The organism is Paenibacillus sp. TCA20 (genome assembly GCF_000732325.1).
Lineage (GTDB): Bacteria > Bacillota > Bacilli > Paenibacillales > Paenibacillaceae > Paenibacillus > Paenibacillus urinalis.
The window spans coordinates 230,685-288,355 of sequence record NZ_BBIW01000002.1; the positions used below are offsets into that span (position 1 = coordinate 230,685).

At 45.7% G+C, this 57,671-nt stretch carries 58 protein-coding genes (1 of these 58 only partly in view); 17 read left to right on the forward strand and 41 right to left on the reverse strand.

The genetic code is table 11. The annotated features are described in order from the left end of the window. Positions 1-40: 40 nt before the first annotated feature. The 5 genes from TCA2_RS04835 to TCA2_RS04855 form a co-directional block, all read right to left on the reverse strand. Entirely contained in the window at positions 41-1,600 is a 1,560-nt protein-coding gene (locus TCA2_RS04835) for an ABC transporter substrate-binding protein (protein ID WP_047910441.1), read from the reverse strand. Between the two features lie 40 nt (positions 1,601-1,640). After that, on the reverse strand, positions 1,641-2,549 hold the full coding sequence (locus TCA2_RS04840) for a carbohydrate ABC transporter permease (RefSeq protein ID WP_047910442.1): 909 nt from the start codon (positions 2,547-2,549) through the stop codon (positions 1,641-1,643). A 21-nt stretch (positions 2,550-2,570) separates the two neighbouring features. Then, on the reverse strand, positions 2,571-3,509 hold the full coding sequence (locus TCA2_RS04845) for a sugar ABC transporter permease (RefSeq protein ID WP_047910443.1): 939 nt from the start codon (positions 3,507-3,509) through the stop codon (positions 2,571-2,573). Positions 3,510-3,695: 186 nt separating this feature from the next. Beyond that, positions 3,696-5,282 carry a response regulator gene (locus tag TCA2_RS26050; protein WP_052511746.1) on the reverse strand — a complete coding sequence of 529 codons (1,587 nt, stop codon included), beginning with the start codon at positions 5,280-5,282 and terminating at the stop codon, positions 3,696-3,698. Then, positions 5,257-7,050, reverse strand: a complete 1,794-nt coding sequence (locus TCA2_RS04855; protein ID WP_047910444.1) for a sensor histidine kinase — start codon at positions 7,048-7,050, stop codon at positions 5,257-5,259. Before TCA2_RS04855 ends, TCA2_RS26050 begins: the two co-directional genes overlap by 26 nt. Positions 7,051-7,328: 278 nt before the next feature. Between TCA2_RS04855 and nirB the strand changes: the two genes are divergently transcribed. Genes nirB through TCA2_RS04870 form a run of 3 tightly spaced genes read left to right on the forward strand, consistent with a single transcriptional unit; the run spans position 7,329 to position 10,957 of the window. Then, positions 7,329-9,746, forward strand: a complete 2,418-nt coding sequence (gene nirB, locus TCA2_RS04860) for a nitrite reductase large subunit NirB (protein ID WP_047910445.1) — start codon at positions 7,329-7,331, stop codon at positions 9,744-9,746. A gap of 22 nt (positions 9,747-9,768) precedes the next feature. Then, positions 9,769-10,092 carry a nitrite reductase small subunit NirD gene (nirD, locus tag TCA2_RS04865; RefSeq protein ID WP_047910446.1) on the forward strand — a complete coding sequence of 108 codons (324 nt, stop codon included), beginning with the start codon at positions 9,769-9,771 and terminating at the stop codon, positions 10,090-10,092. A 31-nt stretch (positions 10,093-10,123) separates the two neighbouring features. Beyond that, positions 10,124-10,957, forward strand: a complete 834-nt coding sequence (locus TCA2_RS04870) for a formate/nitrite transporter family protein (protein WP_047910447.1) — start codon at positions 10,124-10,126, stop codon at positions 10,955-10,957. 93 nt (positions 10,958-11,050) lie between these two features. Here the strand turns inward: TCA2_RS04870 and TCA2_RS26865 are convergent, their stop codons facing one another. Together TCA2_RS26865 and TCA2_RS04875 are read right to left on the reverse strand one after the other, a co-directional pair. Then, on the reverse strand, positions 11,051-11,371 hold the full coding sequence (locus tag TCA2_RS26865; RefSeq protein ID WP_152557650.1) for a hypothetical protein: 321 nt from the start codon (positions 11,369-11,371) through the stop codon (positions 11,051-11,053). Positions 11,372-11,435: 64 nt separating this feature from the next. Then, positions 11,436-12,125 carry an N-acetylmuramoyl-L-alanine amidase gene (locus tag TCA2_RS04875; protein WP_047910448.1) on the reverse strand — a complete coding sequence of 230 codons (690 nt, stop codon included), beginning with the start codon at positions 12,123-12,125 and terminating at the stop codon, positions 11,436-11,438. Positions 12,126-12,296: 171 nt separating this feature from the next. Here TCA2_RS04875 and psiE point away from each other — a divergent pair, with 171 nt between their 5' ends. Then, a complete protein-coding gene (gene psiE / locus TCA2_RS04880) occupies positions 12,297-12,704 on the forward strand; it encodes a phosphate-starvation-inducible protein PsiE (RefSeq protein ID WP_274338394.1) in 408 nt (135 codons plus the stop codon). A gap of 74 nt (positions 12,705-12,778) precedes the next feature. Here the strand turns inward: psiE and TCA2_RS04885 are convergent, their stop codons facing one another. The 5 genes from TCA2_RS04885 to TCA2_RS04905 all read right to left on the reverse strand — a co-directional run bounded on the left by TCA2_RS04885 (position 12,779) and on the right by TCA2_RS04905 (position 16,123). Beyond that, positions 12,779-13,234 (reverse strand): GNAT family N-acetyltransferase, encoded by a 456-nt coding sequence (locus tag TCA2_RS04885; protein WP_047910450.1) that lies wholly within the window; start codon positions 13,232-13,234, stop codon positions 12,779-12,781. A 108-nt stretch (positions 13,235-13,342) separates the two neighbouring features. After that, positions 13,343-14,359, reverse strand: coding sequence for a pectinesterase family protein (locus tag TCA2_RS04890; RefSeq protein WP_202964129.1), 1,017 nt, complete (start codon positions 14,357-14,359; stop codon positions 13,343-13,345). Between the two features lie 314 nt (positions 14,360-14,673). Then, a complete protein-coding gene (locus tag TCA2_RS04895; protein ID WP_047910451.1) occupies positions 14,674-15,000 on the reverse strand; it encodes an antibiotic biosynthesis monooxygenase in 327 nt (108 codons plus the stop codon). 100 nt (positions 15,001-15,100) lie between these two features. Further along, the gene (locus TCA2_RS04900; protein ID WP_047910452.1) at positions 15,101-15,691 is read right to left on the reverse strand and encodes a DUF1273 domain-containing protein; all 591 of its coding nucleotides are present in this window, start codon (positions 15,689-15,691) and stop codon (positions 15,101-15,103) included. An 84-nt stretch (positions 15,692-15,775) separates the two neighbouring features. Then, complete coding sequence (locus tag TCA2_RS04905) at positions 15,776-16,123, reverse strand: hypothetical protein (RefSeq protein WP_047910453.1); 348 nt, start codon at positions 16,121-16,123, stop codon at positions 15,776-15,778. A gap of 503 nt (positions 16,124-16,626) precedes the next feature. On the opposite strand from TCA2_RS04905, the gene hflX reads away from it, so the two are divergent. Further along, positions 16,627-17,898, forward strand: coding sequence for a GTPase HflX (hflX, locus tag TCA2_RS04910; protein WP_047910454.1), 1,272 nt, complete (start codon positions 16,627-16,629; stop codon positions 17,896-17,898). A gap of 97 nt (positions 17,899-17,995) precedes the next feature. On the opposite strand, the gene bshB2 is transcribed toward hflX, so the two are convergent. Both bshB2 and TCA2_RS04920 read right to left on the reverse strand, forming a co-directional pair. Then, positions 17,996-18,646: a bacillithiol biosynthesis deacetylase BshB2 gene (bshB2, locus tag TCA2_RS04915; protein WP_047910455.1), complete on the reverse strand. Its 651-nt coding sequence runs from the start codon at positions 18,644-18,646 to the stop codon at positions 17,996-17,998. 15 nt (positions 18,647-18,661) lie between these two features. Further along, positions 18,662-19,006: a YojF family protein gene (locus TCA2_RS04920; protein ID WP_047910456.1), complete on the reverse strand. Its 345-nt coding sequence runs from the start codon at positions 19,004-19,006 to the stop codon at positions 18,662-18,664. 235 nt (positions 19,007-19,241) lie between these two features. On the opposite strand from TCA2_RS04920, the gene TCA2_RS04925 reads away from it, so the two are divergent. After that, on the forward strand, positions 19,242-20,018 hold the full coding sequence (locus TCA2_RS04925; protein WP_047910457.1) for a sporulation protein: 777 nt from the start codon (positions 19,242-19,244) through the stop codon (positions 20,016-20,018). A 103-nt stretch (positions 20,019-20,121) separates the two neighbouring features. Here the strand turns inward: TCA2_RS04925 and TCA2_RS04930 are convergent, their stop codons facing one another. From TCA2_RS04930 to TCA2_RS05015, 19 genes are all read right to left on the reverse strand, one after another. Then, a complete protein-coding gene (locus TCA2_RS04930) occupies positions 20,122-20,874 on the reverse strand; it encodes a hypothetical protein (RefSeq protein WP_047910458.1) in 753 nt (250 codons plus the stop codon). Continuing rightward, positions 20,871-21,740 (reverse strand): ATP-binding cassette domain-containing protein, encoded by an 870-nt coding sequence (locus tag TCA2_RS04935; RefSeq protein ID WP_047910459.1) that lies wholly within the window; start codon positions 21,738-21,740, stop codon positions 20,871-20,873. The genes TCA2_RS04930 and TCA2_RS04935 overlap by 4 nt, the downstream gene beginning before the upstream one ends. Further along, positions 21,737-22,117: a GntR family transcriptional regulator gene (locus TCA2_RS04940; RefSeq protein ID WP_047910460.1), complete on the reverse strand. Its 381-nt coding sequence runs from the start codon at positions 22,115-22,117 to the stop codon at positions 21,737-21,739. Before TCA2_RS04940 ends, TCA2_RS04935 begins: the two co-directional genes overlap by 4 nt. 200 nt (positions 22,118-22,317) lie before the next feature. Then, complete coding sequence (locus tag TCA2_RS04945) at positions 22,318-23,418, reverse strand: DUF1648 domain-containing protein (RefSeq protein ID WP_047910461.1); 1,101 nt, start codon at positions 23,416-23,418, stop codon at positions 22,318-22,320. Positions 23,419-23,451: 33 nt separating this feature from the next. Continuing rightward, on the reverse strand, positions 23,452-23,832 hold the full coding sequence (locus TCA2_RS04950; RefSeq protein ID WP_047910462.1) for a GntR family transcriptional regulator: 381 nt from the start codon (positions 23,830-23,832) through the stop codon (positions 23,452-23,454). 500 nt (positions 23,833-24,332) lie between these two features. After that, entirely contained in the window at positions 24,333-24,986 is a 654-nt protein-coding gene (locus TCA2_RS04955) for a hypothetical protein (protein WP_047910463.1), read from the reverse strand. A 173-nt stretch (positions 24,987-25,159) separates the two neighbouring features. Next, positions 25,160-25,438 carry a YkgJ family cysteine cluster protein gene (locus TCA2_RS04960; RefSeq protein ID WP_047910464.1) on the reverse strand — a complete coding sequence of 93 codons (279 nt, stop codon included), beginning with the start codon at positions 25,436-25,438 and terminating at the stop codon, positions 25,160-25,162. Positions 25,439-25,552: 114 nt separating this feature from the next. Then, positions 25,553-26,425 (reverse strand): DUF1835 domain-containing protein, encoded by an 873-nt coding sequence (locus tag TCA2_RS04965; protein ID WP_047910465.1) that lies wholly within the window; start codon positions 26,423-26,425, stop codon positions 25,553-25,555. A 59-nt stretch (positions 26,426-26,484) separates the two neighbouring features. Next, positions 26,485-27,573, reverse strand: coding sequence for a DUF1835 domain-containing protein (locus tag TCA2_RS04970; RefSeq protein ID WP_047910466.1), 1,089 nt, complete (start codon positions 27,571-27,573; stop codon positions 26,485-26,487). Between the two features lie 48 nt (positions 27,574-27,621). Further along, the gene (locus TCA2_RS27450) at positions 27,622-27,744 is read right to left on the reverse strand and encodes a hypothetical protein (RefSeq protein ID WP_370510314.1); all 123 of its coding nucleotides are present in this window, start codon (positions 27,742-27,744) and stop codon (positions 27,622-27,624) included. A gap of 52 nt (positions 27,745-27,796) precedes the next feature. Beyond that, complete coding sequence (locus TCA2_RS27455) at positions 27,797-28,771, reverse strand: NlpC/P60 family protein (protein ID WP_052511748.1); 975 nt, start codon at positions 28,769-28,771, stop codon at positions 27,797-27,799. Beyond that, positions 28,768-29,871, reverse strand: coding sequence for a dipeptide epimerase (locus tag TCA2_RS04980; RefSeq protein WP_047910467.1), 1,104 nt, complete (start codon positions 29,869-29,871; stop codon positions 28,768-28,770). The genes TCA2_RS27455 and TCA2_RS04980 overlap by 4 nt, the downstream gene beginning before the upstream one ends. 70 nt (positions 29,872-29,941) lie before the next feature. Then, positions 29,942-30,871 (reverse strand): LD-carboxypeptidase, encoded by a 930-nt coding sequence (locus TCA2_RS04985; protein WP_047910468.1) that lies wholly within the window; start codon positions 30,869-30,871, stop codon positions 29,942-29,944. A 104-nt stretch (positions 30,872-30,975) separates the two neighbouring features. After that, positions 30,976-32,601 (reverse strand): peptide ABC transporter substrate-binding protein, encoded by a 1,626-nt coding sequence (locus TCA2_RS04990; RefSeq protein ID WP_047910469.1) that lies wholly within the window; start codon positions 32,599-32,601, stop codon positions 30,976-30,978. Between the two features lie 104 nt (positions 32,602-32,705). Further along, positions 32,706-33,785 (reverse strand): ABC transporter ATP-binding protein, encoded by a 1,080-nt coding sequence (locus TCA2_RS04995; protein WP_274337270.1) that lies wholly within the window; start codon positions 33,783-33,785, stop codon positions 32,706-32,708. A 3-nt stretch (positions 33,786-33,788) separates the two neighbouring features. Continuing rightward, positions 33,789-34,715, reverse strand: coding sequence for an ABC transporter permease (locus tag TCA2_RS05000; protein ID WP_047910471.1), 927 nt, complete (start codon positions 34,713-34,715; stop codon positions 33,789-33,791). Positions 34,716-34,718: 3 nt separating this feature from the next. Beyond that, on the reverse strand, positions 34,719-35,651 hold the full coding sequence (locus TCA2_RS05005) for an ABC transporter permease (RefSeq protein ID WP_047910472.1): 933 nt from the start codon (positions 35,649-35,651) through the stop codon (positions 34,719-34,721). Positions 35,652-35,666: 15 nt separating this feature from the next. After that, a complete protein-coding gene (locus TCA2_RS05010) occupies positions 35,667-36,491 on the reverse strand; it encodes a M55 family metallopeptidase (protein WP_047910473.1) in 825 nt (274 codons plus the stop codon). A gap of 223 nt (positions 36,492-36,714) precedes the next feature. Continuing rightward, positions 36,715-37,038: a DUF3870 domain-containing protein gene (locus tag TCA2_RS05015; protein ID WP_047910474.1), complete on the reverse strand. Its 324-nt coding sequence runs from the start codon at positions 37,036-37,038 to the stop codon at positions 36,715-36,717. Positions 37,039-37,421: 383 nt separating this feature from the next. Between TCA2_RS05015 and TCA2_RS05020 the strand changes: the two genes are divergently transcribed. The 5 genes from TCA2_RS05020 to TCA2_RS05040 all read left to right on the forward strand — a co-directional run bounded on the left by TCA2_RS05020 (position 37,422) and on the right by TCA2_RS05040 (position 42,639). After that, complete coding sequence (locus TCA2_RS05020; protein WP_238546286.1) at positions 37,422-39,098, forward strand: PhoX family phosphatase; 1,677 nt, start codon at positions 37,422-37,424, stop codon at positions 39,096-39,098. A gap of 63 nt (positions 39,099-39,161) precedes the next feature. Then, positions 39,162-39,401, forward strand: a complete 240-nt coding sequence (tatA, locus tag TCA2_RS05025) for a twin-arginine translocase TatA/TatE family subunit (RefSeq protein WP_047910475.1) — start codon at positions 39,162-39,164, stop codon at positions 39,399-39,401. After that, positions 39,398-40,138 (forward strand): twin-arginine translocase subunit TatC, encoded by a 741-nt coding sequence (tatC, locus tag TCA2_RS05030; protein WP_047910476.1) that lies wholly within the window; start codon positions 39,398-39,400, stop codon positions 40,136-40,138. Before tatA ends, tatC begins: the two co-directional genes overlap by 4 nt. Positions 40,139-40,275: 137 nt before the next feature. Continuing rightward, a complete protein-coding gene (locus TCA2_RS05035) occupies positions 40,276-41,631 on the forward strand; it encodes an MFS transporter (protein ID WP_047910477.1) in 1,356 nt (451 codons plus the stop codon). A gap of 27 nt (positions 41,632-41,658) precedes the next feature. Next, positions 41,659-42,639 (forward strand): HD domain-containing protein, encoded by a 981-nt coding sequence (locus tag TCA2_RS05040; RefSeq protein WP_047910478.1) that lies wholly within the window; start codon positions 41,659-41,661, stop codon positions 42,637-42,639. A gap of 79 nt (positions 42,640-42,718) precedes the next feature. Here the strand turns inward: TCA2_RS05040 and TCA2_RS05045 are convergent, their stop codons facing one another. From TCA2_RS05045 to TCA2_RS05055, 3 genes are all read right to left on the reverse strand, one after another. Continuing rightward, on the reverse strand, positions 42,719-43,621 hold the full coding sequence (locus tag TCA2_RS05045) for a hypothetical protein (protein ID WP_047910479.1): 903 nt from the start codon (positions 43,619-43,621) through the stop codon (positions 42,719-42,721). A 128-nt stretch (positions 43,622-43,749) separates the two neighbouring features. Continuing rightward, positions 43,750-44,676 (reverse strand): AEC family transporter, encoded by a 927-nt coding sequence (locus tag TCA2_RS05050; protein ID WP_047910480.1) that lies wholly within the window; start codon positions 44,674-44,676, stop codon positions 43,750-43,752. Between the two features lie 35 nt (positions 44,677-44,711). Continuing rightward, positions 44,712-45,560: a protein kinase gene (locus TCA2_RS05055; RefSeq protein ID WP_047910481.1), complete on the reverse strand. Its 849-nt coding sequence runs from the start codon at positions 45,558-45,560 to the stop codon at positions 44,712-44,714. A gap of 343 nt (positions 45,561-45,903) precedes the next feature. Here TCA2_RS05055 and TCA2_RS05060 point away from each other — a divergent pair, with 343 nt between their 5' ends. The 4 genes from TCA2_RS05060 to TCA2_RS05075 all read left to right on the forward strand — a co-directional run bounded on the left by TCA2_RS05060 (position 45,904) and on the right by TCA2_RS05075 (position 50,349). Then, positions 45,904-46,533, forward strand: a complete 630-nt coding sequence (locus TCA2_RS05060) for a chromate transporter (RefSeq protein WP_047910482.1) — start codon at positions 45,904-45,906, stop codon at positions 46,531-46,533. 10 nt (positions 46,534-46,543) lie between these two features. Continuing rightward, positions 46,544-47,080 (forward strand): chromate transporter, encoded by a 537-nt coding sequence (locus tag TCA2_RS05065; RefSeq protein ID WP_081872239.1) that lies wholly within the window; start codon positions 46,544-46,546, stop codon positions 47,078-47,080. Positions 47,081-47,220: 140 nt separating this feature from the next. Further along, complete coding sequence (locus TCA2_RS05070; protein ID WP_047910483.1) at positions 47,221-49,050, forward strand: UbiD family decarboxylase; 1,830 nt, start codon at positions 47,221-47,223, stop codon at positions 49,048-49,050. Positions 49,051-49,326: 276 nt separating this feature from the next. Continuing rightward, positions 49,327-50,349: a serine hydrolase gene (locus TCA2_RS05075; protein WP_047910484.1), complete on the forward strand. Its 1,023-nt coding sequence runs from the start codon at positions 49,327-49,329 to the stop codon at positions 50,347-50,349. Positions 50,350-50,374: 25 nt separating this feature from the next. On the opposite strand, the gene TCA2_RS05080 is transcribed toward TCA2_RS05075, so the two are convergent. The 5 genes from TCA2_RS05080 to TCA2_RS05100 all read right to left on the reverse strand — a co-directional run bounded on the left by TCA2_RS05080 (position 50,375) and on the right by TCA2_RS05100 (position 56,066). Then, complete coding sequence (locus TCA2_RS05080; RefSeq protein ID WP_052511750.1) at positions 50,375-51,349, reverse strand: phosphotransferase; 975 nt, start codon at positions 51,347-51,349, stop codon at positions 50,375-50,377. A gap of 220 nt (positions 51,350-51,569) precedes the next feature. Continuing rightward, the gene (gene galU, locus TCA2_RS05085) at positions 51,570-52,448 is read right to left on the reverse strand and encodes a UTP--glucose-1-phosphate uridylyltransferase GalU (protein WP_047910485.1); all 879 of its coding nucleotides are present in this window, start codon (positions 52,446-52,448) and stop codon (positions 51,570-51,572) included. 16 nt (positions 52,449-52,464) lie between these two features. Further along, positions 52,465-54,681, reverse strand: a complete 2,217-nt coding sequence (locus TCA2_RS05090) for a bifunctional alpha,alpha-trehalose-phosphate synthase (UDP-forming)/trehalose-phosphatase (protein WP_047910486.1) — start codon at positions 54,679-54,681, stop codon at positions 52,465-52,467. 287 nt (positions 54,682-54,968) lie between these two features. Continuing rightward, a complete protein-coding gene (locus TCA2_RS05095; protein WP_047910726.1) occupies positions 54,969-55,253 on the reverse strand; it encodes an HPr family phosphocarrier protein in 285 nt (94 codons plus the stop codon). A 195-nt stretch (positions 55,254-55,448) separates the two neighbouring features. Then, complete coding sequence (locus TCA2_RS05100) at positions 55,449-56,066, reverse strand: GntR family transcriptional regulator (protein WP_047910487.1); 618 nt, start codon at positions 56,064-56,066, stop codon at positions 55,449-55,451. Between the two features lie 281 nt (positions 56,067-56,347). On the opposite strand from TCA2_RS05100, the gene garR reads away from it, so the two are divergent. Continuing rightward, on the forward strand, positions 56,348-57,241 hold the full coding sequence (gene garR, locus TCA2_RS05105) for a 2-hydroxy-3-oxopropionate reductase (protein WP_047910488.1): 894 nt from the start codon (positions 56,348-56,350) through the stop codon (positions 57,239-57,241). A gap of 30 nt (positions 57,242-57,271) precedes the next feature. After that, a protein-coding gene (locus TCA2_RS05110; protein WP_047910489.1) for a GntP family permease crosses the window boundary here: on the forward strand, positions 57,272-57,671 show its start. 944 nt of this gene lie beyond the right edge of the window; only the first 400 of its 1,344 coding nucleotides appear in the window; the start codon lies at positions 57,272-57,274; the stop codon falls past the right edge of the window.

Here is a 57,671-nt window from a genome sequence, read left to right on the forward strand (position 1 = left end):
ACCCGATTGGGGTGCTGGTCGCTTAGATATGATTTAATCCTTATTTCTTCGCCAAAAATGCATCCAGCTGCTTCTGCTTCTCCGCTATGATCTTATCAATTCCCGCTGCCTTCAGCTTATCTGCATACTTGGGAATCATTTCATTCGGATCTACGGCACCGGAGGTCAGTGCAGGCTTGAATTGCTTGTTAACATTGTTGACAGCAGCAATCTCATTCTTGACCGGCTGGCTGTTGAATGTGAATCCAAGTGCAGGCGATTTTACACCTCTGGCATTAAAGTCTTTAAACTTATCCCATTTCTCCGGGTCCTCATTATCCCACAAATAGTTCAGGAATTGATTACCAAGCTGCCACTGAGCACCCGGGTTATAAGTCCGGTTATTCGGATCGGTTCCTTCAGGAAGACTGATGATGCTGTCACTGCCTTCTTTTTTCACATAATGTGTGCCTTCAATTCCAAAGTTAAGCAAATTATTGACAACCGGATCGGAGTGCAGCAGGTTAATGACCTGCATTGCTTTCTCCGGATTCTCGGAAGTGCGGGAGATGGCAAGCATGGCTCCGGAGGTATCCCCGGTTGTAATGGTCGGCTGCGTCATCTCGATCTGAGTCAGCGGGAATCCGACATAGCTCTCTTCTTCCTTGTCCTTGCCCGGCTTCATCCCGTCCGTCCACATGAACACTTTACCTGCCTTGGCCTGATCTTTCGGGAAGACGGTCGAGGTTGCTGCATCACTATTAATATAGCCGGCCTCATACCATTTGCGAGCTAGCGCTGCCGCTTCCTTGAATTCGGGTGTCTCCACTTCATTCAGCACCGTTGTTTCGGAACCAATCTTACGAATGACACCTGGTACGGAGGCATCGCCGAGATAGTCCCAATCCAGGTTATCAAGCAGACCATTCCCAGTCGAGTTAGACATATAGAACGGAGTCACGCCTGGTTCATTCTCTTTGATGGTCTTGAGCAGCGGCTCCAGATCTGCCCAGGTCTTCACATTGGTTATATCCAATTTGTATTTCTCCAGCAGATCCTTTCTGACGAGGACACCACGGGTAGCCGCCAGCTCCTTGTTACTCGGTACGCCATAATTCTTTCCATCGACCTGGGAGCCTTCCAGGAAGGCAGGATCCAAATTCTTGACAATATCCTGTCCATGAGATTCCAGCAGATCATTCAGCGGCAGGAACGCGCTCTTCGCCACGTTGACTGTGTAATTCTGCCAGGCTGCCGTAAAGATAATATCCGATTTCTCCCCCGACGAGATCATGAGGTTCAGCTTGTTATCCCATTGGCCCCAATCGATGGCATTAATCTTCAGCGTTGCGCCAATCTTCGGTTCCATATACTTATTGATCTCCGCTTCTACAAGTGCAACATCCTTCTGCGGAGTTCCCGGATAGAACAGGGAGACTTCATAAGGCTTCTCCGTTTTACCACCCGAATCTGTACCTCCGCTCGTTCCTGTATTACTGCTTGCAGGCTCCGCTTCTCCTCCTCCGCAAGCACTCAGTACCATGACAAAGGTTAGAATTGCAGCGAGGAATAATGGCTTCCTCCTTGCACGTGTCCCCCGAGCCTTTCTCTGTTGATTCATCTGCATAGACCTCCCAATAATGATTTATGAACACATAAAATCAGCCTTTTACAGCTCCTACAGTCAGACCCTTGATGAAATAACGCTGGAAGAACGGATATGCGAGCACAATCGGTCCAATCCCCACGACCGCCATGGCCATCTGCAGCGTTTTGTTCGGCAGATCCAGCATTCCGCCTTGTGAAGAGATCTGTGAAGCAACGTTAGAGTTGCTCGTTAAATACTGGATATCCAGCAAGGTACGGTACATCAAATATTGCAGACTGATCGTTTTGTTATCCGAAATAAAGATCATGCTCAAATACCAGTCATTCCAATAATTCAGCGTACTGAACAGCGCTACCGTTGCAAGTACGGGCAGAGATAACGGCAGTACAATTCTGATAAATGTCCGCAGCTCTCCGGCTCCATCCACTCTCGCGGACTCGAGGATCGAGACAGGTATGGAATTGGCGAAGAAGGTCCGCATGACGAGTACAAAAAATGGTGACATGAGCATCGGCATGATCAGGACCCATAGGGTGTTCTTCAGATCAAGCAGATTGACATAGACGAGATACCAAGGAACAAGTCCGCCGTTAAACAGCATAGTAAAGAAGATGAAGAAGGCGAAAAATCCTTTGTACGGTAAGTCCCGTCTGGACAGCGGATACGCATAAAAAGCGGTCAACGCCACACTGATGACGGTCCCAACTACGGTTACGAAGATAGATACGCCGTAAGAGCGAACGATCTGCTCCATATCCTTGAACAAGAAATCGTAAGCGCTTATACTAAACTGCTCGGGAATGAACTTGTATCCGTTTGCGATGACTGTTGTCTCATCTGAGAGGGAAATAGACAGCACAAGCACAAGCGGCAGAATACATATAGCGGCATAGAAGATAAAAAAGGCATGAATGACAACCTTCGATTTGCCCGATACTTGCAGCGGTTTACTGGAACTCATATCAGGAACTCTCCTCCTTGACTAGAATAGTGCGTTATCTTTATCGATCCTGCGGACGATGGAATTGGACACCAATACAAGCACAAATCCAACCACAGCCTGATACAAACCTGCAGCTGACGACATGCCGATGTCTCCACCAATGAGGAACGTACGGTACACATACGTATCAAGCACGTTAGTGACCGGGAACAGCGCACCGGATTCAAGCGGTACCTGATAGAACAGCCCGAAATCTGCATAGAAAATACGTCCGATTTGAAGCAGTGTCATAACAATCATTAATGGATATAGGAACGGTACAGTGATATACCACACCTGGCTCCATTTCCCCGCTCCATCCAGCACGGCAGCCTCATAATACTCTTCGTCAATGCCAATGACCGCTGCCAGATAAATAACCACATAATAACCAATGTTCTTCCAGGTATTCACGAAAGGCAGAATGTACGGCCAATATTCCGTCTCCGTATACCAATCAATCGGCTCCTTACCGAACAGCGGCAGGAAGCTTGTGTTCATAAATCCTGAATCTTTGCCCAAGAAGGCAAGCACCAGATAACTTACGACGATCATGGACAGGAAGTAAGGAAGCAGCATCACGGATTGATAGAACTTCGATGAGAATCTCCCCTTCACTTCACTTAGCAAAATCGCTAGGCCTGCACCGAGCACCAGATTGAGCAGAATGAACACGACGTTGTAGGCCAGTGTATTGCGTGTAATCTCCCAAGCATCAGAGGTACCGAACAAATACTTGAAATTGTCCAGCCCCGCCCACGGACTCCCCATAATTCCATCCGCGTAGTTCACATTCTTGAATGCAATGACAACCCCAAACATCGGCAAATAATTGTTGATCAGCAAAAATACGACACCCGGCAAAAACATAAGGTACAGCACCTTGTATTTCTTAAGGTTGTACAGTACGGTCCTTTTTTTCTTTACTGTGTTCGGCATAGCTTTACCTTCGACTCCCCCTTCTCATATGCTTCACAGCCCCTCCTACTGCAGCGGTAGCTTTATTATAAGAAGGTACAGGGCATGCCGAATATCAGGTCTCGTAACCCCGGGTATGTGTTTTCATGACATCCGTCATTTATACAAAAAGAACGACCGTTCTTAAACGACCGTCCTTCATGCTTATTACCCTTCTGTATTCTGACTGTGCTGTCTTCGATACTGCTGAGGAGTCACTCCTGTGTGCTTCTTAAACATTTTCGTGAAATGCTGATAATTGTAATACCCGACTAGAGTTGCACAGAGCAGCTCCTTCGCTTTTGCAATTCTCGCCTGCGCAATATATTCCGATATGGACAGCCCTTTTTCTTTTTTGAACAATCGTGATAAATAAGCCGGATGCAGCTCTGCAAACTCAGCGAGCTCCTCTCTGCCCAGGTCCTGCTCAAGCCTTCCATCAATATACAGACAGACCTTCTCAATCGCAGAATACGTATCCTCCCCTTCGGGGTGAAGAAGAGCCGATGCGCGTGTAATTAACTGATGCGCCCAATCTCTGAGCGTTTGGATCGAACGAGTTACTTCTCTCTCTTCAGGCTCATCTCCCGAGTATAAGCTGTGCAGAGCAATACCGTTCTTGTGCAGAAGCGGGATGATGGTATGAAGAAGCGCATGATAAAATGACTCCAGCAGCTCAGCGGTGAGCGAGCTCTGATGCTGCATCCAATCTATGAGCTCATCTGCCTTTTGCAGCACTTCCTTGATTTTTCCAGTTGCGAGCAGTACGGCAATATCCTCGATCCAAGGCAGAGGCACCAGCTCCTTCACGCCTGCTTGTCCTGCGCGGTCTGAGCGAAGATAATAAACATCTTCACTCCCTGCGATATGGTGCCGATGCTCCTGCATCAGCATCTTATAAGCATCGGGAAGCTTCCATATACTTGTATAATTTCCGATACAACATGAGATCCGGGCCGAGAGATATGTACTGCATCTGGCTATATAATCTTTACAGTGATCCAGTATTTGATGGGCAGCGAGCGGCTCCTGTAGCAGGACAAGGACATATCCTCTCTGATCTAAAATGACATGTCCCGCTGCACCGCTGAGCACAATTTCCTCCGCCGCATTGCTTAGTCCGAACTCAAGGATATCCAGGTCTTTGGACGGGAATGTCCTGAGCCACTCCTCAACTTTAAATAGAACCGGCAGGATGCTCATGCCGCCCTCGACATCTGCGTGATAGATCAGCTTCAGCTCATGAAACTGAGATTCTGTGAGATGAGATCGGCCCGAATATAGATCCTTCCAGAATTTAGTGATTCGCTTCGTGCTCCAGAATCGATCTTCATTTAAATAGTTCAGATACTGTTCTTTTAGCCGGGCAAATTCATCGTCATGACTTTTTTTCTCTAATGCACGCTTCACGGTATGGATCAGATCAGTGGATTGAATCGGCTTCAGCAGATAATCGAAGCTGTGCATCTGGATTGCCTTTTGTGCATAAGAGAACTCGGCATGTCCCGTCAGAAAGATGGTCTCCAGCTGCGGCACATGCTCACGGACCCAGCTTTGCAGTGATAACCCATCCTCCTCCGGCATTTCAATGTCACAGATCATGATATCGATCTTCTCTTGTGTGAGAACTTCTCTTGCTTCGTCAGCTGACATCGCCGTGTATAACCTGTCAAATCCGATATCACTCCAATCCACGGCATGCTTCATGGCTTCCAGCGCGTAATATTCATCATCCACGATGAGCAAGCTGTACATCCTTATTCTCCTCCCTCACCTTGCTGCTCTCTATATAGTTAATCGTCAGGTACACAAGGGCTCCGCCATCAGGGCTGTTCTCAAACTGGATCTGAGGCTCTATCCCCTTTACCTTCTTAAGCCGGTGCTTGACATTCCATATCCCAATGCTTCGTCCTGTTGCTTCTTCGGGATGCAATTCCCCCTGCTGAAGCCTAACTAATACGTCCTCGGCGAAGCCCGTGCCGTTATCCTGAATTCGTATTCTTAGCTGCTGTTCATTAGGGACAAAATCGAGCGTAATGTCCAAACGCAGTATACTTCTCCCTTTGCGGAAGCCATGCACAATGGAATTCTCTACGAAAGGCTGTATGGTGAGCGGTGGAATCAGCATTTCTTCGATATCCGGGTCTACGGTCAGCTCATATTGCAGACGTTCAGGAAAACGCAGCTTTTGAATTTCGAGATAATTTTTAATATGCAGAAGTTCATCCTTGATCGTAATCAGACTTCGATCCGCCTGCATACTGAAGCGAAAATACCCGGCAAGATGCTCCGCCATCTTCTGAACGAGCTCATTCTTGTGAAGTGCGGCAAGACTATGAATAATGTGAAGTGAATTAAGATAAAAATGCGGATTGATCTGCATTTGGAGCTGCTTGAGCTCGGCCTCCTGTACACGAAGCTGCTCCTCATACATGCCTATCTTCAGCTGCTGAACTTCTGCAGTCATTTGATTAAACGTATCTGTAACAAAAGTAAACTCAGGAGATGAGGATGGGCCAAGCTTTACACTCAGATCGCCCCTGCTGACCTTTCTCATTCCGGTTATCAGTGTATTCATCGGTTTAAACAAAACCTGTCTCAAGAAGAACAATACAGAGACAAGTAATAGAGCAGCCACGACTGGGATAAACCGGATAATCTGCTGAAATACAGGCAAGTTCCGTACAATACTCGCCTCGGGCAGCATAACGACATAATGAATGGCTCCGTCATGTGCGGGAACATCAATTAGCAAATATCGTCCTTCGCGTTCAGAATCACCTACGATGTCGTAGAGCGAATCCTCTTCTGAATTCTCTAATTGAAATGCGGACGCAAGCTTCACTACATGGTCAGGTACCACTGTGCCGGAGAGCGCCTCCCCTTCTCCTGACAAAATAACCGCCCCTCCGCCTTCGCCCCAATCCGCACGGTGTACACGCTCATTCAAGCTGTTGATCGGCACCCAGGCCCCAGCGATGAATTGCTCGTTAATCCGCACCGTTTTTACGAGATGATAGGTTCCCTTAGTCTGAACAATTTCCCATTTATGTGTCGGGACTTCTGCGCTCATCGAAGCAGCTGCAGGCATCATGGTTGAGAGCGCGTTGATCTTCTCGTCATACCCCCGCTGCGTAGCTAGCAGCGTATCCTTGTGAACGGTATCATACAGAAATAAGCCGTCCAAGAGATCATAGAATCCGAGATCTGTTCTGAATTTATTTACGATCCGCTGCTTGGCAATCGTGTAGTCACCACTGCCATAGGGCAGAAAAAACAACGAAATGATATCTGGGTCCTGTTCCCCCAGGCTATATAAGTAGCGATTCGTTTCCTTAAGGATCCGCTCGTTCTCCTCGACATTTTTGAGGACATAATTGCGATTGGTCAGGGATACCTGGTCGCGAACCACACTCATCGCATACACATTGTTAAAGTATAGAAACAGCACGAGCGGAGCCATAATTAAACAAAAGCCGGTGATGAATTTAAAACGCAAGGATGATCTTGTACGGAGTTTCATCTGCTGCACTCTCCACTTCCTACCATGCTTGAAAACGTTATCAAAAATGACATCTTCTGTAATTCGCTGGAACAATGACGAATCCTTTTTTCTTTTCCGTCTTAATTTGAGGATTTTTATTGCATGGCTTCATTTGTCAATCATCCTGAACACATGGTCATAAAGGTTACATAACAAGTAATAGAATTACAATTTATGTGAAATCAATCACAATATAATCTTTCCTCTTTTATTATGATAAAGACATAAATAACGGATTACGCTAGGGGGCAAGCATGATGGATACAGCGAAGGAAAAATTGGTCATCATCGGCAATGGCATGGCTGGGATCAGCACGGTTGAACAGATCCTCAAGCTGACGACACGATTTGATATTACGGTCTTTGGCAGTGAGCCTTATCCGAACTATAATCGGATTATGTTGTCTTACGTTCTGGAAGGCAGTAAAACGGTGGAAGATATTATTCTGAACGATCTGAATTGGTACAGCAATCAAGGTATTCGTCTCTTTACAAGAACCAAAGTGGAACGTATCGACGCGAATACACGTGAAGTGATTGCAGCAAATGGTATCAAGGTGCCCTATGACAAGGTTATTATTGCTACAGGCTCAAGCTCCTTTATCCTTCCGGTTCCAGGCAGCGACAAACAAGGTGTTGTTGGTTTCCGGGACATTGCTGACTGTAATGAAATGCTAGAAGCGTCTAAACAATATAGCAAAGCGGCTGTAATTGGCGGCGGATTGCTCGGTCTTGAAGCTGCAAAAGGCTTAGTCCAGCTCGGAATGGACGTAACTGTAGTTCACTTAATGGACACCCTCATGGAGCGTCAGCTGGATCGAGATGCTTCACAGATGCTCTTAGCAGAGCTTGAGCGGCAAGGAATTAAGTTCAAGCTGGGGGCACAAACCAAAGAGCTGTTCGGCGACAGCAGAGTCCAAGGATTGCGATTTGCTGACGATACGGAGCTGGAAGCCGATTTTGTCGTTATGGCGGTTGGCATCAAGCCAAATATCGGTGTTGCACAGGATAGCGGAATAGATGTAAACCGTGGTATCGTGGTGGATGATTATATGCGCACTTCTATGGATCATGTCTATGCGGTCGGAGAGTGTGCAGAGCATCGCGGCACTTGTTATGGTCTTGTCGCTCCCCTGTTTGAGCAAGGTATGGTGCTTGCCAAGCACATTAGTGGAGCGGATACAGCTCCTTATGAAGGCTCTGTCGTATCCACTAAGCTAAAAATATCCGGAGTCGATGTGTTCTCAACCGGAGAATTTATCGAAGGACAAGAACACACGGTCATCTCCCAGAAGGACGATTGGAAACGTACGTATAAGAAAATATTGCTTAAAGACAATGTTATGGTCGGAGCCGTCTTGTTCGGCGATATCGACAGCTCTGCCGAGCTGCAGAAGCTGATCAAGCAGCACGCTGTCATGACAGATGAACTGTACAGCTCCCTCATGGGAACCGGCTGCGGCGGTCATAAGAAAGTAAGCACTGTGGAGACCATGTCTGATGATGAAATCGTGTGCGGATGTAACGGGGTTACCAAAGGTACCATTGTCAATGCCATCACCGTCGAAGGCAAGACCACTCTCGATGAAATTAAGGCATGCACCGGTGCAACACGCTCCTGCGGAGGATGCAAGCCTGTCGTAGAACAGATTCTACAATATGTGCTTGGAGACGGCTTTGCGGCAAATGCCAAACAAGGAATTTGTGGCTGCACCGATCTCAGCCGAGATGAGATTGTCGCGGAGATCCGCGAAAAAGGTCTTAGCACCACCAAAGAAGTAATGAATGTGCTTGGCTGGCAGCAGCCGGAAGGCTGCTCCAAATGCCGCCCTGCCATTAATTATTATCTAGGCATGGTTCATCCGGAAACGCACAAGGATGAGAAAGAATCGCGTTTTGTTAACGAGCGCTTGAACGCCAACATTCAAAAAGACGGCACATACACGGTTGTACCTCGGATGTATGGCGGTATGACGACTCCTGAGGATCTCAAGAAGATCGCCGATGTTTCTGTGAAATACAATGTGAAGCTTGTCAAAGTAACGGGGGGCCAGCGCCTGGATTTGGTCGGTGTCAAGAAGGAAGACCTGCCTAAAGTATGGGAAGAGCTTGATATGCCATCAGGTTATGCATATGCCAAATCATTAAGAACCGTTAAGACCTGTGTCGGTTCCCAGTTCTGCCGATTCGGAACACAGGATTCCATGAGTATGGGCTCCCTTCTAGAGCATAAGTTTGAACGGCTCGATTTTCCTGCCAAATTCAAGATGGCCGTTAACGGTTGTCCACGGAACTGCGCTGAAGCCTGCACGAAGGATATCGGGATTGTCGGTAATGACGGCGGCTGGGAGATCTTTATCGGCGGAAACGGCGGAATCAAGGCTCGTCTTGCAGATTCCATCGGTAAAGTGAAGACAGACGAAGAGCTTATTGAAGTATGCAGTGCTGTAATACAGTATTACCGTGAAACCGGCAAGTACCTCGAAAGAACGTCCGAGTGGGTAGAACGGATGGGTCTCGAACAGATCAAAGCCGTTATAATGGATAATGAAGAAGAACGTAAAGCCCTGCAAGAAAGAGTCGAGCTTGCCCTTCGTTATGTAGAGGATCCATGGAAGAAGGTTCTGGGAGATACTGAAGTACAGCAGCAATTGTATGGCGTGAAAGTGAACTGATCTTGAAAGGAGAATACTCCGCATGAACACTGAGGCTACAACATTTTACACCGCAGGACAAATCTCTGATTTCCCTGCACAATTAGGCCGGGTTGTTACGATTAAAGATAAAGAGATTGCCGTCTTCCACCTCTCAAACGGAGATGTCTGTGCCGTAGAGAATCATAATCCTCATCCCAAGGGCGGTCCTCTTGCAGAAGGCATCGTATCAGGACATTATGTATATGATCCGTTGTATGATTGGAAAATTGACCTGTACACAGGTCAAGTGCAGGAGCCCGATACGGGAGAGGTTCAGGTCTTCCCTGTCAAAACCGAAGATCATACGGTCTGGATCGCAGTCTAGCACACCTATTGGAGTGGAGGGAGCACTATCCATGTTTAAACCTACTGTAGAAGCCATCATCGAAGCAGCCGTAAGCAAGAGAGATCATATGAATGAACAGCTGCCCCGATATTTCATATCCACCCTGCTTGCAGGAGCCTATGTTGGTCTAGCCATTATCTTAATATTTACCCTGGGAGGCCCACTAGCGGCAGCCGGATCTCCCTTCCAGGGCTTGGTCATGGGCGCATCCTTCGGGCTGGCTCTCACCCTGGTCATTTTCGCAGGATCTGAGCTGTTTACAGGTAACCATATGTTTTTTACCATGAGCACATTGGCTGGAAGAACGACGTATAAGGATACGTTCAAAAATTGGGGAATCGTATTTGTCGGCAATTTAATCGGCGCATTGCTGCTATGTCTTCTGATTCTCGGTACCGGATTATTCAAGGCAGCTCCTGCCGAGCACCTTATATTTACAGCTGCAGCGAATAAAATGACCGCTCCGTTAACCGAACTATTCTTTCGAGGAATACTATGTAACTGGCTCGTCTGTCTCGCAATCTGGATGAGCTTCCGGGCCAAAGACGATATTTCAAAGCTTGTCCTCATTTGGTGGTGCCTGTTCGCATTCATCGCCAGCGGTTATGAACACAGTGTCGCCAATATGACCTTGTTATCACTCGCCTCTCTGCTCCCGAATGCACCCGAAGTGATCACACTTGGAGGCTGGCTCCACAATATGATTCCGGTTACCCTTGGTAACATGGTTGGAGGAATCTTGTTTATGGGCATGGCTTACTGGTTTATCTCGCCGGTAAGATCCAAGAACGTATCCAAGGCTGCTACGGAACATGCAGATCAAGTTCATAAGCATGTATCATAGATTCATCGTAAATGTAATTATTAAAAAATGGCTCTGTGGATAATCCACAGAGCCATTCCTATTTTGTACTAATAAATTATTCTATAACTACGACTAATCCAAATGCCGCTCATACATAAACCATGAACAGAAACGAATTAGGGGAACCAGTAGAAGGATGGCACCCACATACCCATTAATAAAAATAAATGAAATGATGGAGAGTAGAATTGATACAGCAGTCATCCAATTGGCTGCGGTCCCATTGATCGGCTCATCACTAATAACGAAGGATTGACATCCCTTGAGAGCGCTGGCATAACAAGCATTATGGTAAGCCAACAATGACATGAATGATAAGCTGACAACCAAATCGTGCCTGGATTCAATCTCAGCATGACAGTGTACACAGTATATGGTTCTAGTATGTCCCACAGTAGTGCCTCCCTATCAGGTACAATCCCAGTCATTATACCACAATATGGTAAGGCACTCATCTCTACTTCACTCGCAGAACTTGCCCTACATAAATAGTATAGTTCGCATCGAGATCATTCCACGTCTTCATATCCGCAATGGTACTTCCATATCTGCGGCTTAGCGCATAGACCGTATCTCCGCTCACAACCGTATGATAGATAACATTCGTTTTCTTGACCAGGCTGAAATTTTTGACGAGCCCATTTACATGCCCGCGAGCTACAGCATCTAGATGCGCATTGGACGCCAGCAGCGCGGCATCCGCCGCAGTATCGATGAATCCATTTTCAGTTAGGATCGCAGGCATATTGGATTCTCTAAGCACATGAAAATTAGCCGATTTTCGTCCCCGATCTGTCATTGAGATCATTTTCATGACCTCTGTGTGAATATTCGTCTGATAGGTTGTCGTCGGTGCTGTCGTACCAGGATAGATATAATCCTCGTAGCCAGTGCCCCCGCCAGCATTGATATGAATAGAGAGGAAGTAATCTGCCCCCCAAGCGTTTGCAGCATCCGTTCTTTGCGTCAATGTGACGGTCTCATCACCTGTACGGCTCATCAATACAGATACATTCTGATATTCAGCCAGCAGGATCGAACGAACCTTATTTGCAATGGTAAGTGTCAGCGCTTTTTCTTGAAGCCCATTTCCTACAGCTCCGCTATCTGTTCCTCCATGACCTGGATCAATAAATATTTTGACCATATTGATCACCTCCGCTATCATTCTATGAATTTGTGCTCACATATGCTTGGACACTTCGAATCTGTTCCGAGTAAAATACTTCTGCAATGCGATGGAGCCGCATAAGCTAGTTATTGATTCATAGGAAGATAAACAAGCTGTATGTTTTGTCTGAGGTTAGGAGTGACTCATGTGAAAGAAATAAAAAAAGAATCCTACATCGCCAAGTACTTGCAGCAGCTGCTCAATGTCATGCTGTTATTGCTGGCTGTCATTCTCTCCATGTTTCTCGTTCGTAAAACGATGCTCATCCTCGATACCTTGCTGATTCAAAGCGAGCCCACTTCATATTATTATCTGGCGGAAGGTATATTGGTTTACTTTCTGTACTTTGAGTTTCTATCTCTTATTGTAAAATACTTTACGCATAATTATCACTTTCCACTTCGCTACTTCATCTATGTCGGAATCACCGCTATCATTCGGCTTATTATTATCAACCACGAAGATCCTATCGATACATTTACGTATTGTCTAGCCATTCTCGTTCTCGTTATAACGCTCTTTATTGTCAACTCAAGAAATATGGATGGCACCTGATGCAGCACTGCTCATAATGAAAAGAACGGCAGCGATCAAGAGTCACTGCCGTTCTTTATGTAAGAGATATTCTGTTATAACACTTTCGTCATGAAGACACTATAAGGATCTTCTATGTAATCCGCAAACGGAGGGCAATACTCGAATCCGCATTTCTCATACATGATCCTTGCGGGGATGAAATCGTCCGTTGATCCTGTTTCCAGCGAAAGTCTCCGGTATCCACGATTTTGGGCTTCTGTCATGATGTGATTCAGCATCAGCCTGGCCACCCCTTTTCGCAGATGCCCGTCAGCGGTTCGCATGGACTTCACTTCACCATGTTCAGCATCGAGCTCCTTAAGAGCGCCGCACCCCAGCAGTTCACCATTCTCCCAGACACTCCAGAACGTGACCTCCTGCTGCTTCAAGCCGTTAAGATCCAGCGCATGTACGCTCTCAGGAGGAGAATAATCGAGCATACTTGCTATATGATGTCTTATCAAATCTTGAATCTCCCTACCGCTTAAATCGTCAATTCTAATCTCCATCCGTATCCGTCACTCTCCTGTTTTCACTGCCATATTCTCGTGATCTGAATTCATCTTAACAGGATATGAGGATGTACAAAAGCAGAATTTTTCTGCCGCCTCAGTTGTTTAACTCTTCTTCAGAGCCGGATTCCAACCGTCATTCCCCTGTAGAACCTCAGCTGGTGAATAGGTATGAAGCTGCTCTGGTTTAAGTTCATTAGCCCATTCGACTCTATCACCCTCTGTGCCGGGACCATGACTGCCATACTCCGCATAGCCTACCGTCTGCTCTCGCTCCAGCTTCCCCCAATTGTGCCAGCCTGCCGGGTGAATATGCTGCCCGAGATCACAGTTTATAAATGTCGTTTTGGCATATTCACGCCAGGGTCTGCCTAGGTACACTGACTTTGGCTCTGCATTACCTGTTAAGGTGCAGTTCCAGAATACATATCCGAAATTCACGTCTCTCGCCGTCGATGCTGCAGTTATATATCCAGGAGCTGTACCCTCCATGATTCCATCTCCATTTACATTTCTGCGCTTGGAGCAGACCTCGCATTCAACAAAGACCGCCGTCGCCGAACCAAAAATAAAATCAACATCTCCCTCGATATAACAGGACTCATAATATTGACGAACAGGGCGTCTCGGGAAAATGTCACGCGGACCTCCAAAGCTGCCTCGATCGATCGGCTGTTCCGGAAGCGGCCCCGTAAACAGAGTGTCCTGATGTCCAAGCATTCGACAATGGTAAAAAGAAACCCGATCACCATCCACATAGGCCGCGATGGCTTGTCCGATCGCCTCTCCACTTCCTGCACTGTTCTCTATAGTCAGATGGCTGACCGTTACATCATCACTGGAAATTAAGAGTGTATATGTATGAAACGTGTGGTACGGACTGCCGTCCGGGAATAACTTGCGTGCATAATCTCCGTATGTAATGATGGTGTCTTCCGCACCCTCGCCTACAAGATTAATACCCGGATGACTTAAATGAATCTTCTCATGATAAATGCCTGCTCTTATATAGATGGTGCAGCACTCAGAGCTCCCGGCTCTAAGATGGGGAAGATGATCAATCGCTTCCTGAATTGAAGTAAAGTCAGCCGTGCCATCTTGAGATACCGTTATTTCAATCACTTGATTAGCCCTCCTTTAGCAAAAAGAACCCGATCAATCCTTAGACTGAATGAGTTCTCCAACTGACTTTTAATTCATTATGCATTGAAAAATTCAACGACGTTTGCGCGAACGAAACAGGTATACTGCAATACCTAGTATAATTGCGATTGGAATAAGAATTACCAATAGAGTTATTATGATGTTCTCCCATAAAATCGTCAATAGATCACCCCACCTATAAATATCATATGTGGTTGATTTTAACATATTAATAGAAAGGGAGACACAATATAGTAAGAATCAATTTACATATCGTGAATGCCGGTAAAATATTATTCAGCAACCGTCGCTTTCACGTCGTACATAGATACTTTCGTCTCCAGCAGATAATCCGGCTTCTCTTGATTCCGGCTGTTCCGATGTCCTGCAATATGAGCAGGGCTCTTCTCCCAAGCCTTCCAGGCATCCTCCGACTCCCAGCGGATCATGACGACAACCTCTTCTACCTCTTCGTCCTTCTTGCGGTTCTTCTTCACCATCACCGTACGGTCAATAAATCCAGGAATTTCTGTCATTGGACCGCCAGGCTGGCCAAAACGCTCAACGACAGCATCGCTGAAGCCTTCTTTAACGGTAATTGCTCTTATTTGAATCAACATGTGAACACCCTCCATATGATAGACAAGTATAAAAATATAGTAAACGATAATGATTATCAGTGTCAATAAAAGGGTGTTCTACGCTTGCTAAATTATATATTCACATCCAATCATTATCCTCGCCCTGCCCATCCTCTGTCAGTATGGAAGCGCTCATCTCGTCTGCTATATTTTGAATATCCTCCGAGTAGATCAGGGTCATGCCGTAGCCGTCCGCTTGATGCTTTTTAAGCGCTTTTTCTTTAATATAACGCGGACTGCCGGGACCATTATCTTCATCATAAACCAGTAGAATATGATCCGTCTTCCGAAAGAGAAGCTCGTCTCTCGCCGCAAACTGCCAAGGACCCGCATAGGGCTGCTTGCTGACAATACCATAATAATCAACATTTCTTAATATATCTTCGTAATACTCCTTCTTGTCATCAGACCATTTCTCTTCCGGATTCATAAATGCAGATATAATGGACAGCTTTAGCTGCGGGTATTCTTTCTTTAGTTCAATGACAACCTCGCATGCCCACAGATCTACACCATACTGACCCGGGGTGATAATCCACTCGGCGCCTTCCTCAATAAGCGTAATCAGCTTGGATCGGATCGCTTGCTTAATATAAGGAATACCCGGGTGCTTCTGATTGAAGATGCCGAGCTCATTGGCCCGGTATCCAGTAACTAACACGTTTTTCATAGCCTGTCTTTGTCATACCGCCCTTCACTGTCATGTGCTTCTATATATCGTAACATACATGAATCGATTTCATAATCACTCCAGCTATTTTTTGTTCACGATCAGCAGCTCTGTTCTTCGTGTCTCATACGTGTGTGAAATGCCTTCCTCGGAGAGGACTCCGAGTTTAATCAGACTTGCTATTTTCCCAGTATCCGCCTTCGACAGAAGCTTCCACACCTCTGGATCTGGCAATGCTTTATATAGCAGTTCGTCATCGTATTCCTTCCTGTTCTGGACAACGATCCTGGCTTCATATTCTCCATGCTCCATGCGGACCGCATTCTCTGCTGTAAGATGATCAATCATCTCCAGGCGCAGGCTCGACAGCTCATCATCTATATCTTTCTTCAGCTTCTTCAGCTCAAAATAACGCTCCATTTGATCTATCATCTCATCATCACGCTCCTCTTTATAGATGTATATGCAATAAGCCCAGGTTCAACGACAGATCAACAGCTTAACTGGTAGAAAACAGTTATAGTCAACGCATGCCCATTGAATTATGTATACAGCTATGCTAAGATAGCGTTAACTTTAGGAACGGAGGGATACCGCTATGATTAATTGGATTCGAGTTAGATTTTCTTTTGCCCTTAACTAAATAGGCAAAGACTCTGCTCTTATGTGTAAGGCAGAGAACTCGGATTCGATCTATCCATACGCTGGTATTTCACAGAAGATAGACGAAGAGGACAGGAGTGAGATCCCTGGCCTTTTTTCTTATACAAATAAACGGGTGTGCCCTTTACCATGCCGATTGCGCGCTGTGATTCTAGGACACTACCTGGCTGTATTCCCGTTGTAACTCCGAGTTCTCTTGAACCTGTACACAGGCAGAAGGTTTAGCCTGTGTTTTTTTATATTTCAGGTGTAATCATAAGGAGGACGATGGTATGACACAACCATTTAAAGATAAAGCAGTAATTATAGGACTACAAATGAACGGCCAAGAGGATTTCGAGCACTCCATGGAGGAGCTTGGTAATCTGGCTAACGCTTGCGACATCGAGGTCGCAGCCGTGCTTACACAGAAGGCTGAGCGAATTCACCCGGCTCACTATATAGGCAGCGGCAAGATTGAGGAGCTCTCTGATCTGCTGAAGATGCTGGAGACCACCATTGTGATCTTTAATGATGAGCTCTCTCCTTCTCAGGTTCGCAATCTGGAGAAGAGACTGGATGCGGCTGTGCTGGACCGGACAACACTAATCCTGAATATCTTTGCCGAGCGTGCGAGATCTAGAGAATCCCAGCTCCAGGTAGAGCTGGCTAGGCTTCAATATGTACTCCCAAGATTGTCCGGAATCAGCTCTTCCTCAGGCAGACAGCGCGGCGGGGTCGGCACGAAGAACAGAGGTTCAGGAGAAACCAAGCTGGAGCTAAGCCAAAGACGGATCGAAGAGAAGATTACAGAGCTGAACCGTGAACTGGAGCTGCTCGTTTCCCAGCGCCAAACGCAGCGCCGTCGCCGCCAAAAGACAGAAATGCCGGTCGTGAGCCTGGTCGGCTATACGAATACAGGCAAATCCAGTCTCATGAATGCCATGCTTGATAAATACGATGCTGCAAGTGACAAGGCTGTACTGGCTAAGGATATGCTCTTTGCCACCTTGCAGACTTCGGTAAGACAAATCTCACTTCCAGATCGTAAGAGATTTCTTCTCACCGACACAGTTGGATTTGTTAGCAAGCTGCCGCATCATCTTGTAAAGGCTTTTCGTTCTACACTTGAAGAGGTGCTTGAATCCGATCTGCTCCTGCATGTTGTAGACGCGAGTAATTCCGATGCCGAGCAGCTCATTGAAGTGACCAATCAAACATTGAAGGATCTCGGTGCCGATAAAATCCCGGTCGTCTATGTCTATAACAAAATCGACCTCAGCAGCGAATTGATGAAGGAAATACAGGTTCGTAGGCCAGCTGTCTTTGTATCGGCCAAAACAGGTCAAGGACTCGACCAGCTGGAAGATGCCATTAAGGAGCAGCTGTTTGGGCATTATGAGCGAGTGGCGCTAAACATTCCATATGACCAAGGACATCTGCTCTCCTATTTCCATGAGCATGCGAATGTCGAAACGGTTCTTTATGAAGAGGATGGTACGAAGCTGACCATTGAGGCTTCACCTGTTGAAGTGAAGAAATGGAGCCATCTGCAAGCAGAATAAAAAAGTTTAAAAAATAGCCAATCCCTTGTTATAATTAAGGGATTGGCTATTTTCCTTATTATCCGTATAAGCGTGAGTATTCGTTATATCCTCAGCACTATTTTAAAGGGTACGTCCAAAAGTATTCCGTCATCAGCCGATCTGCAAATTGCTTGTCCTTGAGAAGCGACTCACCTGATAAGATACGGAACTGTGAGCTGTGTGCTGCGATGGACTGTACCTTATTCAGCTTAAATTTCTGAATGTCATAGAATACATCCGGTTCACCGATAGCTTCCTTGTGACCGTTGGAGAACGCCAGGCATTGCACAACAGGTCTCCGATCCCGATCCATTGCTTCAACTACTCTGACAACCGCTGCACCCGTTGCATCATGATCCGGATGAACACTATAGCCTGGATAAAATGTAAATACAATCGAAGGATTTAATTCTTCAATCAGTGCAGAAATCGCTCCATCCAGCAGATCACGGTCTTCGAACTCAATCGTTTTGTCATGGAAGCCGAGCATCCGTAAATCTTGAATTCCGATGGCTCTACAGGATTGCTTCAGCTCTTCCTTGCGAATCTCCGGCAGCGTGACACGGTTGGCTATTGGAGGATTTCCCATATTCCGCGCCATTTCCCCGAGTGTGAGACAAGCATATGTAACCTGTGCTCCTTCGCTTGCAAATTTCGCCAGTGTTCCCGACATTCCAAAAGATTCGTCATCCGGATGCGGAAGTACAACTAATATATTTTGTGTCATAAGAACCCCACTTCCTTAAAACAACGTTCTACTGAGCAGCAAAGATACGATCAATCGGCCTTCTTTGTCATGACCTGCCAGCAGTATGCGTCCTTCTTCATTTTCTTCCCAATGCGTCAAACCTTCTGTATAAACCCAGCCTTCCTTCGTCTTCAAGCCAACTCTATAGTAGGTATCGCCGACAATGGTTCCCTTACTGTATCTCACCGGAACGTTCTTGATAAAATTCGCGGCTGGATGCTTCGAGCTATCATTATGGGCTGCATAAGCACCCATCGTCATTTCCATATGAAGATACAGATCTTCGTTCGCGTACCGGTCAAGCTGCTCCTGCACCATGGCTATATTTATTAGCTGCATAACAATTCCTCCGTTACTCCTGCATTCCGTGAGCATTTACAGATCACAGATATGACTTCTCCTAGCCTGCACGATACTCCATATTCGTTAACAGGCTCTTATAGCAGTATAGCTTAAAAAAAAGGGAAAATAAAATGATTGATACGAAATTTATTCCATCTTAACGAAACTACTCTTACTTATGCTGCGTATATGGAAGAGTAATGCATGAATTTATAAGGAGGCTGCTTATTCTATGTCGTTTTTTAATAAAATGCTGGCCAAGGTCGGAATTGGGGCTGCAGAAATTGACACGCTGTTGGAAAAAACATCTTATGTACCGGGTGAAACGGTCAAAGGTGTTGTTCGCATAAAAGGCGGCAGCGTTGAACAAGAAATAGAGAAAATTTATATTCAGCTGATGACCCGCTACATTCGTGAACAGGATGACCGGAAAGTAGACTATAACTATACACTTGCCAAATTCAACGTATCTAAGAACCTTCGGATTGAGAGTAACGAGCAGCTGGAAATTCCATTCTCCTTCCCACTTCCGCTCGAAACACCGGTAACATATAATCGTCAGCCGGTATGGCTGAGTACAGGTCTTGATATTGAGATGGCGATTGATCCAAAAGACCATGATTCGATTCAAGTTGAACCGCATCATTATATGTCAGCTATTTTTGAAGCGGTAGAACACCTCGGCTTCCGATACAAAACTTCATCCTGTGAGCATGCTTCCAGACTTGGCCGCGGCGTTCCTTTTGTACAAGAGTTTGAATATTACCCGAGCAGCTCCTTCTCTGGACGCGTTAAAGAGCTCGAGCTCATGATGAATCTGGATCAAGACGGTGTTCATGTGCTCGTAGAGGTTGACCGCAGGGCACGTGGGCTTGGAGGATTTTTTGAACAGGCTTTCGATTTGGATGAGCGTCATGTCAAGCTATACTTTGACCGGGCGGATATTGCTCAAGGCACAGAGCATATTGCTCGTCAGATTGAACGTGTTATTCACGATCAATCCAGATAATTTATACAAAGAACGCTGGTTTATTCTCACTTCGAGTGAGAATAACCAGCGTTCGTTTTTTTTCATTTATGATGGTTGAAGTGTTCTTGTTACACACGACAAGTTACTTAATTTTGATTACGATGTTTCGGGATATCAATCGGTGGAGGAGGATAAACACAGCAGCAAGGACCAATGAAGTAAGCATCGCCGTTGTCGTCGTCAGCTCTATAGGGTAGATAGGAATCCAGTCAGACAGCAGCTCCTCTGCATCACCGCCGCCCCACACCATATCAAGGAGGATGAGACCAGCGAGTCCTACGGGAATCGATAGCATCCCGCCGAAGAAGCCAAAGCGATAAAAGCTCATAGAAACCATCCATCCTGCTAAATAATAAACTAGAAACTGCAATGTAAATATTATAAACGGCATCAAGCTAAACATCTCATATCCAATAACAACGGATTCTTGACGGGGTATTCCAGCCCATCCCAATATCAAGTACTGAACTCCTGAAAGGATCCACATGAGGATCGGGAGAAGGATGGATAGAAGAATGACAGCTATTGTAGAACCTACAAAATAATCCTTCCTAGTTACCCCTTGATGAATATAGTGCTTCAGGAAAGCATAAGAGGATATAATCCCGATTACGAGCATGTAGGTCTTAGATGCAGTAAGTCCAAAATTCATAAAATACATGGAGGCTGGGGATTCCGCATCAGATACGTTCAGCTTGATGAAATCGGGAAGGAGAAGCATCATAAACTGAACCACAAATAAGAATGAGACATACCACAGAGTCCAAACCATCTGGACATAAAACAAATCGAATGCGATCTTCTTGCTGTTCTCAAAAGGTTTCATTTCCATCATGATTCTTCCTCCTCCGTTAATAGAATGAATAGATCCTGCAGCGGGACATTCCCTAACTCCAGCCCCAATTGCTGAGCGGTCAGGCGCTGCTCCTGTGATAACTCCCCATAGATGACTGCTGATTTCGTACCGCCTAACTGCTGTACATTCAGCACTTTCATCCCCTTCGTAAATGCATCGACGGTGGAAGCTGCTCCTGTGACAGTAGCTCTTCGAGACAAGAGCTCATCTGAAGTCTCTTTGAGTACAAGCTGTCCTTTGTTGATGATAATGACTTCTTCGAACAAATAGTCCATTTCAGATACCAGATGTGTAGACATGATAATCGTCCGAGGATGTTTCGCATGATCTTCCAACAACTCTTTATAGAACAGCTCTCTAGTCGGTGCATCCATTCCTAGATAAGCTTCATCAAATAAAGTAACGGGAGCTCGGGCCGCAAGTCCAATCGTTACGTTAACTGCGGACTGCATCCCCTTGGACAGACTGCTCATCCCCTTATCGAGTGGAAGCTTGAAGCGTTTCGCTAAATACAACGCATAATCCATATCGAAGTATGGCCTGTAGCGTTCAGCCGATTCCAGCATCACTTTTACTTTTTCCGTCTCAGCGGAGTAATCCATCTCGTACACAAAAGCCACATGACGCATAATTTTGGCATTCTCATACGGGTTCTCTCCATGAATTCGAAGAGTGCCTTGTGTCTGGCGTCTAAACGATGCGAGTATCGTTAATAAGGTCGTCTTACCCGCACCGTTTCTCCCCAGCAGCCCATATATTTTGCCACTGTCCAAACTTAGGGATAAATTATCGAGCGCTACATGCTTCCCATATTTCAGACCGAGCTGATTCATCTCAATGATCATGAATTCGTCCCCCTTGCTCTTCGTTGTTCAATTAACTTAATGAGCTCCTGATCTGTCATCCCGAGCTTCTCTGCTTCCTGCAGCATCGGCAGGATGTATTGATCCGCAAAGGCACCCTTACGCCCTTCAAGCAGCTTCTCTCTTGCCCCTTCCGCGACAAACATGCCTACACCTCTCTTTTTATAAATAATCTCTTCATCGACCATAAGATTGATCCCTTTCGAAACCGTAAGATGGTTAATCTTATAGAACTGCACGAGTTGATTGGTTGATGGAATTTGTTCGTGTTCTTTAATCTCACCGTTCACGATCTGGTCTTCGATCTTTTCCTTGATTTGCTGAAAAATAGGTTTGTTATCCGTTAGTCCTTTGCTCAATATACTCTCACCACCTGTTCACCATGCGTCGTTCGATATATGGTTATATAGTTATGTATATAACCATATCACATATTTATGACAAGTCAAGCTGAAATGACACTTGATCTGCCTAAATACAAAAAAAGACTGAAAAAGAGTACTCGCCTCTTTATCCAGTCTTTTTATCATCTAATATTTGTGAGAGATCGATTCAATCATCAGCTAATCAGAAAGGTCACCGCCAGGATCGTCCCAATAATGCTGACGAATAAGAACCAAGCCATCGGCCTTGCATGATTAATCGTCCAGCCATAACCCATTCTTTTTTCCACAAAGATAGCAGGGTCCTTCGGGTCAAAATAAAACATCCCCAGCTTCCAGCTCTCATCGTTCCCATAGGGCTCAAGAGAGGAAGGCTCTGCTTGAAGCTTCACTCGACTTCCGCCCTGGCCCGTTGTGAAGTACAGAATCGCTACACCGACAAGTACTAGGCATACAACCGCAATAACGACCGCCATCATGACACCTGCATCCACAGGATATAACATGGTAAACTGCATGAAATTGAACAGCAACACCAGCAGCAAGGAAGTAATAACATTAAAAACAGAGTTTCTCATCCGAAAGATTCGGTTCTTACTTAATGAAATCTCAGGGTTATCTGTATCAACCTGTTGTTTGCTGCGATAGATCATAGAGTTTATGAAGATAAACAAGAGGGTCATCATCAACTGCATTATGACAGGCATATAGACTGTTCCCAGGCTCTTATCCCGAATTGTCGTCGGATTACCCTGCAGATCATACTGAAACGGAATTTGATCCGGGAAGCGATCGTAGTTTATGGCAGTGAATATAGCGGTACCGATAATAATGAGGACATGAATGAAGTACCACTTGTTAGATATAACCAGCTTCTTTTTGCGAAATGTAGTGTCTATGCTCATCTTGGACGGCTTAATTGAGGCAGGAAGCTGCTCAGCCTTATATCTCTTCATTTTATTGTGAAAGTAGAACAAGGTGATGAAGTGAATAATGACTACGCCAAAAATATAGATCATCATCCATGTTGCCTGCTTAGCCGAATCCTGAACAAGGCTCGTTCCCCACAGACATATAGCGAGAAGGGCTACCTGCAAAATGATGATGACAGCTGCAAAATTTCTTCTCATTCTCTTCAGCGGTTCGCTGTAGAACACCTCTTCACTCACCGTTATTCCAAAGCTTTCTGTCCGCCGGGTAAAGTAAGGCGTGAAAGCAATAAGCAGAGTGATAGGTAAAAACATAACTCCAAGCATTACAAAATGAATCCATTGCATGCTCATCTCTCCTTCCAGTCTTTACATTATTGACTATGGCTTAATATCCTTATAGATATCGTTTACAATGACTTCCAATTCATCTCTAGTCATCCCACGAAGAATGGCCTCCGCAATGATGGGACGAAGCTGCTTCAATTGTCTTGCTGCAAAATCGCCATCCACCTGTGGCATCCCGTCTGGATTAACGACAACACCCTTCTGACGATGTACATGAATGTAATGATCCTGCTTCAACAAATTATAGGCTTTGTTAACGGTATGAAGATTAATCCCGATGTCCTGCGCCATACTGCGCACAGATGGCAATGCTTCTCCCGGCTGCAGCTTCCCGCTCGCAATTCCCTCAATTATCTGATTCGTCAGCTGTGTGTAAATAGGCAGATCTGACTCCATATCAAGCTCAATGATCATGATTTGTTTCCACCTCCGATGCATTTGTTGTATGTGTTATATATGTAGTATAACAGTTAGAATGAATAATTGTAAATAGGACGTTTCAAACGTTCCATTTTTGGCTGTCTCTCTCCGGTCGCTCACGAAAGTCAAACGTTTCATTTTTGGCTGCCTCTCTCCGGTCGCTCCGCGAAAGTCGTTCGTCATCCAAAAATTCCACTCGGGGTGGTGTTTACGTCCAGTGTTCCCCTCTGGACGTTGTTGATTAAATCACTTTTAGATTCTGGCTGCGCGGAATATAAGTGTTTATATGGACGGTCCATTTTTGGCTGCCTCTCTCCAGTCGCTTTGCGAAAGTCGTTCGTCATCCAAAAATTCCACTAGGGTGGTGTTTGCGTCCAGTGTTCCCCTCTGGACGTTGCTCACAAAAAAGCAACCGTCCTCGGTAATAACCAAGGACGGTTGTAACGTAATTACGTATGTTATGGATCGTGATATCTGATGTGTAAGCTTTTTTTCTAATCTAACATTCCGCTATATTTCTGTCGGACCTGATCTTTTAGTTCATTATAGTAATGTCGATGTACATCATCTCCTATGTACTCGGCATGTTTCAGTTGTTCTGCAGAAATATGGGAGGACTCAAACTCCAATACATTGTTGTTCAATTGATTTATGTTAAACTTACCTTGATATGAACCGTTTATAGCATACGTGTTCTCGCCAGTATTACGTAAGAACAACAAATACGAATCTAGGTCATTCATTTTCACATAGCCCTCTAAATTATAGTATATACCTTCATGAAATCTGCCATCTTCCATTACGGTTATACGATTATTTTCTTCTAATATCTCTTTTCCCTTAATCACTGTGTCAATGCTGAACGGTGTTTTTCCGAGCTCCTCTATTACTTCTCCATTTCCTGCTTTCACTTGATAGGTTCCCTGTTCTCCTGAAACATGCCCAACAACGATGAAATCAGATAATTCCTCAAGCATGCTTAAATTGTTATAGATCGGCATCCTGGCTTGTGTTGTTCCAAGCCTGTAGTTAATATGTTTTGATGCAACCGGCTCGGCAGTACTTCTATCTCCATGTACATTGATTAAACTTAATCCTATCGTGGAAGCAATCGCTAAAAGGGTTATCACAGTTAATCTTTTTCTCATGTCGTCATCTCCATTCAGTCTTCTAGATTAACTAGACTAAATAGGATCCCGTTTTGGTTCCATTATGTACGAGTTTACATTCGTCCTTGAGTTGAGATCTTGGCTGTATGCTAAATATACTATCCACACAAAAAGGCAGAGCCAGATCAATGAATCTGGCTCTGCCTCCTATATTAGCTTGTTCTTGTAATTTTGGGAGCTGGTGCAGTCCGTCTCTCCCATTCCGCCAGCGTGTTGAAGGCCTCATCATTCGTATCACCGCACATCGCCGGCTCTGCCTTTAGTCTGCTGCATACCTTGGGCCTCTCGGGAAGGCCAAACAGCCTGCATTTGTTCTCCTCTGTCAGCTGAACGCATCTTACGCCAGCAGGCTTACCATCGGGCATCCCTGGAATCGGAGATGATATGGATGCTGCAATACAGCATGCCCCACAACCGGTTCTACACTCCATCTTCTACACCTCTCATTATAGCCAGTTCGCAAGCCAAGGCTTATTTGTACTAGCTTATGCGAAAGACATAGCGCAATATAACTGCTTGTTCTATAGAGCTCGAAGAACCTGAACCTAGCCTGTCTTTACACTATAACGATGCAGTTGTCCAGGTGCTCCCTTGAACTGCAGCTTCTTAGTTTCAATCAGTGACCGTAATCTAAATTCCAAGAAATCCTTGCGCAAATAATAACGATGAAGCTTAACAAGCACCTCAGCCACAACCTTGGAAGCAGGAACGTAGTGATCATCAAATTGCAAACCAAGCTCCGTTACAACTTCATCGATGATATCATCCAGTGCGTTCTCATCGCTGCATCTAAACTGATTATTCTCCCATAGTCTGAGCGGTAAATCCTTCAGAGAGAGATCTTGCCAATCCTTGGTGAGCTGGATTCTTTGTTCACTATTTAGAGAGACCTTCTGTTCCAGCCGACCCAGCATCGGAATAAAATGTTCCTTTTTAAGCTGGGCTAGGTTTACAGGTAACAAAACAGGCATTTTATTCTCAGCCTCTATGTCACTAGCTTCACTTAAAAAGAGCGTTTGGTATTCCTCCGCAACGTTATTCAATACGATCTGTACTTCCCGATCCTGTAACAAATAAACCGCAAATCGCAAACCAATCTGATCATGTGCGTGATCTCCGTGCCAGATCGTAATTCTGCTTCCCTCCGGAATCGACTTGATTGCTTTGATGACTGTTCCAATCTGATGCTCGGGATTGTACGTATACAGTTTGTCATAATTGGACAATCGCTGGGACATCCACGATATACGGCTATTCTCTCCATCTGTAAGATCAATGCCAGACAGTGGGCCATATGCAAACCAGTCATTAAACGAAAGTACTTTGTGTGAATGACGAATTTCCGCTTTATGTAATGCAGCTTTCATGACTCCCTGCTCTGACATCCCAAACATTAAATGAACATGCTGCTCCGTCATGTATGCCACCTCTTTCTATAATAGGGATGTAATTTCAGCCATTCCCGGTAGGACGTATGTTATACCTTAGGAGGCTTCAGATAATACTGGTAAGTCTCATTAGGAACACCAGCAAATTCAAGCTTCTTATTCGCAATTAACGATCGAAACCGAAATGATATCAGATGAGCACTCGTTAATTCAGGATAACGCTCGAGTATAGGTTCAATCAATAGTCCTGCTGACACATATTCCTTGTTATAAATATATTTATCATCCACCATATGAATATGGCTATATTGTTCGTGAATGACTTCCATGATTAAAGAATCGTAGGCATCTTCCGCCAAAAACTGGAGTTCACCTTCTATTAATACGCGCAGCATTTCACTGCGGCCTGAAATATACAGCCATTCACTCGCATATCGTGCTCTATCCTCTTCTGATAACAAATTCCCCTGAGTTCTCTGTATGAGCTGAGAGAAATCTTTCGTTTGGAGCTGATGTAAGACCGTGTGGTCCACTTTTTTATCGACATCTGGCAAAGGATTTCTCCCAAGTAAAGGCTTATACTCTTCTGCAGGATTTAAGACCCGAACCTCTGCCTGTACTCCGCGAAGCAAATGCAGTACTAAACATGTAAATATATAGTCATGCGCATTGCTCTCTGCCCATATTGTAATCCGTTTATGATCCGGAATGCTCTCAAATATTGGCTTCATTGCTGTAATATGATGTAATCCGTTACTAAAATAATGATCATAGCCCATATGATTCATCATCCACATGTAACGTTCTGTTTCATATTGCTGCTGGTCAATATGGCGCAACGGTCCAACCGCATAGAAATCCTCCAAGCTGTATACGATGGCTTCCTGCCGAATCCCTGCCTTCGATAAGGAGAACTTTAACTTACCAGCTGTAAATAGATTCGAAGTTATATAGATAGTCTGAGGAGTAACTTCTTGAGTTAATTCCGTATTCAATAAGTTACTCCGAGGAGTAACATCTTGAGTTAATTTACGGATTCGAGATTCTTCCAAGCATTCACGCCAAGTCTCCTTAATTCTACGGCCCAGCTCTTCGCTCTCCGAGCCCGACTCTCCGATTGAAGAATCGCTTTGTTGCAGCACCCAATCAACAAATTGCTTTAATCTATAGTGATCCATCTCGTTAATTTCATTGTTATAACTAATCCTAATTGTAAGTCCCCATTTCTATTGTATAAAATGGTTAAGTGAAGCATCATATCTTCTTGAAGCGCAATGCTCCTTAATCAATTTATAACTTGTTAATTCGACCACCTCAATACAGCTCTTCGAATCAGGTGAATGTATCATTTTGCCGTCCCCTATATATATACCTACGTGATGAATGCGTCCTTTTCCTTCTTCATATGCAAAAAAAACGCAGGTCTCCCGGACGCAGCCGATTACTCACTGCTTCTGTTCCTGCTAGAGCCTGATCTGAAGCATCCCGTGGAATGGTAATTCCTTGAGATGCATACATACTATATGCAAAACCCGAACAATCATAGCCATATGAGGACAATCCTCCCCACAAATATGCCAAATTCAGAAATCTGTTTGCTTCTGCTGCAATGCGGCTTCCTATGTCTAAGCCTGTTCCGGCATGATGATCTAAGAAGGTAACATCCTTCATGCTGAGTACTCCCACTCCATGAGGAGAATGAACATAGACCTCTGTATCTCTCACTTCTATTAATGGAAGCTTTGTTAAATAGCTGAGTTCCAAATACGGAGCTTCTGCATCTTCTAACAATAGCGCCATCTTGGCAAATTTAGCATAAACTTGTACCAGCCTATTTTCATGAGTCTGAGCATGAATATAATCAGTACCTCTATCTTGAACATGATCATGCACGTGAGTATTATCTTTCTCTTGATTCTGCACAGGAGCATTAACTTCCACCACCGTATTCATTTGCCCCTGAGCGCTCTTCTGCGCATATGAATTGATTTGCACCTGTGCATTTAATCGTACTCCGCTGTCACGTGCAATGTCACGGCTCCATTCCGTAAGCTGAATATAAGGAACCCAGCCCGGATATCCGAGCGGATCCTTCCTTGTGGCTTGGTTAGGTATGCGGATGTTCGCCCATCCATTCCTCACCTCTATGACTACAACTTCCTCGGCATATAGAACCTGGGTTTGGGTGCGATTTGATGTGCACAAGTCCAGCCGTTCATCCGGAGTCAGACTGCTGAGCCAAGCTCTCATATCCGCTTTATTTTGCAGCACGTTCATATCCATTGCCCGCGGAGACTCCGGTGTAGTCCATACCGTTGCAACCGGGACACTCACTACCATTTTTTTCAGTCCGGGTCTGTATTCAGAAGGTTTCATCCGGTTACCCCCATCCCTTCTTGAATGTGTACATCATGAATTCCGAGTCCAGCTGCATCCGTAAAACGGATAACCCTGCCGTCATAAACTACACCACCGTTTATATCTCTGCAATCCATCATTAGCGGCGCGTCAAAATCAAACCTTGTTATGTTTTTCTTGCTGGCTGCAAAATGGGCGGCTGCGGTTACCGCAACTTTGGATTCAATCATACTTCCCACCATACACTCTACACCGTATTCTTCGGCAAGCTGATTAATCATTTGGGCCTTATAGATCCCCCCGGCTTTCATCAGCTTAATATTGATCAAATCCGCAGCACGGTGCTGCAGCACTTCAAGTGCCTGGCTTGGAGTGAATACACTTTCATCAGCCATAATGAGTGTATCCACAGCGTCTGTTACGGTCTTGAGCCCTGTCAGATCACTCGCTCTCACGGGCTGTTCTACCAACTCTATATTCAGGTTCAGATCCTCCAGCTTACGAATACAGCGGATCGCTTCCTTGACCTGCCAGCCCTGATTGGCATCCAGCCTGATTCCTACCTGGTTACCGACACGGTTGCGAATTTCTTGAATTCTGGCAATGTCCTCTTCGATCGGGTCTTTCCCCACTTTAATCTTCAGCACATTGAAGCCCTCAGCTACACAGCGCTCCGCATCATCTGCCATTTCTGCCATCGTTCCCACACTTACTGTAAAATCCGTCTCGATCCGGTCCCGATATCCACCAAGGAATTGATATAGAGGCATACCACTGTACTGTGCGAGCAAATCGTAAATCGCCATATCCACTGCCGCCTTTGCACTGCTGGAACCCACCATGACCGTATGTATTGTCTGTAGTAGCTGCTCGTAAGCGAGCAGGCTTCTTCCCTGAATAGCAGGACCTAAGGTGTGAAGCACTGCTGACTCAATACTGTCAAGACTGTCTCCTGTAATTACAACGGTAGCCGGCGCTTCACCCCATCCAATTCGTCCATCACTGGCTGTCATTCGAACCAATATCGATTCGCTTTGTGTAACGGTTCGTAACGCAGTTTTAAAAGGCTTGATTAATGGCGTATATTTGCGCATAACCTCAATATTCTGAATTTGCACTTTGATGTACCTCCTTGAAATTTTAAGCGAGGATCTTACCTAAATCCCACTAGAACAATTCATTCAACACCTACCCGAATTGGAGCAGCTTGCGACTTGTATCCAGCTGTGCAGGAAGCCCTAATGGAATGGCGATATTCGGGGAACAGTGACCGATCCGAAACCCAGCCATAGCGGGTCTGCCCGCCTTCGCAATATAATGCTGTATTACCTCTTCCAGTGATAGGGACAATTCTCGCTTAACTGGATCACAATGATGAAAATCACCAACGATGATACCCGCTGCTTCCGTCAGCTTGCCTGCTTGAAGAAGCTGATTCAGCATGCGGTCTATGCGATATGGCTCTTCGCCAATATCCTCAATCAAGAGAAGCCTGCCTGTTGTGTTTATCTCATAAGGAGTGCCGAGTGTCGTCACAAGCAGTGAGAGATTGCCGCCGACGATAACCCCTTCTGCCGTTCCGGGCCAGAGGACCTCAAGCGGAGAAATTGCCTCTGTATAGGGCGGTATATCTTTACCAAACAACAGATCAAAGCCTTTGAGAGTAAGTGGATCAACAAAATCAGCGGCCAGGCAGGTCAGCATAGGTCCATGAAATGTAATCAAACCCGTACGCTGAAATATCGCGTTATGCAGGAATGTAACATCACTATAGCCCCAGAAAAACTTTGGATGACGCCGAATGAGCTCATAATCCAGCAGATCCGACATTCTAGCCGTTCCATATCCGCCTCTCGCGCATACGATGGCCTTAATTTTCGGATTGGCGAACATGTCATTCAGCTCACGAGCTCTGTCTTCATCCGTTCCGGCCAAATATCCGTAATCATTCTCATTGTATACTGTCTTGCCAAATTGAACCTGTAAACCAAGTCGAAGCAGATGATCAGCTGCCTTGGTTATGCGGGTACTGTCCCCCGGACTTGCCGGAGCCATTATTCCGACCGTGTCTCCCATACGTAATGGTTCAGGATATATCGTCTTGAGCTCTACGTTCATCTCCTTCGTTCAACTCCTCTTGGGCTCGTATAGAAAGGAACTCCCAGTGATCTGGTTCGATCACCGGGAGAACCTGCATGCAAGTGCTTGAATGAAGTCCTTGCTTATTGTAACTCTGCGTACTTGTAATCAATATATCCGTATGCATGCCGCAGCACCCCAGTTAAATGATCCTTCTGCAAGTACACGGAATTATAGAAATACATCGGCATGATCGGCATCTCTTCCATAAGTATGCTCTCGGCCTCATGCAAATACGTAAATCGTTTCTCCACATCCGGCTCGCTGTAAGCAGCTGCTATCAGCTGGTCATACTCACTATTGCTCCAGCCTGTCCGGTTATTAGGACTGCCGGATACGAAGATGTCGAGGAAGTTAATCGGGTCTGCAAAGTCAGGGAGCCAGGAGCTTCTTGACATTTGGAACTGCAGGCTCTTCTGCTCATCGGTCAGCACCTTGCTCTCCTTGCTCGCCAGTGTGATATCGATGCCAAGATTTGTTTTGATCATGGCCTGCATTGTTTCCGCAATCTTCTGATGAAGGTCATTTGTGTTATAGGATAAAGTAACGGAAGGGAGAGTATCATACCCTTCTTCCTCCATCCCTTCGGTTAGAAGCCGCTTCGCTTCTTCAATATCAAACTTTACCAGCTCGCCGCCCTGTTCACGGAAGTCCCCTCCGCTCTCACCTTCGAGCAGGCCATAGGAGACCAGCCCGGTTGCCGGCTTATGCTTCTGCTTGATCACAAGATCTACAATTTGCTGTCTGTCTACAGCCAAGGTGAAGGCTTTGCGGATCTTCGCATTTGTGAAGGGCTCCATCGTGGTATTAAAACGATAGAAGTATGTTCCGGCTGAATCTTCAATCGTTGCTTTACCTTCGTCGATCAGAGATTGAATTACATCCGGCGGCAGGGTTCCTGTAATGTGCAGTTCTCCACTCTCATACAGTTGATAAGCTGTCGTGGAATCATCCACCATCTTCATCGTGATGCCATCCAAATGTACATTGTCAGCATCCCAATACTGATCATTTTTCACCATTTGAATCTCGGCATCATGCTTCCATTCCGTTAATTTGAACGGTCCGTTGCTTAGAATGGAAGAAGCCTCTGCCGCCCACTGCGCATTTCCTTCGACGGTTGCCTTATGTACGGGGAAGAACGCAGGGTTCGACATCATACCGAGAAACCAGGGAGCGGGCTTGTTCAGCTTTATTTCGAGGGTATGCTCATCTACTGCTGTAACCTGTACATCATCTGCAGTTCCTTCTCCCGAGTTATACGCTTCGGCTCCATCAATAACATAGGCAAGCGTTGCAGATGCAGCGCCAAGGTTCGGATCCAGTATCCGTTTAAATGCGAATTCAAAATCTGAGGCTGTAACCGGATCACCGTTAGACCACTTGGCATCCTCCCGCAAAGTGAACGTATACTGCTTCTCATCTTCTGTAACCGTCCACTCACTGGCTACTCCTGGACCTGGCGTATGGTCTTCCTGAAGACGGGTCAACCCTTCCATGAAATTGTTCAGCACATCATTCGATACCTGGTCAAAGCCAACAGGCGGATCAAGAGACGTCGGCTCCTTGCCGTTATTGACGAGCAGGATCTTACTGTTCACATCAGCAGCGTCTCCGTCTGCTCCACTACCCTCTCCTCCACAAGCCGCCAGCACAAGACACAGAATCACAATACAGTAGAGCAACAGCATGGACCGATGTTTCTTCATTGATTACTCCCCCTTAAGTTTATGAATGGATATGGAATCAATTTCATAGCTGTTTCATAGTGAAATTGATTCGAATTCCGGCAATACATGTGTCTATTGTTCGCTCAACTAATAGAAGAACGAATCGCCGGTTCAAGCACTTTTGGTGTGGGTACAGATTTCTTCGGAAACACACCCTTGGAGCGTTCGTCGAGCAGCCAGCAGGCGGCTGTATGTTCAGGCGCTCCGTCCATGCTGACTGACGGCGGATCATATGAACCGCACACTTCCATAACATATGGACAACGGGCTGAGTATGGACAGCCTATAGGTGGTGAAAATAAATCCGGCGGTGTTCCAGGGATGGAAATAAGCGGCTTGCTGCGATCACCGTCTACACGGGGCATGGATGCAAGCAGTCCTTGTGTGTACGGATGCTTTGGATCATAGAAGATTTGCCTTACCGTACCGGATTCCACGATCTTACCTGCATACATGACACAAACACGTTGAGCCAGATTAGCGACGACCCCCAGATCATGAGTAATCATAATGATGGATACACCGGTTTCTGCCTGCAGCATTTTAAACAAATCCAATATTTGTGCCTGGATCGTTACATCGAGTGCTGTTGTCGGCTCATCCGCAATAAGGATGGAAGGATTCCCTATGGCAGCGATCGCAATCATGACCCGCTGTCTCATCCCGCCGCTGAACTCATGCAGATACTGCTTCATACGGGCCTCCGGATCTTTAATCCCGATGAGCTGTAACATATCCATAGCGCGTTTCTTCGCCTCTGCTCTGGACAGCTTCTGATGATGCCTGATTCCTTCCATCAGCTGCTCGCCAATCGAGATGGTGGGATTAAGTGCTGTCATCGCATCCTGAAATATCATGGTTATCTCGCTTCCGCGAAGCTTTCGTATCTGTTTCTCGCTCATGCTGACGAGCTCTATATTTTTATACTTAATGCTGCCCTTGTTAATCGTCGCCGTTTGCTTGGGTAAGAGACGCATGATGCTTCTTGCCGTCACACTCTTACCGCTTCCCGACTCCCCAACAATCGCCAGCGTTTCTCCTTTATAGAGGGCTAAGTCGACACCACGCACGGCCTGTACACTCCCGCCATACGTAGCAAACGAAACATGCAGGTTATTCACCTCGAGCAGCGGAGCTGCCCCTTCATTCCTCGTTGCCATCATGCGTTACCTCCTCTGTTTCGGATCAAATATCTGATGTAGACCGTCACCCAGCAAATTAAATGCCAGCATCGTCAAAGAGATAAATAAGGAAGGGAAGAGCAAGCGCCACCAATATCCGGACAAAATCGTAGACATCCCGTCATTGGCCATCGTGCCCCAGCTTGCAAGCGGCGCCTGTATACCAAGACCGAGAAAGCTGAGGAACGCTTCTGAGAATATGGCCGACGGAACCGAGAATGTAACCTGCACAATAATGACGCCGAATGCATTAGGCAGCAAATGTCTTCGAATAATGTTCCATGATCCTGCTCCGAGTGCTCTGGCAGCAAGCGTATATTCAGAGGATTTCAACTGCAGCACCTGTCCACGCACGATGCGTGCCATCCCAATCCATCCTGTCGCAGTTAGTGCCACGATGATTGTTAGAAGGCCGGGACCCATGGCAACCATGAGCAGAATAACGATGAGTAAATAGGGAATTCCGTACAAAATATCAACAAACCGCATCATGACATTATCGATTCTTCCTCCAAAGTAACCGGCAATTCCGCCGTATATGACCCCGATCGCAAAATCAATAACAGCCGCGATCACGCCTACGCCGAGCGAAATCTGCGCCCCGTATATAATACGGGCAAATACGTCACGTCCGAGATCATCCGTCCCAAACCAATGGACCGCAGAAGGCTGCTGATTGGCGTTCACTAAGTTCTGCTCTGCATAGCCGTGTTCAGCTATGAAGGGACCGAAGACAGCGAGTATCCCCAGCAAAATAATGACAATAAGTCCTGCAAACGCAAGCTTGTTCTTGTACAGCAGTATCCATGCCCTTTTCCATGCAGGAATTCGGGGTCTAACGATCGCCTCAGCCTCTCCAGCTTCACGTTTCATGGGTACAAATAGATGATCAGGTACGTCGGATGCTTGCATAACCTAGGCCCCTTTCTTATGCAGTTTGATACGCGGATCAATCAAGCCGTACAAAATATCAACCAGGAACATCATGATGATGAGCAAAGCGCTGTAGAATACGGTCGTTCCCATAATGACGGAATAATCCCGATTGTTAATGCCATCAACAAAGTATTTTCCCATACCCGGTATGGCAAAAATCTTCTCAATAACGAAGCTCCCTGTCAGCACATTGGCCAGCAGCACGCCAAGCAGTGTAATCACCGGAAGCACTGCGTTGCGCAGAGCATGCTTCACGACGATGACGAGGGGCGGAAGACCTTTGGATCTGGCGGTATCCATATAATCTTGGGTGAGCACCTCTATGAGGTTTGCGCGTGTTAATCTAGCGATTGTTGCAATGGGTCCTGCCGCCAGTGCCAGCGCAGGCAATACCATATGCTTCCACGTTCCCCATGTGGCTACCGGCAGCAGCTTCAGTTCAACTGCAATATATTTGATGAGCAGCGGGGCAAGAACAAAGCTCGGTACAGCCACTCCAATCACGGCAATAATCATGGCGATGTAATCGATGATGCCGTTTTTTTGCAGCGCAGCAATGGTTCCGAGAAGGATGCCGATGAGAATGGAGATACATATAGCGACTATGCCCAGCTGAAAGGATACGGGAAATCCGCGTTCTATCATACTGTTCACGCTGTCAGGATAATGAGATATGGAAGGTCCGAGATCTAGAGTTAGAAGAGATTTAATATATTCAATGTATTGAATGTAGAGAGGCTCATCCAGATGATAGAAGGACATCATGTTCTGAATGACATTGGCATTTGCCTCCTTACCGTCACGATCAAACGGTGAACCCGGTATAGAGTGCATTAATAGAAAGGTAATCGTTATAATCAGCCATAAAGTGACGACCATGGATATAAATTTACGGAGAATAAATTGTGCCATGACAGGACTCCTTTATCAGCAAAATGCGGTTCTCATTGCAAGCTCAGTCATCACAAGCATGGCTTGGTAGGCTTCGAGGATATCATCTGCCTGATAGGATACCACCGGGGAATAGCGCTCCATCCGGGTTTTGGGCATGAGATGGGCCCACTCTGCCTGACCGTAATTAGCGAACTCTAGTGTCAGAAGCGGCTTCTCTGGAGGAGTCAGCGGTTGAACCCGCTCTTTGTTCGCTATGGCCTGAATCGTCTTCTCCCGCAGGAGCTCACCGCTCTGGGCGGGGGTCAAGCACAGGGCTGACGTGCGTGAGATTTGTCTCTTCACAATAGCGGTTGTGACGTGTGGTATCAGCTCCTCCGCCTCCGCAGCAGTCTCATCATCTCCTGCCACAAGCAGAAGGGGAACCCCATGATGTCCCGCGACATAAGCGTTGAAGCCAAGCTCTCCTACGGCCACATCATTAATGTACATATTGCGAATACCGAAGATCATTGAGTGGCTCATCACTCCCGGTCGTGCCGCTCGAGAATGATAGCCTAGAAAAACTGCACCTCCATAGCTGGAATCGAGACCCTGCATCATGGAGTAGGGCTTCACATCTCCTGATATTAACTGAGCTCTCGGATACAGCTCCTCGATGATCAAATTATTCATTTTGGAATGGCTGTCATTAACCACAACTTCATGGATGCCTTCACCAAAAGCCGTTTCGATCACGTGATTGGCCTCAGCCGTCATGATCCGCTGTCCCCGGTTGTAATTCCGCTTCGCCGAATCGACAAACGTATCATCCACAAGACCCGTGACGCCTTCCATATCCATTGAAATGTACAGTTTCATGCTGATCGGCCCCCTATTCGTCATAATTGAATGCTAGTGCTTACATCTACTTTTGAGTATAAAAAAAACAGCAAACCATAACGCGGGCAGCTGCTCCTAGCATAAGAACATGTCTGACCCGGATTATGATTTGCTGGATTTCATTTACGATATGCTGTACGCAAGGCCTGTAATGATGACACAGCCGGTACATGCGAATAAATAAAGCAGCCTATCTTCTTATTTAATTATGGTTAACGATCGAACGATATTTCTTCTGTGCATCCTTATAGGCGACAATAATCGCCTTCTGAGAGGAGCCGTGATATCTGGACCGAACCTGTTCACTAATAATATCGAGATCATGCATTGTCTTCCCAACAAACAGGGTTCTGACAAAGGCGGAGGTCAGCGGAATGGTCGAAGAGCATCCGGCATCCACAATCTTATCATTGGTTGTATCAATTACCAGACCGATAAAAAAAGCACTGAACTGCTGAGTAATCGGATTATTGACCGAGGTCTGAGCATCGCCCACGATATATATCGTATCCGTATTATAGTCCAATAGCTTGTCCTCCTGGATCAGCTTCAGCTTATGGATTAATCAAGGATGCAGATGACTCTTGTCCCGAGTGCCTGCGACTTGATTAGACATCTGAAGTTGAATTGTGTAATTTATTCTAACAACAAACTCACTTATTTGTAAATAACCTTTGTGAATTTGTTTCATCTATGTAAAATGATGTTTGAATATTCCTATTCCCTCTTCATTCAAGCATGAATTATGTCAGTTATATGTTATATAACAACTGGAAATCATCCATTCAAATCTGCTTATTTTACATTTTGATTGCACTGGGATGATTTGGAATTTACAAATTACACTTATGCTTGTTTACATGAGGATTTGGCAAAATCCGACTGATAAATGACAAGGAGTGTGTTCTTTTGAGCGAAAAAACGATCGATCGCAAAACCTTTCTATCCTATCTAGGTACAGGCGCTGCTGCACTTGCTGCTGCTTCTGCCGGTCTTGGTACACTTGACGGTAAAGCCTCCGCAGCTTCCAGTGCGAACCACCTCTTCGGATTTAACACGAACAAAGTTACAGGCTTCTTCGATCCGATTGAGCCTACTATGGAAGACGAGCTCGTATTGCCAAAGAACTTTAAGTATGACGTTGTCGCTGCCTTTGACGACATTATTAATCCGGCAGGTGAGAAATTTGGGCAGGGTGCAGATTACAACGCATTTTTCCCTATTGAAGGCTCGAATACGAGAGGACTCCTTGTTACGAATCATGAATACACAAACATCTTTGCCATCGGTCCTGTAGCGGACAGCGGTCCCACCAAGAAACAAATCGAGCAAAGCCTCTATTACCAAGGGATGTCGGTAACGGAAGTGTACCGTGATGAGCAAGGGGTATGGAAGCTTGATCCGACATCAAAATATGCACGTCGTATCACAGGCTTCACCTCCTTCGACATCACAGGTCCTGCCAAAGGCTCCGCAACAATTGGAAATGCGACCAAAGCACAAGGTACATTTGCTAACTGCTCCGGCGGCGTCACATTATGGAATACGGTGCTGTCCTGTGAGGAGAATTTTGAAGAGCTTGCCGGACAAGCGAAGCTGCCAGAAACACACTATGGCTGGGTAGTAGAGATCGATCCTTTTGAAGCCTCTTTCCGCAAAAAGCATACCGCTCTAGGTCGATTCAATCATGAGAATACAGCGATGGGTATTGCCAAAGACGGACGTGTTGTTGTATACATGGGCGATGACAAGAAGGATGCCTGCGTATACAAATTTATTAGCAAAGGAAAGTACAACAAAGCCATCGGCCGTTCCAATTCTGCCTTGCTTGAAGAAGGCACACTATATGTTGCCAATCTTAAATCAGGGAAATGGGCTCCTGTAACGATTGAAGCCGTGAAGGAAGTTCTCTCCTCCGACAGCTATAAGAATCCATATGGCGTGTCTGGTACGAAGGAAGAGTTACTTAAAAAGTTCACTTCCCAAGCGGATGTCGTTACCTATTGCAACCAAGCTGCTCTAATTGTTGGCGGAACTCCAACCGATCGTCCGGAGGATATTGAAATTTCGCCTTTCGACAGCACCGTCTTTATCTGCCACACGAATAACGATATTCATGGCAATATACACGGTCATATTACACGTATTTTTGAGAACAACGATGATCTCGGATCCCTTGAATTCAACTTCGAAATCTTTGCTGCCGGCGGCAGACAGTCCGGCTTCAGCTCACCGGATAATCTGGCATTCGATTCGAACGGCAATTTGTGGGTCGTGACCGACATTTCCACGAGCAGTCACAACAAGGGCGTATATAAATCGTTCATGAACAACGGTTTGTTCGTCATCCCTACAAGCGGCAAGAGCCAGGGACAAGCACTGCAATTCGCATCTGGTCCTAAGGATTCGGAGCTGACCGGTCCATACTTCACACCAGATGAGCAAACACTGTTCATCTCTGTACAGCATCCCGGCGAAATGACTACAGACCTGAACAACCCAACAAGCACATGGCCTCACCGAAAGGGAGATAAGAAGGCCCGCTGTGGCGTTGCGGCGATTAGTGGATTCAAGCTAGGACTGTAAGTTTCGACGATAAGCTTTTTATTCAATCATATTGTAATCTAACATTCAACAGGAGATGATATTATGCCCGGAATCGGAAATATCGGAATCGGCGGACTCATTCTGATTCTTATCATCGCACTCATCATATTTGGCCCTTCGAAGCTGCCTGAGCTTGGACGTGCCTTTGGCCGGACGCTCAGTGAGTTCAAGGGAGCCACTCGCGGACTCATGGGCGGGGACAATGATGAGGATGAGAAGAAAAAACCTGCGGAAGCTGGCACTTCCGCTTCGGTTAGCAGCTCCGGATCTAAGTCACAATGAGTAACAATCCAAACGAATTAAATATGATTGGGCATTTGGATGAGCTGCGAAGCCGGCTCATCCGGACGCTCATCACTTTCCTGCTCTGGATGGTCATCGCCTTTATCTTCGTGAAGGACATCTATGATATTCTCGTTTCGGATATGGAGCGCAAGCTGATCATTCTTGGTCCTTCAGATGTCATGTGGGTGTACTTCATGATCGCAGGTGTGGTTGCTGTTACATTAACGATTCCTGTGGCAGCTTATCAAATATGGAAATTCGTTCAGCCTGCTGTACCGACTGCTGCCCAGCGATCTACGCTGATCTTTATTCCCGTGCTCACTCTAATGTTCATTCTAGGCATATCCTTCGGTTACTTTATTTTGTTCCCGATGGTGCTGCATTTTCTGAATGAGATGGCAGCTGATTCGTTTGAGACGATGTATACCGCACAGAAATACTTCACGTTTATGATTCACATGACGGTCCCATTTGGACTCTTGTTTGAAATGCCTGTCGTTGTCATGTTCCTAACCAAGCTTGGGATATTAAATCCGGCCAAGCTCGCCAAGGCACGCAAGGTGTCCTATTTTATTCTCGTCGTCGTTGCCGTCACGATTACACCGCCGGATATCATGTCCGACATTCTAGTCATTATCCCTTTATTCCTGCTATATGAAGTAAGTTTGACGATCTCAAGAATGGTCTACCGCAAGCAGCTTCAGGCTCAGTCCGAGACGAGCCTGGCCGCGTAAGCTGACCGTTCCGCTTCTCAGGTTACATCACCAACAGCCCTGAGCATGCTCCTTCATTCCCGGGTGGAGCATGCTCAGGGCTGTTTACGTTTTGTTATCCTTATCTTGACAAACAGCTCTGCATAGAGGCTTAATAGATGAGAACAGGAGGAGAAGACATCTTGAGTATCTGGCAAAAATGGAAAGCGGAAATCAGAAGCTGGCCCCGCAATATCCAGCTTTTTTTTCTTGCAAACATCCTATATCAAATGGGCGGAGGCATGTTCTCCGTGCTCTACAATTTGTACATACAAGATCTGGGCTACGACGCAACGATGAACGGCACCATTATCAGCGTGCAATCCATTGCCACGGCAATCATGTTCATCCCTATAGGGCTGCTCGGAGACCGTATAAGCAAGAAGCCGATTCTCATTATTGGTGCACTCTTCAGCGGACTAACCTTTGTTGGACGAGCCTTTGCTATAGGGGAGCCCCATCTCTTATGGCTGGCGATATCTTCAGGATTATTTGCTTCCTTCTTTCAAGTGCTCGCGATCCCTTTTCTAGCGGCCAATGTCTCCGAGCATAATCGACTTCGGCTGTTTAGCATTCACGCTTCCCTCGTGCTGGCGGCTCAGGTCATCGGCAGCTTCGGCGGCGGAGTGCTTGCTGATGTGCTTGGGTTTATTGGGATCCATAGCATTTCCAGCTTACAGATCGTTCTGCTCCTGGGCGGTATAGCTACATTTCTTGGTACACTTCCGTTATTTCTAGTAAAAGATTCACCCGTTATACATAACCCTGTATCTGCTATTCGCTCGAACACCGTGTCTGCATCGAATATGAACAGAAGTGTATCTTCCAATATGGCAGCAGAGCAGTCCAAATCAGACTTTCGGATTATTAAGCACTTTGTGATGACACAGCTGCTGATCGGCATTGGATCAGGTCTTGTCGTTCCATATTTAAATTTGTATTTTACGGACCGGTTTCATATCAGTCTCAGTCTCATGAGTGCCCTGATATCGTTAGGCCAAGTCATGACCATCATCTCGATGATGATTGGACCTTCTCTTGTGAGCCGGGTTGGACCCGTGCGAGCCGTTTTCATTTTCCAAACGATGTCTCTGCCTTTCCTTCTGCTGACCGGGTTCACCTATTCGGTGCTCATTGCTTCCGTCAGCTTCTTGTTTAGACAAGCGCTCATGAATGCAGCCAATCCGATTTTTTCATCGATATTAATTGACCATGTGTCAGATCGAAGACGAGGTATTGCGAACTCACTCATGCAGACTGCTTTCATGATCGGCTGGGCTACAATGGGACCTGTCCAATCCTATCTCGTTACAACTTACGGCAGCTACCACGGCTATGCCATCACATTTACAATCACCGGCGTTCTATATGTCCTGGCTTCTACCTGGTTCTATCTGGTGTTCCGAAACAAACATAACAACAAACTGGAGCAATCTGTGTCAGGCAAATCATCCAGTCCAAGTAAACCTATTTAACTATTTTCTAAAAAGGGGATTTGACTATTGAAGCTGACTTGCCCGATTTACGGTGAATGGGATGAAATTGAAGAAGTTTTTGAGGAGTTGATATGTAGTAGTGCGTTTCAAAGGTTAAAGGAAATTCATCAAGGCGGAGCAAGTTATTTGGTTAATGAAAAATGGAATGTGACCCGATATGATCATTCGATAGGGGTAATGCTGCTGATTAGGAAACTGGGAGGTTCAATTGAAGAACAAATTGCAGGACTATTACACGACATTTCTCATACTGCCTTTTCACATGTTGTTGACTTTGTATTAGATAACACAGAGGAAAATTACCATGAGCACATTTATCAAAAAATCATTATCGAGTCATCAATTCCGGATATCTTAAGTCGTCATAATTATGATTATAAAAAGATCCTTTTTGACAACTTATCATGGACATTGCTTGAACGACCCGCTCCTGAGCTCTGTGCAGACCGAATCGATTATACACTTAGAGACTTGTATCACTATGGAATCATCACGTTAGAAGAAATTCAATCCTTTTTAGACAATATAACTGTCGCAAATGGAATAATTGTTGTCCAAAATGTAGCGACTGCGAATTGGTTTGTTAGAGTCTATTACAAGGAGGTCATTGATTTTTTCTTAGATCCTCTCAATATTTACGCAAATGAACTTCTAACTAGAATTCTGAAGCTCGCATTAGATAAACAAATAATTAGCCTAGAAATGATGTTAGGAACGGATAATGACATCATGTCTCTACTACGGACATCTTATGATCAGAATATTCAGAATATTCTGTCCATGCTCCATTCAAATGTGACCGTTATTGTAGATGAGAACAGTTATGATATGTGTCGTAGCACAAAAGTAAGACTCATTGACCCATTTATTCTTCACGGAACCGAACTTATTCCAGCTTCTCAACGATCAGAGGAAGTTTGTATTATAAATGAGAATGCCCGTATCAAAGCACAACAAGGGGTTTGCGTAAGAATTATATCTTTCTGAATGAAAAAGCGATCCACTACGAACTTATATCAGTTCATAGTGGATCGCTTCTATTTATACTCAGCATCATTAGGCATGCTTACTTCTTTTTTCGTCCTTTACTAGAAGAGCTCCCCGTGTTTAATGAATCCTTATCCCGGTTAACAAACGTATACGTTTCGGCCAGCTTCTCCGCAATATGCCTGACCACCTTGCGGTTCTTCATATAGCCATTATGACAGAACGGATTCCAGAAGGTCAGCGGATTCCCCACATTCAGATCAATGTCCTGCTTCACCGCCTTCTCATAGGCGGGATCAATATTTCGAAGGGGATATCCCAAAATATCATCCTTATCAAAAAAATTAACCCATTCTCCTTGCAGCCCCGGGAAAATCGCTTGACCTTCCTTGGAAGGTACAACAATCGGCTTGCTAAAATCACGATATCTCAGACTCCATAACGGCAGCGTTGTACCGAGTGAATAAAAATGCGTCAGGGTATCTCCCCTCTCCAAGGGAGAAGTCGTATCGATCACTCCTGGAAAGTGCCTGGAAGTGTACTGCAAATCGTAGAAGAAGTTACTGGCTATCACGCTGCCCAAGCTATGTGATACGACACATAGCGGGGCATTCTTCCCTACTCTTTGCGATAAGCTGTGCAGTGCATTACTAATGGTCTGGTGTACGGCATCATAATTATGCCCGTTCGTATCGACCGGCTGGTATGCGACAGCATCCGCCAAATAGTAGATAAGATAACGACGGAGATGCTTGTAGCGAAGCTTCTTACTCAACACCAGCTCCTGATAGATCCGTTCCTCCTCCTTACCAAATACATCAGCCCAGTATACAGGCTCTACTTCAATATATGGTCTGGCGGAAGGCACTTGCATCACACTTGAGAAGGCTTTATCGAGCTTTTTCATGAACTTCTCAGCATATTCCTTCTTCTGAAGCCCGAGTCCATGCACCACAATGACCGCAATCTTCTGCACATTCATCCTCTCCCTCCATCATCGTCAGGTCTGGATATATGGGTATGTATGTTCCCCTATTATATACGATGCAGCTGCGTTCGAACATTGGTCAGAAGTCCTTGTTTTCCGTATAGGAGCAGGCACTCATTGGCTTAAATTTGCAGAACTGCAATCGTTCCCGTTACTGTCAGCGTACTCAGCAGTGTCGAAAAAAAGACCGTTTGCGAAGAAAATTCCGGTTCATTATCGAACTGTACCGCAAGAATCATGCTGCTGAGTGATGTCGGTACTGCAGAGGAAACGATCAAGGCCTTGGCAACGAGCCCCTCAATCCCCATCATCCATACGGTTAGTGCGGCGAGAAGCGGACCGGCAATCAGTCTTAAAAACACAGATATGGCTACATTCGTGCTGCCCTTTTTCGCAAAAGTCCATTTCATCGCTCCGAGCTGTACACCGAGCGTCAGTAATGCCATACCGATAAAGGCAGTATACAAATAATTAAGCGGCGTCTGAATGCTATTGGGGAGAGGTACTTCAAGGAACCTCAACAGAAGCGCTGCAGGAATTGCGTAAATTACGGGCTGCCCTGCGATAGTTCTCCAAATATCCTTCAGCTTGGCACGGTGCGCATTGACGCTGTATATTCCATATGTATTGGGTATGAAGGATTGAAGCATAAGAATAATTACCTGCACTCCAAGCGTCAGCGGGTTGCCCGAGAAGGCAAGCTGATTAATCGGAAGTCCATAATTTGCGCTGTTGGCGAACAAGACACTGTTTCGCAGTGCTGCTGGCATTCCACCCTCCAGCTTACGAATTTTGATAATGACAGAGCATACGATGTATTGCAGCAGCATGAAAATAAAGAAGAAGCCGATCACCTGCCCAAACAGAGACATGGTAATGTCTGTCGTGTATAAAAGATTAAAAACGACAGCCGGGGACAGGATGTAAAAGTTAATGTTCGATAAGGTTTTGACATCGAGTCCTCTCGTACGGCGGACGATAAAGCCCACAGCAATGACAAGAAATAAGGGGATGACGTTGTTCAGCAATATGTTTAAAAATAAGGCCATGATGGTAATATCCTTTCTATGAAAGAAGACTTCCTCTACTTAGAGGAATGATTTTGTTTCAAAACATGCAAATCATGAATGAACTCATCGGTACTTAAATAGGGCTCCTTCAGCTCGAGCAGCCGCTCAATGACCTCCTGTAGCTCGGTCGAAATTGACAGCTCCTCCTGCCAGCTCCGCTCAGTATCTGTGCCATCCTCAGACTCATAGGTCGAATACAGCATGAACAGCATAAAATGACCAATATCGGTAAGATCAGATTGCTCCTCAGCCAACTTGAACTGTGCTGCATAGGAACTGCGGGCTTTCTTCCACGGGTGAGCAGTCGTTGACCTCCTTGTCGTCGGGGGAGCTTCACCGATCTGTCTTGCCAGGCCAAAATCAATTAATGAGAGTCTCTCCTCCCGAAATAGCACATTCGGAATTCGCAGGTCCAGATGAACATACCCTTTCTTATGAATATACTGGACTACATCCAGCAGCTTCAGAGTCATTTCAATGCAAGAGACTTCATCATATGTGCAGCCCTGCTCAAAGATCAAATCCTCGAGTGTATCTCCCTCCACATAGGTCATGACAAGATAGGTATGCTTGCCTTCAACAAAAAAATCAAGCGGTTCAGGAATCTGCGAATGACGGAGGGCCTGCAGGATGTTCCTCTCTCTTCGAAGCAAATACTGTGCATACTCCCCCTTACTGGGCCTGGACTGCTTAAGAGCAACGACCGCTCCACTCTTCTGATCCAAGCATTTGTATGTCATGCCATAGCTTCCTTCACCCAGCAGCTGCATATTGACATAACGATCCCCAAGCACCGTATTTATTTCAGCCGGATAATCCCGCCACGCAGATAGGAATGAGCTCAGGAATGAAAAAAAACGCATAAATCAACGATTCTCCTTTGATGAATAGACTGTGAACGCTATTTTTTATGTTCGCATTGCCCATCTATTATAGCACCAATCCGTGAACGTGGACTTCGCGATTACACTAATGATTGGGATAGTTTTGCGTTATCTTCAATAACGAGAGGGTTAGCGGATAGTACATGAGCACAGACGAAGTTTATTCCATTTTAGAATAAAGATTACTTAATTTTACAAATGTATTCGAACTATGATGTGGATAGATCACTTATAATCGCTAATTTACCATAAGTTAATTTCATTTTGATAAAAAGATGCTATAATGACGATATATTCAGTCTACAAGAGGTGAAATCGCCGCATGACATCAGGCATGAAGAACACCATTTCACGTTATTATCAATTATTCTGGCTCTTCTTTAAAATAGGACCATCAACCTTTGGCGGTGGATATGCTATGATCCCCGTGCTGGAACGAGAGATCGTGGAGAAGCGGGGTTGGATCAGCAGACAGGAAATGAATGACTTAATGTCCTTGGCCGGATCTGCTCCGGGCGGGGTTGGCGTTAATGCCTCTGCTTTTATCGGGTACCGAATAGGTAAAGTGCCGGGAGCTATTGCCGCCACTGTCGGGATTACGCTTCCGACCTTTATTATCGTTTTTATTCTAAGCAGCATCTATTCTGTCTTTCAGCATGAACCGAAGGTACAGGCCGCAATGAAGGGAATTCACGGTGCGATTATCGGTCTGATTGCCGTCGCTGCCTATAACATGGGTAAGAACGCCCTGTTTGACCGTACCACGATTACCATTGCCGCAGCATCTCTCATCGTATTGATCGCAACAAGCATCAATCCAACCTTCATGATCCTGATTGGACTTGTATTAGGGATGATCATTATCTCTGTTAAGAAAAAACTCGGAATGAGCGTACAAACCGAGAAAAAATCGGCTTCGGAACATGCAGCAACAATCGAATATTACATTTAGGAGACTTACTATGCTGTACTGGGAATTATTCATTACTTTTCTTAAGATCGGACTTCTATCCTTCGGTGGTGGCTACGCTGTTATCCCGATGGTTCAGTTCGAGGTTGAAAAATATAGCTGGCTCTCCGCTGAAGAGTTTCAACGAATCGTCTCTCTCGCCGGAATGTCCCCTGGCCCGGTTGCTACCAACAGCGCTACACTGATAGGCTATCATACCGCTGGTATTCCGGGGGCAGTTACAGCAACAACAGGCATCATCCTTCCCTCCCTGCTAATCGTCATACTGATTGCCGCCTTCTTTTTCAAGATCAACAAGAATCCTCTGGTACAATCCTCGTTCTACGGACTTCGTCCGATCATTACCGGACTGATTGTCTATGCTGCCCTTCATTTCGGCTTCAGTGGAAATGGTGAAACGATTTTTCAATGGAGTACATTTGCCACCTTATTTACGGCTGCAGCTGCTTTTCTGGCGATTATCAAATATAAGCTTCATCCGCTCGTGGTCATCCTGCTCTCTGCATGTGTCGGAATCGTCTTATTTTGACAAATCAGCGAACTAAACAATATGAAGTTGAGTATTTAATGGCTGGAAAGTACTATTAAAGGAAGAGCTATTGTATTTAAGCTCAGCTTCATATCGTCAGAACATGTAGAATAGGCTCAGCTAGGAGTGACTTTATATTAATGTACACAACACTGGAATCATGTTTAATTGACTTGGAGCGGAACGGACATCTGGTTCGGATTCGGGAAGAAGTGGACCCCGAGCTCGAGATGGCCGCCATCCACCTAAGAGTATTTGAAGCAGGGGGACCCGCTCTCTTATTTGAAAATGTAAAAGGCTCGTCATATCGTGCGGTATCGAACCTGTTTGGAACGATTGAACGCAGCAAATTTATGTTTCGGCAGACCTGGGATTCAACTCAAAATGTAATTGCGCTCCGAAACGATCCCATGAAAGCACTTAAAAATCCGTTTCGCCACATCAGTGCGGCGACTTCGGCAATCAAAGCCCTCCCTCTCAAACGGGGAAGCAGTGTGTCCGGCTTCAAAGAAATTCGAATAACCGATCTTCCGTTAATCAAGCACTGGCCCATGGACGGAGGCGCCTTCGTGACACTTCCTCAAGTGTATACAGAAGATCCTGACAAGCCAGGGATCATGAAAGCCAACCTGGGGATGTACCGCGTACAGCTTACCGGGAATGATTACACAGCCAATGAAGATATCGGTTTGCATTATCAAATTCACCGCGGAATCGGGATTCACCAGCATAAAGCTAATCGTAAAGGTGAGCCGCTTAAGGTGAGCATCTTCATAGGTGGACCACCCGCACACACGCTATCGGCGGTTATGCCGCTGCCAGAAGGGTTAAGTGAACTATTATTTGCAGGTCTGTTATCGGGAAGAAGATTCAGGTACGGATATGATGCGGACGGTTTCTGCATTAGTCACGATGCGGATTTTGTCATAACCGGTGAGATTCATCCCGGCGAAACCAAGCCGGAGGGTCCGTTCGGAGACCATTTTGGCTACTATAGCTTGATTCACCCGTTTCCGATGATGCGGGTTCGAAAGGTGTACGCCAAGCAGAATGCCATCTGGCCGTTCACTGTCGTTGGCCGTCCTCCACAGGAAGACACTGCATTTGGAGATCTCATTCACCAGCTGACCGGAGGGGCAGTTAAGCAGGAGGTACCCGGAGTAAAAGAGGTTCACGCTGTCGATGCAGCAGGCGTTCACCCTCTTCTGCTTGCAATTGGCTCGGAACGATATACACCTTATACCAAGGTGAAGCAGCCAGCCGAGCTGCTTACGATTGCGAATCGAATTCTCGGCACTGGACAGCTCAGCCTTGCTAAGTACTTATTCATCGCTGCTGAGGAAGAGCAGCCGCTCAGCACACATCATGTATCCGAATTTTTCTCATACATACTGGAGCGCATCGATCTCAAGCGGGATATTCATTTCCAGACCAATACTACGATCGATACGCTGGACTACTCAGGCAGCGGACTGAATCAAGGGAGCAAGGTGGTCTTCGCTGCATGTGGAGACAAGAAGCGCGAGCTCTGTACGGAAGCTCCAGAACAGCTTCAAGGGCTGCGGAATTTCGTTAATCCTAGGCTTGTGCTGCCAGGTGTTGTGGCGCTGGAAGGCCCTGCTTTCAGCAGTTATTCTGATGAGGTGCAGCAGCTCGAAGAACTAACAAACGCGATCCATGTGCGAGGAGACATGCCGGGCTGCCCGCTCATAATTTTATGTGACGACAGCCATTTTCTAAGTGGATCCATCGATAATTTCTTATGGGCAACTTTTACACGGAGTAACCCATCTCATGATATTTACGGAGTAAATGCGGAATATACGTATAAGCATTGGGGCTGCGACAACATCGTTATTGATGCTCGAACCAAGCCTCATCATGCCCCACCACTCATTCCGGATCAGGCAGTTGAGCAACGAATCAACCGCTTGTTTGCGAAGAGCGGCAGCTTACATGGTGTTCTGTAACCAAAAATCGTAAACAGTACCCTTCTGATTTTCAAGTCAAGGCGAGCTCCATGTGATTGGACGCTCGCCTTTTTGTCAGGCTTGGAGTCTTTGATATTGTACCGATTGGAGCATAAACCGATGAGGGTATAGAGCAAAATCAAACAGCCACTGTACGAAATAGCTGTCCAAGCATGAAGTCTTGTAAAAAACCATTATATTGATTTATCACCACTTTGGCGGCAATTACCATGCTAACATGGATGAGTACACTTACTTAGAATGGAGATCAATGATATGAACACTCTACGAGAACGAATTCAAGGGCGAATGGAACAAATCCATTTTTCAGGAAGCATTTACGTCAAGTCGAATAATATCGATGTGCTTAAGCTAAGTCATGGTTATGCAAATCGTTCAGAGCAGATTCCAAACCAAGAGAATACACGCTTCGGTATGGCTTCGGGTTGTAAGTTGTTCACTGCGATTGCAATCTGTCAGCTGGTTGAGCAGAAGAAACTCGCTTTCACTACAACAATTGAAGAATGTCTCAGCGCCTATTCCTTTCCTTATTTGGATCTCAGCGTTACCGTTCATCAATTGCTAACGCATACTTCAGGTATCCCCGACTATTTCGATGAAGATGTAATGGATGACTTTGAGGAACTGTGGGTTCAACGACCTATGTATCATATCCGTCGTCTGGAGGATTTCCTCCCTTTGTTCCAGAATGAGCCTATGAAGCATTCAGCCGGGAGTCCATTTCATTACAACAATGCTGGGTATATTTTGCTTGGGCTCATTGTCGAGCAGATAAGCCAAATGGGTTTTCAGGAGTACGTGGAAGCCCATATTTTTGCCAAGGCAGGAATGACTGATTCAGGTTATTTTGAAATGGATCACTTGCCTGAACGGACAGCGCTTGGCTACATCCAGACGGAAAATGGCTATCGTACTAACATCTATTCGCTGCCGGCAAGAGGAGGGTCTGATGGAGGTGCCTATGTAACAGTGGGTGACATGATGAAGCTGTGGGAAACCGTGTGCAGCGGGCAGCTCATCCGTGCAGAAATGACGGATCTCCTGCTGACACCGCATGCGGAGGTAGATGATCATACAAGCTATGGATACGGAATATGGATGACGAAGCATTCAGCTTCCGAGCAGGTTGAGAAATACGTACTTATGGGCTACGATCCCGGAATTAACTTCCGTGCGTTGTTCTATCCTGATGCGTCGCTGCATGTTGTCGTGTGCTCGAATCAATCAGACGGCGCTTATGAGATTATCCGGGAGATTGAGCAAGCCTTTAGAGCATAGGTCATGAGGTAATACAATTCTAGCTCTACGCCTGCCCCTTCAATAATATGTACAGCAGCTCCCTGATCGACAGCAATGTCTCTTCCCGCTGTGTAACCAGGTTGTCATGAGGCCAGAACGGCGTTGGACTCTGTAAATCCCGGTCAATCAAGAGCAGCATCCACAGGGAGAAGAAGGCAGAGAACAGCTGATACTCTCTCTTGAACACTTCTTCCTCGTAGTCTTTGCCGAGCTGTCTGGAGTATAGAAGATATGTATCCAGCACCTTGCTGCGAATGTGCGCGGCATGAGCTCTTGGAAACAGCGGATGTGATATATCCAGCAGATGGTATAAGTCCCACATCGGGGTGTTACGATGATTATGCTCCCAATCCAGCACAACGATTCTGCCGGAGGATGTCCTTCCATAATTACCGGGATGCAGATCGCCGTGCGAGTAGACCTCTATTGGGGAGAGCTGAAATGTATCCAGCAATTGATAAAACGTATTTACCTCGCTCCAATTGAAGCCTAGGGCCTCGAGCAATGCACTGATGCTGGTCTGCTGGGCCAAGAGATCAGATACGACTTGCTCAAGCCGCGGCTTCTGACCTGCATGAGGCAGCTCCGGATACGAATCTAGCGGAACTGCATGCCATATCGCCATCCATTCGGCAATTTGGATCAGTACCTCTTCCTCTGCTTCGTGACTAATGGTGCCTACATCTTCAAAAAGAAGCCAAGGTCTCTCCTCTCCCTCCTGATCCGATTGAGCAATTAGTCGAGGATAGATGACAGGAAGCTGTGTCAGTACTTTGGCATAGGCCCAGCTTTCACCTGTAAGAACCGTCTCGTCTGGAAGGTATTTTAATATATAACTGACTGTATCATCCCCTGTCAGACGCTCTACTTGTCGTCCTTCCAGCCCGACATGCAGCACTGCACGGTTACGGACAATGAACCCCTGATCAAGCATCCCTTTAGGGAGGGGCCTATCCCCGGATTCTATTGTTTCCTTCAATCTCAAGCATCTCCCTTTTGTTAACAGAACGTTAAATCAGCATGAAGTGAATCCATCTGATTTACAAAATTGATTCAAGTATACTCTAAATGGGCAGCAAAAAGTAACGCCTCATTGCCCAGTCTCCGCTTCCTGCTGCTATCAAGGGCACAGAAGCAGTGAGTACTGCAGCAATAAGGCGTATCCTTCGTTACTCTTGATTAGCGTAATTCAAAATCCCTTAAACCAATTCACGCTGCTCAAGCACCTTCTTCAAATAAACCGCGAGGTCATCCTTCAATTCTTCATTCTGCATGGCATAATGAATGGTCGTTTGAATGAAGCCCAGCTTCTCGCCTACATCGTGACGAGTACCATCGAAGTGATACGCGATCAGATCCTCTTCAAGACCTAATTTAGCGAGCGCATCGGTCAGCTGGATCTCCCCGCCAACCCCGGCTGGAGTTTCACCCAGAATATCGAAAATACGAGGTGTCAAAATATAACGGCCGAGAATGGCCAGATTGGACGGTGCATCCTCACGCTTCGGTTTCTCTACAAAGCGATTCGCCTTGTATACTCGCTCTGACAGCTCTTCACCATCGACGAGACCATATCGCGAGACCTGCTCCCAAGGCACCGGCTGTACGCCGACAATGGAAGATTCATGCTTCTCGTATATGTCCATCATCTGCTTGAGACATGGCACCTTGGACTCTACAATGTCGTCCCCAAGCATTACGGCAAAGGGTTCATTGCCGACAAATTTACGGGCACACCATATCGCATGGCCGAGTCCAAGTGGTTCACCTTGGCGAATGTAGTGAATGTCTGCCATTTCAGACGATTTGCGCACTTCATCCAGCAGTTTCCATTTATGCTGCTCAGCCAGATTATACTCTAGCTCAAACGAATTGTCGAAATGGTCTTCGATTGCGCGTTTGCTCTTTCCTGTCACAATAATAATATCTTCAATACCGGAAGCAACGGCTTCCTCTACAATATATTGAATTGTCGGTTTATCGACAATTGGGAGCATTTCCTTGGGCATTGCTTTTGTTGCCGGCAGGAAGCGAGTTCCCATACCTGCTGCCGGTATAATGGCTTTACGAATTTTCATGTTGTTCTCCTCCTCCTCATTGCTGCTGTTGTGGATGCAACTTAGCTGTGTCACTTAGTTCCTCAAGTCTTTTAAGCAGTGTTCTGAATTCCTTATTGGTCTTCAGCTGATATTTGGCATTCGTGTTCCCAGAACCAATCTTGATAGAGAATGCTTCATCCGGAAGTGCATTAAACATATCTTCATCTGTATAATCATCACCCGCACCAATAATGAAATCAAAGGCCTCTGCCCGTGTCAGCAAATGAACCCCGTGTCCCTTATTGATTCGGCTGTCCTTCACCTCGAGCACTTTATTTCCTTCAAGTACACCAAGGCTCATGGACTGCGTAATGGATATCAATGCTTCTCTAAGCTCATCCCGCTTGAGTGCGATGACATCAGGCTCACACTGCCTATAGTGCCAAGCCAGGGAATATTCCTTCTCCTCAATTAACGAGCCTGGCATCCGATCTGTATACATTTCGAGAATGTGGCGAATTTTATCCTTCCAATCATTATCGACATTAATGGTCTTGATCCATTCCCCTCCAGCTTGCTTAAACCACAATCCATGGGAGGCGATCAAATGGAGATTCAGATCTCCAAGCCATTTTTCGATAACGCCGCGATCTCTGCCAGTAATAATAACGACTGTATTCTTCGGATCCTGTGATAAACCAGCCAGCATCTGCCTTAGCTCTTCATCTGGCTTAGCTTGATCCGGCGTCGGCTTGAAGCCGACAAGCGTTCCATCATAATCCAGAAGGATCAGGCGCCGCTCTGCATCCGTATAGGCGGTTTTTATCACCGAAGAATCAGAGACCTCGACCAAAGGCTTCGTTTGCAGGGCCCCGGCCTCGCTATTCCCCAGAGCTGTAATAAATTCATCTGCCCAGAAGTTAATATTGTATCTGGATAGACGATGATGCATCATTTTATTGCGTTCAATCTTCTCATGATCCGGCATATCTAGTGCGGTCTTCAGACCTTCAGCAATGGCACCATGATCATTCGCATTAACGATAACTGCCTCACCCAGCTCACTCGCCGCTCCGGCTGTTTCACTCATCACCAGCATGCCCTTGAAATCATTGCGGGAAGCAATATACTCCTTCGCTACAAGGTTCATACCGTCTCGAAGCGGAGTCACCAGAAGCACATCGCTATGGCGATAGAAAGCGATCAGATCATCCTGACTGAACGTTCGGAAGAAGAACCATATCGGCATCCAGTTGACTGTACCGAACTGACCGTTTACTTCACTGACGAGCACTTCGATATGTTTTTTTAACGTGTCATAGGTTTCCACTTCCACTCGGGACGGAGCAACGATCAGATTCAGACGAACCTTCTCGTGATATTCCGGATATTTCGTCAAGAACCGCTTAAAGGCTTTGATTCGGTCAGGAATACCCTTAGTATAATCCAGTCGGTCGATTGACAGAATGTTCTGGATGCTGCGTGTGCTTTCTACAAAATCCTGCAGTTCGCTCGACAATTCCACTGTGCCTGATTTGGAGAAATAATCATAATCAATACCCATTGGGAAGGCTTCGACCTGCACCGTATGTGTCTCATAGCTTAGCTTGTTCAAGCTGTGTTCCACGCCAAGTATTCTGCGTACGGTACTGAGGAAGTGCCGAACATAATCATAAGTATGGAAGCCGATCAAGTTGGCCCCGAGCAATCCCTGAAGTATCTCTTCGCGCCAGATCAATAGTCTGAATATCTCGAATGAAGGGAAAGGAATGTGGAGGAAAAATCCGATTTTGGCATTCGGGTATTTCTCTCGAATCATTTGGGGCAGCAGCATCAGCTGATAATCATGCACCCATATCGTGTCATCAGGCTCAATGACTTCATCCAGTGCATCAAAGAACTTCTGATTAACTCGCTTATAGGCCTCCCAAGTATCTATGCTGTATTCCGTATTGCTCGTGAAGTAATGAAATAAAGGCCAGATCGTTTCGTTACAGAAGCCATGATAATATTGATCAATCTCCTGCTCTGATAGAAAAATAGGAAGACAGTTGTATTGCTCTGACAGTTCGGTGTTAATGGAGGCTTGCTCCGCGTCAGACAGCTCATTGCTGGAGATACCCGGCCATCCGGCCCAGACACTGTTTCCTTGTTCATGGTAGCTCTTTAGTCCCGTTGCCAGACCACCAATACTCTTACTGTAGGTGAGTTCCGACTCGTTCTTCTTGACAGTAACAGGCAAACGATTTGATACAAAAATAAGTTTACTCAAGTGTTGATCCCCTTTCCAGTAAAGGTTTCTCTGTTCTCTAGATTATTCTGTTCTCTAGATTATATAATTCTGTTTTGCTTGAAATTGCGCTCTTCCAAGCAAGTTACCTGTAACTTTCATACCCGCTTTCAACCGAAATGACGCAAACGCATAGGATAAACCCGATAATGGCGGTCTTTTTCCGAACAATAGACAAGTAGTTTACGAGGACAATAAGCACAGCAAAAAAACCTGGAAATCAGGTTTCCAGGCCTTTCTCTTCTTCAATATATAAATCTGATATGAATCTAATGCTCCGCTTCCAATCCCGGTACTCTGCTAAAGCAATCAATCAACGTTTCAAGCGCCTCGAGCTCATCCTTCCCTCTCGTGGACAATCGAATCCTCGTCCCCGCGTGAATGGGCTGCAGGATCATACCTAGCAGACTCTTCACATCTATTACATGCTCATTGTCGTTAGGATCAGTGTACGTGATGATAATTTGAGAGACAAAGCTTGAAGCCAGATTCGAAATTTGAATGAGTTCCTGCTGAGCATATTCCGATTGCACAATGAATTCATGTACCCTCACATCCATCACCCTTCGTCTGTCTTTTGATAATAGCTTTATGCAGATATAGATCCGTTGGTGATACAGGCTATCAGCCATATCTGATTGTACAGTTATTTTAAAGGAAATGAGCCCATTGGTAAACGGTTACAAAGAATCAAAGTACGTGCTCATATTCTGAGCATCGTGATGTTCATATGTTGGGTGGCAGCTTCTTCAATCCTTGCTTAAATGCAGATAGAAATTAAGATCAGACTCAAGATGAATCTTCATCAGCCGCTCGGCCTCTTCTCCATTATGTGTCTTAATGGCGTCCAGAATTTGCTGATGCTCCTCGATCAAAAAAGGACGCTTGTAGTGGACGACTGCTTTGCGGAATAAGTAAATAATGGACTGCATGCGTTCAATAATGTTAACCAGCTCAGGGTTGCGGCTTGCCTTGACAATGATATCATGGAACTGCTTGTTCGCTTCCATCGTCTCCTCCACATTGCCGTGCTGTGCCATATCGATACAATGCTGAAGTTGATTCTGGGAAGCCTCGTCCATATATATCGCAGCACATCGAGCTGAATATCCCTCAAGCAGGATCCGCACTTCAAATATATGCCTCAGGTCCTCATCTGTCGGACTAACGACTCGCTTGCGTTTAATCAGACCCTCTTGCTCCAGCTTCCGAATGGATTCTCTGACCGGCGTACGGCTGACTCCCATCTCTTCTGCCAGTCTCTCCTCCACGAGCTTTGTACCAGCAGGCAGATCCCCGTTTAAGATTTTGTCTCTAATTTGCTCATAGCAATGGAGGTACGCCGCTTGTAAACCTTGCTTTGCCATATGTTGTTCTCATCCTTTTCATCCTCTTAAAACCCTCTATAAATGGGAATCTGACCTTCATTATAGGGGAAAATCCGTTCTAATAAAAGCAAAATCACCAAAATAAAGCAGAAGATCTATGATATTTTGTATTCATTTTTATTATTTTTGTATACAATTTTATATTTATTGTGTACATATTTGAACTTTTTGTGTACAATACATTTGAAAATACGAAAATCTTAAGACCCAAACAAGATTACAAAATAATGGTCAAACGATCATACAAGGAGGATTTCATCATGAGAATTGGCTTCATAGGACTAGGAATTATGGGTAAGCCGATGGCAGCGAATCTCTTAAAGAAGGGATACAGCATTATCGTCAATGACTTAAACCATTCGGCTGTGGAAGAGCTGAAGGCACTTGGGGCAGACACGGGCGACACCCCTAAGCAGGTTGCATTTGAAAGCGATATCATCATTACCATGCTTCCTAACAATGCGATTGTTAAAAGTGTCATTTTGGGTGAAGAAGGCATCATCCATGGAGCGAAGGAAGGCTCGATTGTCGTTGATATGAGCTCCATCTCACCGGTTGCGGCAACTGAAATTGCCGAGGCTTTGAAGAAGCAAGGGATCGAAATGCTGGATGCACCTGTCAGCGGTGGAGAACCTAAAGCGATCGACGGAACCCTGTCTGTTATGGCGGGTGGAAATGAAAACGCATTTAATCAAGTTAAGCCTATTCTGGCCTGCATGGGTAAGGATATTACCTGGGTTGGTCCGAGCGGCAGTGGAGCTACAGCCAAGCTGGCGAATCAAATTATGGTAAACGTTAACATTGCCGCGATGTCAGAGGCTCTAGTACTGGCAGCCAAGGCCGGCATTGACATCGAGAAAATGTATCACGCCATTCGCGGCGGACTGGCTGGAAGCGCTGTATTAGATGCTAAGCTTCCCATGATTATTGAACGCAACTTCAAAGCCGGAGGACGTGTAGACATTAATTTGAAGGATCTGACCAATGTTATGGAGACGGCAGATGCTTATGAGATGTCACTCCCTCTTACTGAACACGTGAAGCATATATTCGAGTCCCTGAAAAATGAAGGAAAACAAGCTGATGATCATGGGGGCATCGTGCAATATTATGAGAAGCTGGCTGGTGTAGAAGTCCGCAAAGCGCAGCAATAATCCTAATCTTCTAGTAAAGGTGGAAACAACATGTTGACAGGACCTATGCTGATCGTCGTGTTTCTGATTGCATTAGCATTTCTGTTTCTTCTTATTATCAAGTGGAAGGTTGAGCCGTTTCTGGCTCTCGCCTTCACTGCATTTGCAACAGCAATTGCCATTGGCATTCCTATGAAGGAGGTTCCCGGCGTTGTTACCTCCGGTTTCGGAAGCACACTGACCGGGGTCGGTATATTAATCGGTCTTGGTGTGATTTTCGGTCAATTTCTGGGGGCATCTGGTGCCGTTGAGAAAATTGCCAGCTCCATGCTGAAAATATTCGGTATCAAAAAATCGCCTGCAGGACTGGCGCTGTCCGGTACCGTGGTGTCGATCCCCGTCTATTTTGACGCTGCATTTGTCATTTTGAGCGGACTGCTTAAGAGTCTTG

Coding starts and splice junctions, on each gene's coding strand:
- TCA2_RS04835 (WP_047910441.1), bottom strand. CDS start 1,600: ATGAATCAACAGAGAAAGGCTCGGGGGACACGTGCAAGGAGGAAGCCA.
- TCA2_RS04840 (WP_047910442.1), bottom strand. CDS start 2,549: ATGAGTTCCAGTAAACCGCTGCAAGTATCGGGCAAATCGAAGGTTGTC.
- TCA2_RS04845 (WP_047910443.1), bottom strand. CDS start 3,509: ATGCCGAACACAGTAAAGAAAAAAAGGACCGTACTGTACAACCTTAAG.
- TCA2_RS26050 (WP_052511746.1), bottom strand. CDS start 5,282: ATGTACAGCTTGCTCATCGTGGATGATGAATATTACGCGCTGGAAGCC.
- TCA2_RS04855 (WP_047910444.1), bottom strand. CDS start 7,050: ATGAAACTCCGTACAAGATCATCCTTGCGTTTTAAATTCATCACCGGC.
- nirB (WP_047910445.1), top strand. CDS start 7,329: ATGGATACAGCGAAGGAAAAATTGGTCATCATCGGCAATGGCATGGCT.
- nirD (WP_047910446.1), top strand. CDS start 9,769: ATGAACACTGAGGCTACAACATTTTACACCGCAGGACAAATCTCTGAT.
- TCA2_RS04870 (WP_047910447.1), top strand. CDS start 10,124: ATGTTTAAACCTACTGTAGAAGCCATCATCGAAGCAGCCGTAAGCAAG.
- TCA2_RS04875 (WP_047910448.1), bottom strand. CDS start 12,125: ATGGTCAAAATATTTATTGATCCAGGTCATGGAGGAACAGATAGCGGA.
- TCA2_RS04885 (WP_047910450.1), bottom strand. CDS start 13,234: ATGGAGATTAGAATTGACGATTTAAGCGGTAGGGAGATTCAAGATTTG.
- TCA2_RS04895 (WP_047910451.1), bottom strand. CDS start 15,000: ATGTTGATTCAAATAAGAGCAATTACCGTTAAAGAAGGCTTCAGCGAT.
- TCA2_RS04900 (WP_047910452.1), bottom strand. CDS start 15,691: ATGAAAAACGTGTTAGTTACTGGATACCGGGCCAATGAGCTCGGCATC.
- TCA2_RS04905 (WP_047910453.1), bottom strand. CDS start 16,123: ATGATAGATCAAATGGAGCGTTATTTTGAGCTGAAGAAGCTGAAGAAA.
- hflX (WP_047910454.1), top strand. CDS start 16,627: ATGACACAACCATTTAAAGATAAAGCAGTAATTATAGGACTACAAATG.
- bshB2 (WP_047910455.1), bottom strand. CDS start 18,646: ATGACACAAAATATATTAGTTGTACTTCCGCATCCGGATGACGAATCT.
- TCA2_RS04920 (WP_047910456.1), bottom strand. CDS start 19,006: ATGCAGCTAATAAATATAGCCATGGTGCAGGAGCAGCTTGACCGGTAC.
- TCA2_RS04925 (WP_047910457.1), top strand. CDS start 19,242: ATGTCGTTTTTTAATAAAATGCTGGCCAAGGTCGGAATTGGGGCTGCA.
- TCA2_RS04930 (WP_047910458.1), bottom strand. CDS start 20,874: ATGATGGAAATGAAACCTTTTGAGAACAGCAAGAAGATCGCATTCGAT.
- TCA2_RS04935 (WP_047910459.1), bottom strand. CDS start 21,740: ATGATCATTGAGATGAATCAGCTCGGTCTGAAATATGGGAAGCATGTA.
- TCA2_RS04945 (WP_047910461.1), bottom strand. CDS start 23,418: ATGCAATGGATTCATTTTGTAATGCTTGGAGTTATGTTTTTACCTATC.
- TCA2_RS04950 (WP_047910462.1), bottom strand. CDS start 23,832: ATGATCATTGAGCTTGATATGGAGTCAGATCTGCCTATTTACACACAG.
- TCA2_RS04955 (WP_047910463.1), bottom strand. CDS start 24,986: ATGAGAAAAAGATTAACTGTGATAACCCTTTTAGCGATTGCTTCCACG.
- TCA2_RS04960 (WP_047910464.1), bottom strand. CDS start 25,438: ATGGAGTGTAGAACCGGTTGTGGGGCATGCTGTATTGCAGCATCCATA.
- TCA2_RS04965 (WP_047910465.1), bottom strand. CDS start 26,425: ATGACGGAGCAGCATGTTCATTTAATGTTTGGGATGTCAGAGCAGGGA.
- TCA2_RS04970 (WP_047910466.1), bottom strand. CDS start 27,573: ATGGATCACTATAGATTAAAGCAATTTGTTGATTGGGTGCTGCAACAA.
- TCA2_RS27450 (WP_370510314.1), bottom strand. CDS start 27,744: ATGATACATTCACCTGATTCGAAGAGCTGTATTGAGGTGGTCGAATTA.
- TCA2_RS27455 (WP_052511748.1), bottom strand. CDS start 28,771: ATGAAACCTTCTGAATACAGACCCGGACTGAAAAAAATGGTAGTGAGT.
- TCA2_RS04985 (WP_047910468.1), bottom strand. CDS start 30,871: ATGAACGTAGAGCTCAAGACGATATATCCTGAACCATTACGTATGGGA.
- TCA2_RS04990 (WP_047910469.1), bottom strand. CDS start 32,601: ATGAAGAAACATCGGTCCATGCTGTTGCTCTACTGTATTGTGATTCTG.
- TCA2_RS04995 (WP_274337270.1), bottom strand. CDS start 33,785: ATGATGGCAACGAGGAATGAAGGGGCAGCTCCGCTGCTCGAGGTGAAT.
- TCA2_RS05000 (WP_047910471.1), bottom strand. CDS start 34,715: ATGCAAGCATCCGACGTACCTGATCATCTATTTGTACCCATGAAACGT.
- TCA2_RS05005 (WP_047910472.1), bottom strand. CDS start 35,651: ATGGCACAATTTATTCTCCGTAAATTTATATCCATGGTCGTCACTTTA.
- TCA2_RS05010 (WP_047910473.1), bottom strand. CDS start 36,491: ATGAAACTGTACATTTCAATGGATATGGAAGGCGTCACGGGTCTTGTG.
- tatA (WP_047910475.1), top strand. CDS start 39,162: ATGCCCGGAATCGGAAATATCGGAATCGGCGGACTCATTCTGATTCTT.
- tatC (WP_047910476.1), top strand. CDS start 39,398: ATGAGTAACAATCCAAACGAATTAAATATGATTGGGCATTTGGATGAG.
- TCA2_RS05035 (WP_047910477.1), top strand. CDS start 40,276: ATGAGAACAGGAGGAGAAGACATCTTGAGTATCTGGCAAAAATGGAAA.
- TCA2_RS05045 (WP_047910479.1), bottom strand. CDS start 43,621: ATGAATGTGCAGAAGATTGCGGTCATTGTGGTGCATGGACTCGGGCTT.
- TCA2_RS05050 (WP_047910480.1), bottom strand. CDS start 44,676: ATGGCCTTATTTTTAAACATATTGCTGAACAACGTCATCCCCTTATTT.
- TCA2_RS05055 (WP_047910481.1), bottom strand. CDS start 45,560: ATGCGTTTTTTTTCATTCCTGAGCTCATTCCTATCTGCGTGGCGGGAT.
- TCA2_RS05060 (WP_047910482.1), top strand. CDS start 45,904: ATGACATCAGGCATGAAGAACACCATTTCACGTTATTATCAATTATTC.
- TCA2_RS05065 (WP_081872239.1), top strand. CDS start 46,544: ATGCTGTACTGGGAATTATTCATTACTTTTCTTAAGATCGGACTTCTA.
- TCA2_RS05070 (WP_047910483.1), top strand. CDS start 47,221: ATGTACACAACACTGGAATCATGTTTAATTGACTTGGAGCGGAACGGA.
- TCA2_RS05075 (WP_047910484.1), top strand. CDS start 49,327: ATGAACACTCTACGAGAACGAATTCAAGGGCGAATGGAACAAATCCAT.
- galU (WP_047910485.1), bottom strand. CDS start 52,448: ATGAAAATTCGTAAAGCCATTATACCGGCAGCAGGTATGGGAACTCGC.
- TCA2_RS05100 (WP_047910487.1), bottom strand. CDS start 56,066: ATGGCAAAGCAAGGTTTACAAGCGGCGTACCTCCATTGCTATGAGCAA.
- garR (WP_047910488.1), top strand. CDS start 56,348: ATGAGAATTGGCTTCATAGGACTAGGAATTATGGGTAAGCCGATGGCA.